Origin of the sequence: Kitasatospora misakiensis (genome assembly GCF_042656005.1) — a bacterium.
In the GTDB taxonomy this organism is placed as follows: domain Bacteria; phylum Actinomycetota; class Actinomycetes; order Streptomycetales; family Streptomycetaceae; genus Kitasatospora; species Kitasatospora misakiensis.
Genome location: NZ_JBHSOF010000019.1, coordinates 1 through 57671, shown reverse-complemented (window position 1 = coordinate 57671; position 57671 = coordinate 1). Strand labels below are relative to the sequence as shown.

General features: G+C 72.5%; 50 protein-coding genes and 1 riboswitch (1 of these 51 running past the window's edge). Of the genes, 40 read left to right on the top strand and 10 right to left on the bottom strand.

Annotated elements, in window-relative coordinates; translation table 11 throughout:
• The 3 genes from ACFP3U_RS16755 to ACFP3U_RS16745 all read left to right on the top strand — a co-directional run.
• Positions 1–178 carry the end of a VOC family protein gene (locus ACFP3U_RS16755; RefSeq protein ID WP_380226327.1) on the top strand. It extends 293 nt beyond the left edge of the window, so only the last 178 of its 471 coding nucleotides appear in the window; its start codon lies beyond the left edge, outside the window; the stop codon is at positions 176–178.
• A 92-nt stretch (positions 179–270) separates the two neighbouring features.
• Positions 271–513, top strand: a complete 243-nt coding sequence (locus ACFP3U_RS16750; RefSeq protein WP_380226326.1) for a type II toxin-antitoxin system Phd/YefM family antitoxin — start codon at positions 271–273, stop codon at positions 511–513.
• Entirely contained in the window at positions 498–899 is a 402-nt protein-coding gene (locus ACFP3U_RS16745) for a PIN domain-containing protein (RefSeq protein ID WP_380226325.1), read from the top strand. The genes ACFP3U_RS16750 and ACFP3U_RS16745 overlap by 16 nt, the downstream gene beginning before the upstream one ends.
• A gap of 92 nt (positions 900–991) precedes the next feature.
• On the opposite strand, the gene ACFP3U_RS16740 is transcribed toward ACFP3U_RS16745, so the two are convergent.
• The 4 genes from ACFP3U_RS16740 to gcvT all read right to left on the bottom strand — a co-directional run bounded on the left by ACFP3U_RS16740 (position 992) and on the right by gcvT (position 5494).
• Positions 992–2359 (bottom strand): L-serine ammonia-lyase, encoded by a 1368-nt coding sequence (locus ACFP3U_RS16740; protein ID WP_380226324.1) that lies wholly within the window; start codon positions 2357–2359, stop codon positions 992–994.
• Between the two features lie 190 nt (positions 2360–2549).
• Positions 2550–3818, bottom strand: a complete 1269-nt coding sequence (gene glyA, locus ACFP3U_RS16735; protein WP_380226323.1) for a serine hydroxymethyltransferase — start codon at positions 3816–3818, stop codon at positions 2550–2552.
• Positions 3819–3901: 83 nt separating this feature from the next.
• Positions 3902–4285 carry a glycine cleavage system protein GcvH gene (gene gcvH, locus ACFP3U_RS16730; RefSeq protein ID WP_380226322.1) on the bottom strand — a complete coding sequence of 128 codons (384 nt, stop codon included), beginning with the start codon at positions 4283–4285 and terminating at the stop codon, positions 3902–3904.
• Positions 4286–4372: 87 nt separating this feature from the next.
• Positions 4373–5494, bottom strand: coding sequence for a glycine cleavage system aminomethyltransferase GcvT (gcvT, locus tag ACFP3U_RS16725; protein ID WP_380226321.1), 1122 nt, complete (start codon positions 5492–5494; stop codon positions 4373–4375).
• Positions 5495–5711: 217 nt separating this feature from the next.
• Positions 5712–5818: riboswitch (glycine riboswitch) on the bottom strand.
• Positions 5819–5983: 165 nt separating this feature from the next.
• Between gcvT and ACFP3U_RS16720 the strand changes: the two genes are divergently transcribed.
• From ACFP3U_RS16720 to ACFP3U_RS16685, 8 genes are all read left to right on the top strand, one after another.
• Positions 5984–6778 carry an enhanced serine sensitivity protein SseB gene (locus ACFP3U_RS16720; protein ID WP_380226320.1) on the top strand — a complete coding sequence of 265 codons (795 nt, stop codon included), beginning with the start codon at positions 5984–5986 and terminating at the stop codon, positions 6776–6778.
• Positions 6779–6962: 184 nt separating this feature from the next.
• Positions 6963–7913, top strand: a complete 951-nt coding sequence (locus ACFP3U_RS16715; RefSeq protein ID WP_380226319.1) for an enhanced serine sensitivity protein SseB C-terminal domain-containing protein — start codon at positions 6963–6965, stop codon at positions 7911–7913.
• A 505-nt stretch (positions 7914–8418) separates the two neighbouring features.
• Positions 8419–9408 carry an ABC transporter permease gene (locus ACFP3U_RS16710; protein ID WP_380226318.1) on the top strand — a complete coding sequence of 330 codons (990 nt, stop codon included), beginning with the start codon at positions 8419–8421 and terminating at the stop codon, positions 9406–9408.
• A 56-nt stretch (positions 9409–9464) separates the two neighbouring features.
• Positions 9465–11240 (top strand): ABC transporter substrate-binding protein, encoded by a 1776-nt coding sequence (locus ACFP3U_RS16705; protein ID WP_380226317.1) that lies wholly within the window; start codon positions 9465–9467, stop codon positions 11238–11240.
• Positions 11241–11338: 98 nt separating this feature from the next.
• Positions 11339–12349, top strand: coding sequence for an ABC transporter permease (locus tag ACFP3U_RS16700; RefSeq protein WP_380226316.1), 1011 nt, complete (start codon positions 11339–11341; stop codon positions 12347–12349).
• The gene (locus tag ACFP3U_RS16695; RefSeq protein ID WP_380226315.1) at positions 12346–13422 is read left to right on the top strand and encodes an ABC transporter ATP-binding protein; all 1077 of its coding nucleotides are present in this window, start codon (positions 12346–12348) and stop codon (positions 13420–13422) included. Before ACFP3U_RS16700 ends, ACFP3U_RS16695 begins: the two co-directional genes overlap by 4 nt.
• 34 nt (positions 13423–13456) lie before the next feature.
• Positions 13457–14503, top strand: coding sequence for an ABC transporter ATP-binding protein (locus tag ACFP3U_RS16690; RefSeq protein ID WP_380226314.1), 1047 nt, complete (start codon positions 13457–13459; stop codon positions 14501–14503).
• A 115-nt stretch (positions 14504–14618) separates the two neighbouring features.
• The gene (locus ACFP3U_RS16685) at positions 14619–15278 is read left to right on the top strand and encodes a trimeric intracellular cation channel family protein (protein WP_380226313.1); all 660 of its coding nucleotides are present in this window, start codon (positions 14619–14621) and stop codon (positions 15276–15278) included.
• On the opposite strand, the gene ACFP3U_RS16680 is transcribed toward ACFP3U_RS16685, so the two are convergent.
• Positions 15214–15969 (bottom strand): IclR family transcriptional regulator, encoded by a 756-nt coding sequence (locus ACFP3U_RS16680; protein WP_380226312.1) that lies wholly within the window; start codon positions 15967–15969, stop codon positions 15214–15216. The two genes, ACFP3U_RS16685 and ACFP3U_RS16680, sit on opposite strands and share 65 nt — an antisense overlap.
• A gap of 208 nt (positions 15970–16177) precedes the next feature.
• On the opposite strand from ACFP3U_RS16680, the gene ACFP3U_RS16675 reads away from it, so the two are divergent.
• Positions 16178–17359, top strand: coding sequence for a cysteine desulfurase family protein (locus ACFP3U_RS16675; protein ID WP_380226311.1), 1182 nt, complete (start codon positions 16178–16180; stop codon positions 17357–17359).
• Between the two features lie 62 nt (positions 17360–17421).
• Complete coding sequence (mnmA, locus tag ACFP3U_RS16670) at positions 17422–18564, top strand: tRNA 2-thiouridine(34) synthase MnmA (protein ID WP_380226310.1); 1143 nt, start codon at positions 17422–17424, stop codon at positions 18562–18564.
• A 160-nt stretch (positions 18565–18724) separates the two neighbouring features.
• Here mnmA and ACFP3U_RS16665 read toward each other — a convergent pair whose 3' ends face one another.
• From ACFP3U_RS16665 to ACFP3U_RS16650, 4 genes are all read right to left on the bottom strand, one after another.
• A complete protein-coding gene (locus ACFP3U_RS16665; RefSeq protein ID WP_380226309.1) occupies positions 18725–18859 on the bottom strand; it encodes a hypothetical protein in 135 nt (44 codons plus the stop codon).
• A 183-nt stretch (positions 18860–19042) separates the two neighbouring features.
• Positions 19043–19198, bottom strand: coding sequence for a hypothetical protein (locus ACFP3U_RS16660; protein WP_380226308.1), 156 nt, complete (start codon positions 19196–19198; stop codon positions 19043–19045).
• Positions 19195–19635 carry an ATP-binding protein gene (locus tag ACFP3U_RS16655; protein WP_380226307.1) on the bottom strand — a complete coding sequence of 147 codons (441 nt, stop codon included), beginning with the start codon at positions 19633–19635 and terminating at the stop codon, positions 19195–19197. The genes ACFP3U_RS16660 and ACFP3U_RS16655 overlap by 4 nt, the downstream gene beginning before the upstream one ends.
• Positions 19636–19799: 164 nt before the next feature.
• Complete coding sequence (locus ACFP3U_RS16650; RefSeq protein WP_380226306.1) at positions 19800–20579, bottom strand: GntR family transcriptional regulator; 780 nt, start codon at positions 20577–20579, stop codon at positions 19800–19802.
• A 17-nt stretch (positions 20580–20596) separates the two neighbouring features.
• On the opposite strand from ACFP3U_RS16650, the gene ACFP3U_RS16645 reads away from it, so the two are divergent.
• From ACFP3U_RS16645 to ACFP3U_RS16635, 3 genes are all read left to right on the top strand, one after another.
• Positions 20597–21061, top strand: coding sequence for an NUDIX hydrolase (locus ACFP3U_RS16645; protein ID WP_380226385.1), 465 nt, complete (start codon positions 20597–20599; stop codon positions 21059–21061).
• Positions 21062–21235: 174 nt separating this feature from the next.
• Entirely contained in the window at positions 21236–21811 is a 576-nt protein-coding gene (locus ACFP3U_RS16640; RefSeq protein WP_380226305.1) for an HD domain-containing protein, read from the top strand.
• A 12-nt stretch (positions 21812–21823) separates the two neighbouring features.
• Positions 21824–22381, top strand: a complete 558-nt coding sequence (locus tag ACFP3U_RS16635; RefSeq protein ID WP_380226304.1) for a GNAT family N-acetyltransferase — start codon at positions 21824–21826, stop codon at positions 22379–22381.
• Between the two features lie 47 nt (positions 22382–22428).
• On the opposite strand, the gene ACFP3U_RS16630 is transcribed toward ACFP3U_RS16635, so the two are convergent.
• Positions 22429–23013: a DUF6879 family protein gene (locus ACFP3U_RS16630; protein ID WP_380226303.1), complete on the bottom strand. Its 585-nt coding sequence runs from the start codon at positions 23011–23013 to the stop codon at positions 22429–22431.
• 162 nt (positions 23014–23175) lie between these two features.
• On the opposite strand from ACFP3U_RS16630, the gene ACFP3U_RS16625 reads away from it, so the two are divergent.
• The 24 genes from ACFP3U_RS16625 to cimA all read left to right on the top strand — a co-directional run bounded on the left by ACFP3U_RS16625 (position 23176) and on the right by cimA (position 57494).
• Positions 23176–24180 carry a hypothetical protein gene (locus ACFP3U_RS16625; RefSeq protein ID WP_380226302.1) on the top strand — a complete coding sequence of 335 codons (1005 nt, stop codon included), beginning with the start codon at positions 23176–23178 and terminating at the stop codon, positions 24178–24180.
• 115 nt (positions 24181–24295) lie between these two features.
• Positions 24296–24865 carry a Uma2 family endonuclease gene (locus ACFP3U_RS16620; RefSeq protein ID WP_380226301.1) on the top strand — a complete coding sequence of 190 codons (570 nt, stop codon included), beginning with the start codon at positions 24296–24298 and terminating at the stop codon, positions 24863–24865.
• A 45-nt stretch (positions 24866–24910) separates the two neighbouring features.
• Positions 24911–25435, top strand: a complete 525-nt coding sequence (locus ACFP3U_RS16615; protein WP_380226300.1) for an LOG family protein — start codon at positions 24911–24913, stop codon at positions 25433–25435.
• Positions 25436–25448: 13 nt separating this feature from the next.
• Positions 25449–26138 carry an SDR family oxidoreductase gene (locus tag ACFP3U_RS16610; RefSeq protein ID WP_380226299.1) on the top strand — a complete coding sequence of 230 codons (690 nt, stop codon included), beginning with the start codon at positions 25449–25451 and terminating at the stop codon, positions 26136–26138.
• A gap of 70 nt (positions 26139–26208) precedes the next feature.
• On the top strand, positions 26209–27237 hold the full coding sequence (locus tag ACFP3U_RS16605) for a methionine synthase (RefSeq protein WP_380226298.1): 1029 nt from the start codon (positions 26209–26211) through the stop codon (positions 27235–27237).
• A complete protein-coding gene (ligA, locus tag ACFP3U_RS16600) occupies positions 27234–29654 on the top strand; it encodes an NAD-dependent DNA ligase LigA (protein WP_380226297.1) in 2421 nt (806 codons plus the stop codon). The genes ACFP3U_RS16605 and ligA overlap by 4 nt, the downstream gene beginning before the upstream one ends.
• 357 nt (positions 29655–30011) lie before the next feature.
• A complete protein-coding gene (locus ACFP3U_RS16595) occupies positions 30012–31682 on the top strand; it encodes a putative bifunctional diguanylate cyclase/phosphodiesterase (protein WP_380226296.1) in 1671 nt (556 codons plus the stop codon).
• A 188-nt stretch (positions 31683–31870) separates the two neighbouring features.
• Positions 31871–32167 (top strand): Asp-tRNA(Asn)/Glu-tRNA(Gln) amidotransferase subunit GatC, encoded by a 297-nt coding sequence (gene gatC / locus ACFP3U_RS16590; protein ID WP_035845952.1) that lies wholly within the window; start codon positions 31871–31873, stop codon positions 32165–32167.
• A gap of 5 nt (positions 32168–32172) precedes the next feature.
• The gene (gatA, locus tag ACFP3U_RS16585; protein ID WP_380226295.1) at positions 32173–33681 is read left to right on the top strand and encodes an Asp-tRNA(Asn)/Glu-tRNA(Gln) amidotransferase subunit GatA; all 1509 of its coding nucleotides are present in this window, start codon (positions 32173–32175) and stop codon (positions 33679–33681) included.
• Entirely contained in the window at positions 33678–33938 is a 261-nt protein-coding gene (locus tag ACFP3U_RS16580) for a hypothetical protein (protein ID WP_380226294.1), read from the top strand. Before gatA ends, ACFP3U_RS16580 begins: the two co-directional genes overlap by 4 nt.
• Before the next feature lie 81 nt (positions 33939–34019).
• A complete protein-coding gene (gene gatB / locus ACFP3U_RS16575; protein ID WP_380226293.1) occupies positions 34020–35528 on the top strand; it encodes an Asp-tRNA(Asn)/Glu-tRNA(Gln) amidotransferase subunit GatB in 1509 nt (502 codons plus the stop codon).
• Positions 35529–35761: 233 nt separating this feature from the next.
• Positions 35762–35923, top strand: coding sequence for a hypothetical protein (locus tag ACFP3U_RS16570; RefSeq protein ID WP_380226292.1), 162 nt, complete (start codon positions 35762–35764; stop codon positions 35921–35923).
• 131 nt (positions 35924–36054) lie between these two features.
• Complete coding sequence (locus tag ACFP3U_RS16565; RefSeq protein WP_380226291.1) at positions 36055–39090, top strand: helix-turn-helix transcriptional regulator; 3036 nt, start codon at positions 36055–36057, stop codon at positions 39088–39090.
• 565 nt (positions 39091–39655) lie between these two features.
• Positions 39656–42565 (top strand): putative bifunctional diguanylate cyclase/phosphodiesterase, encoded by a 2910-nt coding sequence (locus tag ACFP3U_RS16560; RefSeq protein WP_380226384.1) that lies wholly within the window; start codon positions 39656–39658, stop codon positions 42563–42565.
• Between the two features lie 309 nt (positions 42566–42874).
• Positions 42875–44722 (top strand): acetolactate synthase large subunit, encoded by a 1848-nt coding sequence (locus tag ACFP3U_RS16555; protein WP_380226290.1) that lies wholly within the window; start codon positions 42875–42877, stop codon positions 44720–44722.
• 35 nt (positions 44723–44757) lie between these two features.
• A complete protein-coding gene (gene ilvN, locus ACFP3U_RS16550) occupies positions 44758–45282 on the top strand; it encodes an acetolactate synthase small subunit (RefSeq protein WP_380226289.1) in 525 nt (174 codons plus the stop codon).
• A gap of 161 nt (positions 45283–45443) precedes the next feature.
• Positions 45444–46442, top strand: coding sequence for a ketol-acid reductoisomerase (ilvC, locus tag ACFP3U_RS16545; protein ID WP_380226288.1), 999 nt, complete (start codon positions 45444–45446; stop codon positions 46440–46442).
• A gap of 256 nt (positions 46443–46698) precedes the next feature.
• Positions 46699–48279: a phosphoglycerate dehydrogenase gene (gene serA, locus ACFP3U_RS16540; RefSeq protein ID WP_380226383.1), complete on the top strand. Its 1581-nt coding sequence runs from the start codon at positions 46699–46701 to the stop codon at positions 48277–48279.
• Positions 48280–48578: 299 nt separating this feature from the next.
• On the top strand, positions 48579–48740 hold the full coding sequence (locus ACFP3U_RS16535) for a hypothetical protein (protein WP_380226287.1): 162 nt from the start codon (positions 48579–48581) through the stop codon (positions 48738–48740).
• A gap of 277 nt (positions 48741–49017) precedes the next feature.
• Positions 49018–52407 carry a S8 family serine peptidase gene (locus tag ACFP3U_RS16530; RefSeq protein ID WP_380226286.1) on the top strand — a complete coding sequence of 1130 codons (3390 nt, stop codon included), beginning with the start codon at positions 49018–49020 and terminating at the stop codon, positions 52405–52407.
• 116 nt (positions 52408–52523) lie between these two features.
• Entirely contained in the window at positions 52524–53090 is a 567-nt protein-coding gene (locus ACFP3U_RS16525) for a Uma2 family endonuclease (protein WP_380226285.1), read from the top strand.
• 77 nt (positions 53091–53167) lie between these two features.
• Positions 53168–54205 (top strand): 3-isopropylmalate dehydrogenase, encoded by a 1038-nt coding sequence (locus ACFP3U_RS16520; RefSeq protein WP_380226284.1) that lies wholly within the window; start codon positions 53168–53170, stop codon positions 54203–54205.
• A 220-nt stretch (positions 54206–54425) separates the two neighbouring features.
• Positions 54426–55538 (top strand): branched-chain amino acid aminotransferase, encoded by a 1113-nt coding sequence (locus ACFP3U_RS16515; RefSeq protein ID WP_380226283.1) that lies wholly within the window; start codon positions 54426–54428, stop codon positions 55536–55538.
• Positions 55539–55883: 345 nt separating this feature from the next.
• Positions 55884–57494, top strand: coding sequence for a citramalate synthase (cimA, locus tag ACFP3U_RS16510; RefSeq protein WP_380226282.1), 1611 nt, complete (start codon positions 55884–55886; stop codon positions 57492–57494).
• The last annotated feature ends 177 nt before the right edge of the window (positions 57495–57671 follow it).

The window sequence follows — 57671 nt, the reverse complement described above, 5'->3', positions numbered from 1 at the left end:
CGCCCTTGCCGAGCGCGCCGGCGCGGCCGGCGCGGAGATCCTCCAGCCGCCGACCGACATGTTCCACGGCGACCGCACCGCCATCCTCAAGGATCCCTCGGGCCACGTGTGGATCTTCCTCACCCACCTGAAGGACTTCACCCCCGAGGAGCTCCGCCGTCGCCTGCCCGCCGCCTGACCGGGGTCGGGCGGACTTCGCGCGGCGTGTCCTGTCCGTCGATTCCATGGACGTGCGTCAGGTGTCTCAGATAATCTGATTCCATGAGGCTGATGACCGCAACCGAGGCTTCGAGAAGCTTCGCCGCCGTGCTCGACTCGGCGGAACACGGCGAGACGATCGTGGTGACGCGTGGTGGTCGGCGGATCGCCGTCATCGGGCCGGCCCCGGTCGGCAACGGGGCCGCCCTCAACGACGTGCTGCGGCGCTTCCAACCGGACGACGACTTCGCCGCGGACATCGCGTCCGCACGCTCCGTGCTTGAGGACAAGGTGGCCGAGTGGCCCGTCGACTGATTCTCGACACCGGTGTGCTGATCCGCGCGGAGCGCCACGGGAGTGCGAGCCTGTTCGACCCGGATGACGACGTGGCGATCGCGGCCGTGACGGCGGCCGAACTCCACCTGGGGGTCGAACTCGCGAACGAGTCCCGTCGGCTCGGGCGGCAGGGCTTCGTCGACGCCGTGCTCGCGGTCGTGCCGGTGGAGGACTACACCCCCGACACGGCCCGCATTCATGCGCGGCTGATGGCGCACGTCCGCCGACAGGGCCGTCCGCGTGGTGCCCACGACCTGATCATCGCGGCCACGGCGCTCGCAACCGCCCGGACGGTGGTCACCATCGACGCCTCGGCCGCCTTCGCCGATCTGCCGGGCGTACGGGCGATCGTCCTGAGGGATTGAGCAGGCGGGCACCTGCGGCAGGGGTCGGGTCCGGAGGGAACGGCCGCGCCCCCGCCGGTGGGGCGGGGGTGCGGCCGTGCGGGGGTGCGGTGTCAGCACTCGATGACGTTGACGGCGAGGCCGCCGCGGCTCGTCTCCTTGTACTTGATCTTCATGTCCGCACCGGTCTCCTTCATGGTCTTGATCGCCTTGTCGAGGGAGACGTGGTGGCGGCCGTCGCCGCGCAGTGCCATCCGGGCCGCGGTGACGGCCTTCACCGACGCCATGCCGTTGCGCTCGATGCAGGGGATCTGGACCAGGCCGCCGACCGGGTCGCAGGTGAGGCCCAGGTTGTGCTCGATGCCGATCTCGGCGGCGTTCTCGACCTGCTCGGGCGAGCCGCCGAGGACCTCCGCGAGGCCGCCGGCCGCCATCGAGCAGGCCGAGCCGACCTCGCCCTGGCAGCCGACCTCGGCGCCGGAGATGGAGGCGTTCTCCTTGAAGAGCATGCCGATCGCGCCCGCGGCGAGCAGGAAGCGGACGATGCCGTCCTCGTCGGCGCCGGGGATGAAGTTCAGGTAGTAGTGCAGGACGGCGGGGATGATGCCGGCCGCGCCGTTGGTCGGGGCGGTGACCACCCGGCGGCCGGAGGCGTTCTCCTCGTTGACCGCCATCGCGTAGAGGGTCACCCACTCCATCGCGTTGGCCGGGCCGATGCCCTCGGCGCGCAGCGCCCGGGCGCCCGAGGCGGCGCGGCGGCGCACCTTCAGGCCGCCGGGGAGTATGCCCTCGCGGGACATGCCCGCCCGGACGCACTCCTGCATGACCCGCCAGATCTCCAGCAGGCCGGCCCGGATCTCCTCCTCGGTGCGCCAGGCCTTCTCGTTCTCCAGCATCAGGCCGGAGATGGACAGGCCGGTCTCCCGGCTGAGCCGGAGCAGTTCGTCACCGGTGCGGAAGGGGTACTTCAGCACGGTGTCGTCGGGCTTGACCCGCTCCGCGCCGATCGCGTCCTCGTCGACGACGAAGCCGCCGCCGACCGAGTAGTAGGTCTTCTCCAGCACGGTGGAGCCGTCGGCCCGGTAGGCCCAGAGGGTCATGCCGTTGGCGTGGTACGGCAGCGAGCGCCGCCGGTGCAGCACCAGCTGGGTGTCGGGGTCGAAGTCGATGGCGTGGCTGCCGACCAGCTGGAGCCGCTTCTCGGCGGTGATCCGCTCGACGTCCCGGTCGGCCTGGTCGACGTCGACGGTGCGCGGGGAGTTGTTCTCCAGGCCCAGCAGCACCGCCCTCGGGGTGCCGTGGCCGTGGCCGGTGGCGCCCAGTGAGCCGAACAGCTCGGCGCGGACGGCCGTCACCTCGGTCAGCAGGCCCTCCGACTTCAGGCGGCGGGCGAACATCCGGGCGGCGCGCATCGGGCCGACGGTGTGGGAGCTGGACGGGCCGATGCCGATGGAGAAGAGGTCGAAGACGCTGATGGCCACGGAGTGACGTCCTTGTCTGGTCTCGTGGGTGGTGCCGGCGGGGAGGGAGGGACGGCAGTGGCGGAGGTGGTGGGTCGGGCGGCCGACACGGGTCGGGGCACCGCGCGCACCTTCCAGTGTGCGCGGTGCCCCGGAATCCCCGGTGTCAGGGCGGCGTGAGCCCGGTCACCCGTGGTCGAACAGGAGGGACCTACAGGTTCGGGTACAGCGGGTACTTCTCGGCCAGGGCGGTGACCCGGGCCTTCAGGCCTTCGGCGACGGTCTCGTCGAAGGCCGGCTTCAGGGCCTCGGCGATGATGTCGGCGACCTCGCGGAAGTCCTCGGCCAGGAAGCCGCGGGTGGCGAGCGCCGGGGTGCCGATCCGCAGGCCGGAGGTGACCATCGGCGGGCGCGGGTCGTTCGGGACGGCGTTGCGGTTGACCGTGATGCCGACCTCGTGCAGGCGGTCCTCGGCCTGCTGGCCGTCCAGCTGGCTGTTGCGCAGGTCGACCAGGACGAGGTGGACGTCGGTGCCGCCGGACAGCACCGAGACGCCGGCCTCGGTGACGTCGGCCTGGAGCAGGCGCTCGGCGAGGATCCGGGCGCCGTCCAGGGTGCGCTGCTGGCGCTCCTTGAACTCCTCCGAGGCGGCGACCTTGAAGGCGACGGCCTTGCCGGCGATGACGTGCTCCAGCGGGCCGCCCTGCTGGCCGGGGAAGACCGCGGAGTTGATCTTCTTGGCGTGCTCGGCCTTGGAGAGGATGACGCCGCCGCGCGGGCCGCCCAGGGTCTTGTGGGTGGTGGTGGTGACCACGTCCGCGAACGGCACCGGGTTGGGGTGCAGGCCTGCGGCGACCAGGCCGGCGAAGTGGGCCATGTCGACCATCAGCAGCGCGCCGGTCTCGTCGGCGATCCGGCGGAACTCGGCGAAGTCGAGCTGGCGCGGGTAGGCGGACCAGCCGGCGATGATCAGCTGCGGCCGGTGCTCCTTGGCGAGGCGCTCGACCTCGGCCATGTCGACCTGGCCGGTCTTGTCGTCGACGTGGTACGGCACCACGTTGTAGAGCTTCCCGGAGAAGTTGATCTTCATGCCGTGGGTCAGGTGGCCGCCGTGGGCGAGGTTCAGGCCCAGGATGGTGTCGCCCGGCTTGATCAGCGCGAACATCGCGGCGGCGTTGGCCTGCGCGCCCGAGTGCGGCTGGACGTTGGCGTGCTCGGCGCCGAACAGGGCCTTGATCCGGTCGATCGCGATCTGCTCGACGACGTCGACGTGCTCGCAGCCGCCGTAGTAGCGGCGGCCGGGGTAGCCCTCGGCGTACTTGTTGGTCAGCACCGAGCCCTGGGCCTCCATGACCGCCACCGGGGCGAAGTTCTCGGAGGCGATCATCTCCAGGGTGGTCTGCTGGCGGTGCAGCTCGGCGTCGACCGCGGCGGCGATCTCCGGGTCGAGGGCGTGCAGGGACTGGTTCAGAACCGTCATGGTGGGGTCTTCCCGGGAGTGAGAGGGAGGAGGCCGGCGGGGCGACGGGGCGGCCGCGGCGGGTGGCCGCCCCGTCGGGAGACTCAGGCCGAGGGGTTGGTGATCTTGGTGTACTCGTCGGCGCTCAGCAGCGGACCGGTCGACTCGACGCGGACCTTGAAGAGCCAACCGCCCTCGAAGGGCTCGCCGTTGACCAGGCTGTTGTCGTCCTTGACGGCCTCGTTGACCTCGACGACCTCGCCGGTCGCCGGCGAGTACAGGTCGCTGACCGACTTGGTGGACTCCAGCTCGCCGCAGGTCTCGCCGGCGGTCACCGTCGCGCCCACCTCGGGGAGGTCCACGTAGACGATGTCACCGAGCGCGTCGGCGGCGTGCTTGGTGATGCCGACCGTGGCGACCTCACCGGCCTCGGCGGTGGTCAGCCACTCGTGCTCCTCGGTGTACTGCAGGTGCTCGGGGTTGCTCATGGCGTCATTCTCCAGGATGGGAAGCGGGTACGGCGAAGCGGCCCGGGGCGCGGACGTGCCTCGCGGGGGGACAGGTGGGACGGAGCCTCAGCGGGCCCGCTTGTAGAACGGCAGCGCGACGACCTGGACCGGCTCGTGCTTGCCGCGCACGTCCACCGCGACGGTGGTGCCGGGGGCGGCGTGGGCCGCGTCCACGTAGGCCATCGCGATCGGCTTCTCCAGGGTGGGGGAGGGCGCGCCGGAGGTGATCCGGCCGATCGGCGCGCCGTCCGGGGAGACCACGGTGTACTCGGCGCGCGGCACCCGCTTGCCCTCGGAGACCAGGCCGACCAGCACCCGCGGCGGGTTGGCGTCGGCCTCGGCGGCGGCCCGCTCCAGGGCCTTGCGGCCGATGAAGGCGCCCTCGTTGGTGGTCTTGTCGAAGCGGACGACCCGGCCGAGTCCGGCGTCGAACGGGGTCAGGTCGGTGGACAGCTCGTGCCCGTACAGCGGCATGCCGGCCTCCAGGCGCAGCGTGTCGCGGCAGGACAGGCCGCACGGGATCAGACCGCGGTCGGCGCCGGCCCCGGTCAGCGCCTGCCAGATCCGCTCGGCGTCGCCCGGGCTGCAGAAGATCTCGAAGCCGTCCTCGCCGGTGTAGCCGGTGCGGGCGAGCAGCACGTCGCGGCCGGCCACCTGGGCGGGGAGGATCGCGTAGTACTTCAGGCCGGGCAGGTCGGCCTCGGTGGTGTCGGCCAGGATCGCGGTGGACTCCGGGCCCTGGACGGCGATCAGCGCGTAGGCGTCGCGGTCGTCGGAGACGACGGCGTTGTAGCCCTTGGCGCGGGCGATCAGCTCGTCCAGCACCAGCTGGGCGTTGGAGGCGTTGGCGACGACCAGGAAGGCGTCCTCGCGCAGGCGGTAGACGATCAGGTCGTCCAGGATGCCGCCGTCCTCGGCGCAGATCATGGTGTAGCGGGCGCGCAGCACGCCGAGCGCGGAGACGAAGCCGACCAGGGCGTGGTCCAGCATCTCGCCGGCCTGCGGGCCGGTGATGGTGATCTCGCCCATGTGGGACAGGTCGAACAGGCCGGCCTTGGTGCGGACGGCGAGGTGCTCCTCGCGCTCGCTGCCGTAGCGCAGCGGCATGTCCCAGCCGGCGAAGTCGGTCATGGTGGCGCCGAGGGCGCGGTGCAGCGCGTCGAGCGCGGTGAGGCGGAGGGACGACATGGCCAGGAACTCCTCGGTCGGGGCACTCAGGGGTGCGCGCGCCGGGACCGGCCCTGCAGGGGGCGGCGGACCCTGCGCGCGGGCATGCGGCGGCTGGGTCTCCCCATCTGTCGTCGGACCTGAGAGCTTCACCGTCCACTGCCCTGCAAGGGACAGCATGGCGGCTTGCACCGTGGGTGGGTGGACGGCAGGGCCGTGCACCGCTTTCCAGATCTGCCTAGCCCGTGCGGTAGGGGGGCCTGAGAGATTCCGGGGAGGACTTGCTCCTTCGGCGCCGGCTGTGCCGCCAGGACGGGGCACTCCGGACTCTCCCGCGCGGGTTCGAGCGGCCGGTATGGAGTTGAAGGGGCCTGGGTGGATGCCACCGCAGACGCGCACATCATGGCACGTCCCCGCGGATCAGGGGAGAGGGGGCCGCCTCCCGGGCCCTCCGCGTCCGCCGACCGCTAGGCTGCGGGGATCGGCGAGCGGAGGGCGGTACAGGGGCGCATGGGGAACCCGGTGGAGCAGCAGGGCTGGGGCGGACCGGAGTCGGCGCCCTCGGGCGGGGCCTGGCCGGCCAACGAGCTGGAGCAGGTGCTCACCGCCGCGCTCGGCGACCCGGGCGCGACCCCGCGGGTGATCGAGGTGCTGGCGCGCAGCCAGGTGTGGATCCCGCTGCCGGCCGGCGGTGACCCGCGGGGGCAGGCGCTGGACCTGCCGACCTTCGAGCTGGCCGGCGACCCCTATGTCCCGGTGTTCTCCTCGCAGGAGGTGTTCCTCCAGCAGGTGCCGGGGATGGCGTTCGCCGTCGCGCCGGTCTGGGAGTTCGCCCGCGGCCTGCCGCTGGGCGTCGGCATCGCCGTCAACCCCGAGGCGCCGGTGGGCATCCCGGTGCCGCCGGAGGGCGTGGCCGAGCTGCGCCGCGGGCCGCGCGAGGACCGCTGGGAGGCCGCCCCCGACGCGCCGTCCGGCGGCCGGGTGGCGCTGCGCGAGCCGGTGCCGGGCGAGGACCCGGAGCTGTTCCTGGCCGCCTGCCGCGCCGAACTTTCGGCGCTGCCGGGGGTGCTGACCGCCCGGCGGGCGCTGGCCAGCGTCGAGGGCGAGCCGACCGTGATGTTCGTCGGCGTCCAGCTGGACCCGCTGGCCCCGGCCGACCCGGGGGCGGTGAACGAGGCGCTGGGGCGCGCGCTGGGAACCGCGCCGCTGCCCGGCGGCGTCCACCTCGTACTGCTCGACCTCGCGGACGATCCGGTGGTCGACTGGTTGGTGAACCGGGTCGCCCCCTTCTACGCGCGGGGTTGATCCGGCCCCGGCCGCCCGCCCGGCACCCGTCGGAGCGGGCTCGGGCGGGGGAGCGGTACCCGGACAGGCCCTGACCCTGGCACGTCGGCGTGGCGGCGGTCGTCGGTGCCCCATAGGGTGCGTGCTGACGGCCGCCGGGCCGCCGGTGACGACGAGGAACGAAGAGGCGCAGCGAGGTGGGCGCATGAGTGCGGGATCGGTAGCTGGCGGTGCACCGGGGCCCTGGGGCCAGGCGCCCACCGGACGCCCGGATCCGGGCGCGCTGGAGCGCGCCCTGCGCGAGGTGGCGCCGGAGCGCTACGAGGCCTACGAGACGATGCTGAACGCGCTCGCCGAGGGCCGGGTCTGGATGCTGCTGTGGCACGGCACGCCGGGCAGCGCGGACGCCCAGTACGGGAACATGGAGATCAGCGGCCACGGCTACGCGCCGGCCGTCACCTCGCCCGAGCAGCTGGCGGCGTCCGGCTGGGCGCGGGCGCACGAGGTGATCTCCGGCCGGGAGATCGCGGCCTCGCTGTACCGGACCCGCTGGGGGCTCTGGCTGAACCCGCACGCCCCGGGCGGCGGGGTGGGTGTGCCGTGGGCCGACCTGAGACGGGTCGCGGCGGGGCTGGACCGGCTGCCGGCCGGGCCGTTGCGGCTGAGCGAGCCGCAGCTGCCGGCCGCCCAGTCGTTCTTCGCGCTGCTGGAGCGGCAGGCGGCCGAGGTGCGCGCGGTGCGGGCGCTGCGCCGGGCCTGGGTCCAGCCGTCGGTGGGCGAGCCGTACCTCGCGATCGGGCTGGAGCTGTACGAGAGCTCGGCGCCCACGGTGGAGGCCGTGCGGGCGCTGATGCAGCGGGCGATCGCGGTCGCGCCGGAGGGCCTGGCGGTCTCGACGGTGGCGATGGCGGACGAGTTCGACCCGGTGGCGCTCTGGATGCGGGCCAACGCGCGCCCGTTCTACGACCGGGAGGCGGCCGGGCACGGTCGTCCGCCGACGGGCCCCTACCCGCCGGTACCCCCGCCGCCGTACGCCTCGCAGCAGGGGCCGGCCCAGGGGCAGGGCTTCGGCTACGGCACGCATCCGCCGGCGCCGGGCTGGCCGGGGCAGCAACCGCCGCCGCAGCAGCCCTGGCCGGGCTATCCGGGTCGCTGACCTGCGGGAAACGTCGAAGAGAAGTCCGTGTAACCGGCTTGACATGATGTCGAGCCGGTTACGGCGTTTTCCGGACAATTTTCCCGAATCGGTGGCGGCCGCCTTGACATGGCTGTTACAGCTGTGTGAAGAGGGATATGCCGATGGTGCGAGGGGTGCATGCGGACAGATCACAGTTGGGCATCTGTCGGTGGTTTGGACTGGCGTAAGCCTGTTCGGATGGCAGAGAGTTCTGCAACAGCCCGCCGCGCGTGGTTGGCGTCCCACAAGGGCGAACGCGCTGGCGGACCGCATGATCCATGTGACGCCCATCCCACGTGACGCCCATCCCGCGTGGCAGCAGTACCGCGTGGCAGCAGCACTGAGCACGCCGTACCGCTGAGAAGCACCCCGCACCTGTACCTCCGCACGTCCGCACTCAAGCACGTCCGCACCAGCCGCGCCGCCGATCCCGGCGTCCGGCACCCGTGGGCCGGCCACCGTCGGCGAGGGGACCGAACTGACCATGACCGCACCCATCAAGACCGCCGGCAGCGCACCGGAGGCAGACGCCGCCGCGAGCCCGGCCAAGAAGATCGAGGGCCGCTCGCTCGGCCGGATCGCCTGGACCCGCTTCAAGCGGGACAAGGCCGCCGTCGCCGGCGGCGTCGTGGTGATCCTGCTGATCCTCCTCGCCCTGCTCGCCAAGCCGATCGAATCGGCCTTCGGCCTGGACCCGGACGCCCTCCACCAGGACCTCCTGGACGCCGACCTCGGCGGCCTGCCGCTGGGCGACTGGGGCGGCATGAGCTGGGACCACCCGCTCGGCGTCGACCCGCTGCAGGGCCGCGACCTGCTGACCCGCGTCATCGAGGGCTCCTGGGTCTCCCTGCTGGTCGCCTTCGGCGCGACCGTGCTGTCCAACACCATCGGCACCGTGCTCGGCATCATGGCCGGCTACTACGGCGGCTGGGTGGACACCCTGATCAGCCGGGTGATGGACGTCTTCCTCGCCTTCCCGCTGCTGCTCTTCGCGATCGCGATCTCGACCTCGCTGCAGGGCGGCGCGTTCGGCCTGCACGGCCTCCCGCTGCACATCATGGTGCTGATCTTCGTGATCGGCTTCTTCAACTGGCCCTACATGGGCCGGATCGTGCGCGGACAGACCCTCTCGCTGCGCGAGCGCGAGTTCGTCTACGCGGCCCGGAGCCTGGGCGCCCGCGGGCCGTTCATCCTCTTCAAGGAGCTGCTGCCCAACCTGGTCGGTCCGATCCTGGTCTACTCGACCCTGCTGATCCCGACCAACATCCTCTTCGAGGCCGGGCTGAGCTTCCTCGGCGTGGGCATCCAGCCTCCGCAGGCCTCCTGGGGCGGGATGCTCCAGGACGCGATCCGGTACTACCAGGTGGACCCCCAGTACATGGTGGTCCCCGGTCTGGCGATCTTCATCACCGTGCTCGCCTTCAACCTGCTCGGCGACGGGCTGCGTGACGCCCTCGATCCCAAGAGCAACTGACGCTGCGTCAGGAATCCTCGTCCAGCCACCACTTCCTCAAGGGGTTGATCCCACCCATGCGTAGGTCCCGTACTGTCGCGCTGACCGCCATGGCCGCTGCCGCGGTCCTGGTCGTCACCGGTTGCTCGTCCAGCTCGAAGAGCGACGACGCCAAGTCCACCGCCACCGGCACCGAGGCCGCGGGCGGCTCCGGGGTCAACGCGGCCACCAAGAACATCGTCAACGCCTCGGACAAGAAGGGCGGGACGGTCACCTTCGAGATGAAGGGCACCCCGGACTCGCTCGACCCGGGCAACACGTACTACGCGTACATCTACAACTTCTCGCGTCTGTACGCCCGGCCGCTGACCACCTTCAACCCGGCCGCCGGCGAGGAGGGCAACAAGCTCGTCCCGGACCTCGCCGAGTCCATGGGCCAGCCGAGCGCGGACGGCCTGAGCTGGACGTACAAGCTCCGCAAGGGCCTGAAGTACGACGACGGCACCCCGATCACCTCGAAGGACGTCAAGTACGCCGTCGAGCGCTCCAACTTCGCGCCGGACGTGAACTCCAACGGCCCGACCTACTTCCACGACCTGCTGGTGGACAACCCGACGCCGTACGCGGGCCCGTACAAGGACAAGGAAGGTGACCTGAAGTCGATCGAGACCCCCGACGACACCACGATCATCTTCCACCTGCAGCACCCGTTCGCGGACTTCGACTACCTGGTGAGCGCCCCGCAGACCGCGCCGGTCCCGCAGGCCAAGGACACCGGTGCCGACTACGTCAAGCACATCGTGTCCTCGGGCTCCTTCAAGTTCGAGTCCTACGAGGACGGCAAGCAGGCCGTCCTGGTCCCGAACACCAACTGGGACCCGAGCACGGACCCGATCCGGAAGCAGCTGCCGGACAAGATCCTGCTCAAGATGAACATCGACCAGGCCACCATCGACAAGGACCTGCTGGCCGGCAACGCCCAGGTCGACCTGGTGGGTGGCGGTGTCGACCCGCAGACCCAGGCGCAGATCCTGCAGAACCCGAAGCTGAAGGCCAAGACCGACAACGCCTACGGCGGCCGTCTGGTCTACCTGGCGATCAACTCCAAGGTCGCGCCGTTCGACAACGTCGACTGCCGCAAGGCCGTCCAGTTCGCGATCGACAAGGTCTCGGTGCAGACCGCCGAGGGCGGCCCGATCCGCGGCCAGATCGCCAACACGGTGCTCCCGCCGGACATCCCGGGCCACCAGGACTTCAACCTGTACGAGACCAAGGACAACAAGGGTGACGAGGCCAAGGCCAAGGACGCCCTGAAGGCCTGCGGCAAGGACAGCATCAACACCGTCCTGTCGGCCCGCACCGAGCGCGCCACCGAGGTCGCCGCCGCCACCTCGATCCAGGCCGCGCTGAAGAAGGTCGGCATCAACGCCGAGATCCAGCAGTACCCGCAGGGCAAGTACCTGACCGACAGCGCCGGCGCGCCGCAGTTCACCCAGGACCACAACATCGGTCTGATGATGATGCAGTGGGGCGCGGACTGGCCGACCGGCTACGGCTTCCTGCAGCAGATCGTCGACGGCCGCGCGATCAAGGCCTCCGGCAACAGCAACCTGTCCCAGCTGAACGACCCGTCCGTCAACAAGCTGATCGACGACGCGGCCGTCAACCCGGACAAGGCCGCCCGCGAGAAGATCTACGGCGACATCGACAAGAAGGTCATGGAGCAGGCGGTCATCGTCCCGCTGACCTACTTCAAGGTCTTCCTGTACCGCCCGGACAGCGCCACCAACCTGGCCTCCACCCCGGCGTTCTCGGGTGAGTACGACTACCTGAACATCGGCTCCGCCAAGTAAGAGCCTGGCTCCGCATCCCTGAAGGCAGGTGAAGGCAGCGGCGCCCGCCGCCGTCCGGAGGATCCCGGACGGCGGCGGGCCGCCGGAGCCGCCCAACTGTGTTTGCCTACATCATCCGCAGGATCTTCGCCGCGGTGATTCTGCTGCTGGTCGTCAGCGCGGTCACCTTCGCGATCTTCTTCCTGCTCCCGCGCTTCGCCGGCGAGACGGCCGACCAACTGGCCGCCCAGTACATCGGGAAGAACCCCTCCCCGGAGGCGATCGCGGCGGTCAAGCAGAACCTCGGCCTCGACCAGCCGCTGTACGCCCAGTACTGGAACTTCCTCAAGGGGCTGGTCAGCGGCGCCGAGTACAAGTTCGGGCCGGAACCGGCCACCTGCCACGTGCCCTGCTTCGGCTACTCCTTCAAGAACCACCTGGAGGTCTGGCCCGAGCTGTCCAAGCGGATCCCGACCACCCTCTCGCTCGCCATCGGCGCGGCCGTCCTCTGGCTGACCTCCGGCGTCGCCACCGGCGTCGTCTCCGCCCTCAAGCCGCGATCGATCTTCGACCGCCTCTCCATGGGCGTCGCCCTCGCCGGCGTGTCGCTGCCGGTCTTCTTCACCGGCGCGCTGCTGCTCACGCTGTTCAGCTACGAGTGGCCGATCCTGGACAACCTGCAGTACGTCGACTTCACCGACAACCCGCTGATGTGGGCCCGCAACCTGATCCTCCCCTGGATCTCGCTGGCCTTCCTCTACTCCGCGCTCTACGCCCGGCTCACCCGCGCCGGGATGCTGGAGACCATGAGCGAGGACTACATCCGCACCGCCCGGGCCAAGGGCCTGGTCGAGCGCAAGGTCGTCACGCGGCACGGACTGCGCGCCGCGCTCACCCCGATCGTCACCATCTTCGGCATGGACCTCGGGCTGCTGCTCGGCGGTGCGCTGATCACCGAGCAGGTGTTCTCGCTCCAGGGCGTCGGCCAGTTCGCCGTCCAGGCGATCTCCGACAACGACCTGCCCAAGATCCTCGGCGTCACCCTGCTGGCTGCCTTCTTCATCGTCGCCTGCAACCTCGTGGTCGACCTCCTGTACGCCCTCGTCGACCCCCGGGTGAGGCTCTCGTGACCGAGCTCCAGAAGTCCACGGCAGCCGCCGCTCCCGGATCGGCACCGTCCGGCGATCCGTTCCTGTCCGTGCGGGACCTGCGGATCCACTTCGACACCGACGACGGCCTGGTCCGCTCCGTCGACGGCGTCAGCTTCGACCTGGCCAAGGGCCGGACCCTCGGCATCGTCGGCGAGTCCGGCTCCGGCAAGTCCGTCACCTCGCTCGGCATCATGGGCCTGCACCGCTCCAAGCGGGCCCGGATCAGCGGCGAGATCCGGCTCGACGGCGAGGACCTGATCGCGGCCGGCCCGGACCGGGTCCGCGAGCTGCGCGGCCGGCAGATGGCGATGATCTTCCAGGACCCGCTGACCGCGATGCACCCCTACTACACGGTGGGGCAGCAGATCGTCGAGGCCTACCGGGTGCACCACCCGCAGGCGACCAAGAAGCAGGCCCGGGCCCGCGCCGTCGAGATGCTCGACCGGGTCGGCATCCCGCAGCCCGACCGCCGGGTCGACGACTACCCGCACCAGTTCTCCGGCGGCATGCGCCAGCGCGCCATGATCGCCATGGCGCTGGTCAACGACCCCTCGCTGCTGATCGCCGACGAGCCCACCACCGCCCTGGACGTCACCGTCCAGGCACAGATCCTGGACCTCATCCGGGACCTCCAGGAGGAGTTCGGCTCGGCCGTCATCATCATCACCCACGACCTCGGGGTGGTCGCCGAGCTCGCCGACGACATCCTCGTCATGTACGGCGGCAAGTGCGTCGAGCGCGGCCCGGCCGAGACCCTCTTCGACTCGCCCGAACACCCCTACACCTGGGGCCTGCTGGGCTCGATGCCGCGCCTCGACCGGGAGCTCCAGGACCGCCTCGTCCCGGTCAAGGGCACCCCGCCCAGCCTGATCAACGTGCCGTCCGGCTGTGCCTTCCACCCGCGCTGCCCCTACGCCGGCCTGACCGGCGGGCGCTCGACCGAGGAGACCCCGAAGCTGACCGAGGTCGCCCCCGGCCACCACGCCGCCTGCCACCTCGCGCTCGCCGAGCGGCACCGCATCTTCACCGAAGAGATCGCGCCCCGGCTGTGAGCCCGGCCTCGTACCACCTTTCTGGAGAGAACCGATGACGGACACTCAGGCGGCGACCATCCCCGCGCCGACGCCCGCCCCCGATCGGCAGCCGCTGCTCCGGGTGACCGGTCTGACCCGGCACTTCCCCATCCACAGCGGCCTGATGCGGCGCCAGACCGGCGCCGTCCGGGCGGTCGACGGCATCGACTTCACCGTCAACGCCGGCGAGACCCTGGGCGTCGTCGGCGAGTCCGGCTGCGGCAAGTCGACGATGGGCCGGCTGGTCACCCGGCTCGACGAGCCCACCGGCGGGACGATCGAGTTCGAGGGCACCGACATCACCCACCTGGGCGTCGGGGCGATGCGGCCGCTGCGCCGCGACATCCAGATGATCTTCCAGGACCCGTACTCCTCGCTGAACCCGCGGCACACCGTCGGCACCATCGTCGGCGCGCCGTTCCGGCTGCAGAAGGCCGAGCCGGCGGGCGGGATCAAGAAGGCCGTCCAGGAGCTGCTGGAGCTGTGCGGGCTCAGCCCCGAGCACTACAACCGCTACCCGCACGAGTTCTCCGGCGGCCAGCGCCAGCGCATCGGCATCGCCCGGGCGCTCGCCCTGCGGCCCCGGATGATCGTCGCCGACGAGCCGGTCTCCGCCCTGGACGTCTCCATCCAGGCCCAGGTGGTCAACCTGCTCGACGACCTCCAGCAGGAGCTCGGCCTGACCTACCTGATCATCGCGCACGACCTCTCGGTGGTCCGGCACGTCTCCGACCGGGTCGCCGTGATGTACCTCGGCAAGATCGTCGAGATCGCCGACCGGGACGCGCTCTACAGCAACCCGATGCACCCGTACACCACCGCGCTGATGTCGGCCGTCCCGGTGCCCGACCCGCGCCGCCGCCAGAGCGGCGGGCGCGAGCGGATCCTGCTCAAGGGCGACGTGCCCTCGCCGATCAACCCGCCCAGCGGCTGCCGCTTCCGCACCCGCTGCTGGAAGGCCCAGGAGATCTGCGCCACCCAGGAGCCGCCGCTCGCCGTCGCGTCGGCCGGGCACCAGGTGGCCTGCCACTTCCCGGAGAACAGCGAGGGGAACGACTAGCACAGCGAGGGGAACGACCAGCACAGCCCGGAGAGCGCCGCCACCGGCGACAAGGCGGCCGTCCCCGCGTGAGCCTCCGGTCGGAGGGGAGGCCCGGCCGGGTCACACTGTTGCGGTGACCTCGCAGATCTTCCCCTCCGACGTGCAGCAGTCGCTGGACCTCGTCGGCATCTTCGTCTTCGCCCTCTCCGGAGGGCTGCTCGCCGTCCGCAAGAACATGGACATCTTCGGCATCTGTGTCCTCGCGGAGGTCACCGCGCTCGGCGGCGGCGTCATGCGCGACCTCGTCATCGGCGCCACCCCGGTCGCCGCCTTCAGCAACCTGGGCTACTTCCTCACCCCGCTGCTCGCCGGCCTGGTGGTCTTCTTCCTGCACCCCGAGGTCGAACGGATCAACCGCGCCGTGCAGGCCCTCGACGCCCTCGGCCTCGGCCTGTTCTGCGTCACCGGCACCGCCAAGGCCCACGACTACGGGCTCGGCGCGGTCGCCGCCGTCGCGCTCGGCATGGTGACCGCTGCGGGCGGCGGGGTCATGCGCGACGTGCTGGCCGGCGAGATCCCCTCGCTGCTCCGCTGGGACCGCGAGATCTACGCCGTGCCCGCCCTGGTCGGCGCCGCCCTGGTCGCCGTCCTGATCGCCCTCGACAGCCTCACCGCCGCCACCGGCACCGCCGCCGCGCTCACCGCGTTCGGCCTGCGGATGCTCGCCCTCAGGTACGGCTGGCGCGCGCCGCGGGCCTGGCACCGCAACGGTTCTCGCACCAGCGAGGAGTAGGCGAGCCGCCGTACGCCAGCGAGACCGCCTCCGCGGTGCAGAGCAGCTCGGGCACCAGCCGCAGCAGCTCGGCCGGGGAGACGCGGTCGGCCGGTGCCGAGATCGCGCAGGCCGCGACCGCCCGGCCGTCGCTGCCCGCCACCGGGGCCGCCACGCAGGTGACCGCATCCCGGTGCTCGGCCGACTCGGCCGCCCAGCCCCGCCGGCGCACCGCGGCCAGGTCGTCCGGCGTTGGTTCGTCTGCGGGCCCGTTCGGCGCCTGTCCGGCCAGCAGCACCCGGCCGATCGCCGTTCCCGCGGCCGGCGCCCGGCGCCCGATCAGGGTCGGCCGGCCCGGGTCGGTGCTCCACCGCCCGGCCAGCTCGTCCAGGTACAGCACCTCGTCGTCCTGCAGCACGGCGAGCCGCACGGTGCAGCCGCAGCGCTCGTTCAGCGCGGCCAGGTACGGCGCGGCGACCTGCCGGACGTCGATCTCCTGGAGCGCCCGCTGGGCCAGCGACAGCACCCGGCCGCCCAGCCGGTAGCGGCGGTCCGACAGCCGGTGGACGAAGCCGTGCTCCTCCAGGGTGCGCAGCAGCCGCAGCGCGGTGGACTTGTGCACACCGATCGAGGTGGCGGCCTGCTCCAGGGTGACCGGTCCGTCGCCGAGCGACCCGAGCAGGGTCAGCGCCCGATCGACCGACTGCGACATTGCGCCCCCTCGTTCCTGGTTCCGGTCGGGCCGCGTGATGGTGGCCGACCGACCCTAGCCGTTCGCCGGCCGCACCCCGTACCGGGGCCGCCCCGACGGCCGGTGAGCCGGTGCGTCCCGTCCGGTGGCCGGATCGCTACGATGCGCCCGACGGCGCCGGTGGCACCGGTCCGTCGCAGGCCGGGGGGACCCCTACAATCGGATGGTTATGCCATACCTGGACCATGCGGCGACCACGCCGATGCTGCCCGAGGCGATCGCCGCCATGTCGGCGCACCTTGGGGTCGTCGGCAACGCCTCCTCCCTGCACGCGGCCGGCCGCCGGGCCCGCCGCGTGGTCGAGGAGGCCCGCGAGTCGCTCGCCGAGTCGCTCGGCGCCCGGCCCAGCGAGATCGTCCTCACCGGCGGCGGCACCGAGTCCGACAACCTGGCCGTCAAGGGCCTGTACTGGGCCCGGCGCGGCGCCGACCCGGCCCGCACCCGGGTGCTGAGCAGCCCCGTCGAGCACCACGCCGTGCTGGACGCCGTGCACTGGCTCGCCGAGCACGAGGGCGCCACCGTCGAGTACCTGCCGGTGGACGCGCTCGGCCGGGTGCACCCGGCGGCGCTGCGCGAGGCGATCGAACGGGACCCCGGCTCGGTCGCGCTGGTCACCGTGATGTGGGCCAACAACGAGGTCGGCACCGTCCAGCCGATCGTCGAACTCGCCGCCGTCGCCGCGGAGTACGGCATCCCGACGCACGCCGACGCGGTGCAGGCGCTCGGTCAGGTGCCGGTCTCCTTCGCCGAGTCCGGGCTCACCGCGCTCACCGTCACCGGCCACAAGATCGGCGGCCCGTTCGGCATCGGCGCGCTGCTGCTGTCGCGCGGGGCCACACCCGTCCCGCTGCTGCACGGCGGCGGCCAGGAGCGCGACGTCCGCTCCGGCACCCTGGACGCGCCCGCCGCCGCCGGCTTCGCGGCTGCCGCGGCCATCGCCGTCGAACGGCGTGCGGAGCACGCCGCCGTGCTGGGCGCCCTGCGCGACGAGCTGGTCGCGACGGTGCTCGCCGCCGTCCCGGACGCCGTCCTCAACGGCGACCCGGCGGGGGAGGGCCGACTGCCCGCCAACGCGCACTTCTCCTTCCCCGGCTGCGAGGGCGACGCGCTGCTGATGCTGCTCGACGCCCGGGGCATCGAGTGCTCCACCGGTTCGGCCTGCTCGGCAGGCGTCCCGCAGCCCAGCCACGTGCTGCTGGCGATGGGCGTCGACCCGCTGCTCGCCCGGGCCTCGCTGCGCTTCTCGCTCGGCCACACCTCCACCCGCGGGGACGTCACCGCCCTCGCGGAGGCCATCGCGCCGGCCGTCCAGCGCGCCCGCAACGCCGGTCTGGCGGCGGTGCGGCGCTGATATCGGCTCGGCTGATATCGGCTGGGGGAAGGCTTCGGGCACCGCGTACGCTTATTGCCATCATGACTGACTTCCCGGGTGCCCCGACCGCTCCGTCCACCACTGGCCGCCTGCGCGTGCTCGCGGCGATGTCCGGCGGGGTGGACTCCGCCGTCGCCGCCGCCCGCGCCGTCGAGGCGGGTCACGAGGTGACCGGCGTGCACCTGGCGCTCTCCAGCAACCCGCAGTCCTTCCGGACCGGCGCGCGCGGCTGCTGCACCATCGAGGACTCCCGGGACGCCCGCCGCGCCGCCGACGTGATCGGCATCCCGTTCTACGTCTGGGACCTCGCCGAGCGCTTCCGCGAGGACGTCATCGACGACTTCGTCGCCGAGTACGCGGCCGGGCGCACCCCCAACCCGTGCCTGCGCTGCAACGAGAAGATCAAGTTCGCGGCGCTGCTGGACAAGGCGATCGCCCTCGGCTTCGACGCCGTCTGCACCGGCCACTACGCCCGGATCGTGGACCGGGCCGACGGCTCGCGCGAGCTGCACCGCGCCGTCGACGCCGCCAAGGACCAGTCCTACGTCCTCGGCGTCCTCGACGCCGACCAGCTCGCCCACTCCCTCTTCCCGCTCGGCGACACCACCAAGGACGTCATCCGCGAGGAGGCTTCGCGGCGTGGTCTGGCCGTCGCCAAGAAGCCCGACTCGCACGACATCTGCTTCATCGCCGACGGCGACACCCAGGGCTTCCTGGCCAAGCACCTCGGCACCGCGACCGGCGACATCCTGGACGTCGACGGCACCAAGCTCGGCGAGCACGACGGCGCCTACGGCTTCACCATCGGCCAGCGCAAGGGCCTGCGGATCGGCCGCCCGGCCGCCGACGGCAAGCCGCGCTACGTCCTGGACATCTCGCCGGTGAACAACACCGTCACCGTCGGCCCCGTCGAGGGCCTCGACGTCACCGGCCTCACCGCGATCCGCCCGCGCTGGTGCGGCACCGAGCCGCTGGCCGACGGCCGCTACACCGCCCAGCTCCGCGCCCACGGCGAGGAGGTCCCGGTCTCGGCCTCCGTCGTGAACGGCGACACCCTCCACGTCCACCTCGACACCCCGGCCCGCGGCATCGCCCCCGGCCAGGCCGTGGTGCTGTACGACGGCCCCCGCGTCGTCGGCTCCGCCACCATCGCCACGACGGAACGCCCGGCGGTCACCGCCTGAGGACGGGGTGGGTGGGCCTGTCCAGCCAGGCCCACTGCTTCCCGGCCGTGACCGTCAGCCCGAACCGCTCGGGCGACGGTCGGCCGGCCGCCGAGCGCTTCGCCGACGGCCCGGAGCAGGCCGCGTACGGCGGCCTGCTCCGGTCGATGCGGGGAGTCCGTCACTTCTTCTCGTCGCCCTTCTTGTGCTTCGGCTCGGGCATCGGCTGCGAGCCGTCGGGCGACGGCTTGGCCGTACCGGGGTCCTTCTTGCCCCCGTGCTTGCCGCTGCTGTTCTTGTCGGTTCCCCAGCCCATGGGGTCCTCCTTGCTACTGAATGACGGCTACCGGTCCGGCGGCCGAGGCGTCGGCGGGTTAGCCGGCTTCGGCCGGGGCGGCTTCGGTTCGGGCATGGACATAGCGGCACTCCTTTCGGGTCGGAGGAGGGGCATGGTTGTTGATCCCGCCCGCGCCGCCGGCTCGGCGGCGCGGGCGGGGGTTCAGCGGACGCGGTTGATCAGCACCACAGCAGCTGCCACCACGTGCAGTGCGGCCGCCACCGAGACTCCGTAGGCCGCCCACACCCGGACGGAATCGGGGTCGGAAGGCGGCACGTCCTTGGAGCCGAGATCGTCGTCCAGCGGGTTCCGGCTCACCAGGAGATCGCCAGGTCGGCGTGAACGACCTTCCCGAGCGGTTCAACGCTCGCGCCCCACCGGCCACCGGTCAGGTGGTCCACCAGGGCCAGACCGCGGTGGCACTCCTCATCGGGAGAGGCCCGGATCAGTACCGGCAGAGCACACGAACCGTCGCGCACCGAGATCCGTGCGACCGTCGGCGAGATGAGTCGGACGGCGACCGCCATCTGCTGCTGGCACCCCGTCTTCGAGGCATTGGTGACCAACTCGCCGGCGACCACTTCGGCCGCCTCGACCAGCTGGCCCAATCCCCACTCCGTGAGCGTCTCCCGGAGGAAGCGACGAGCGCGGCCCGCCGACTCGGGAAGGTAGGGCAGCAGCACTTCGGCTGCCGTCGGAGCTGGGATCGATGTGGCGTCAGACGACGCGCGAGTCTCCATCTGGACGTGCTGCACGGGAGCTCCAAGGTGTCGGCCGTGGGTGCGGCCATCTCCTTTAGATGAGGTTCTGCCATGCACTCATGTACATGAGTGCATGGCAGAAGAGTGCCCGACTCCTCTACATGAGTCAACCCGTCGCGAGAGGAATCTCGCGACGGGTTGCTGGAGTTGATCGTCAGTCAGTCGTGGGCTGGGAAGCGATAGTCGAGAACGAACTGGTCGGCGGCCATGACGGTGTCGCACACCTCCACTACTCGTCCACCTATGGAAATGGCGTCGCGGACGAGATGGATCACTGGCGCACCGGGGCTCAGGGCGAGCGCCTTGGTCTCGGGCTTGGTTGCGAGTCGGGCCCGCACGGACTCGGTGAACTCGACGAGGGAGTACCCGTGCTCTTCGAGGCGGGCGTAGATGCCGCCTCCGCCGGGATTCTCGGCGAAGACCTCCGGGATGTCCTTGGCCACATCCCAGGGCAGGTAGGAGGTGGCCTCCTCCGTCGGTACGCCGTCCCGGAAGTACCGGCGCTTGCGGGCCAGCACTTGGGTGTCGGCGGGAAGGCCCAGGCGCGCGGCGATATCCGGTGGTGCCGAGGTGGGCCCCACGAACAGCACGGTCACGGACGGGACACCGCCGGCCGTCTCCGTCTCGGCGAGGTACGCGGCTTTGCCGGCCTTGCGGTGGGCGCGGCGGAAGCGATCCGCGGACTTGCGCTGAACCGGCGGGCGTGAACGGACGAAAGAACCACGGCCATGGTGCGTCTCGATCAGCTGGGCCGTTCTGAGCTCCGCGATGGCTTTGCGTACTGTGCCGGACGCTACTCCGTACCGTTGCATGAGCTCAGCTTCGCTGGGTACGGTCGCGCCGGGGGCGAGGCCGCCCGAGGCGATCTGTGCGGCGAGATCGGCCGCGATCTGCAGGTACTTTGCTGTGGCCGACGAGGCCACGTCACCATTCGCCATAGTCCTTCAAGGCTCCTATTCTCCTGCACATGAGTAACAGCGCCAGGAACTCCCAGTCAACGCCGCTCCACTCGGTGTCCGTCGCCGGGGTGGTGGTGCGGGAGGACGGCCGGGTGCTGGCGATCAGGCGGGCCGACAACGGGACTTGGGAGCCGCCGGGTGGAGTGCTGGAGGTGACGGAGGCTGTTGAGGACGGCGTGCGACGCGAGGTGTTCGAGGAGACCGGGATCAAGGTCGGCGTGGAGCGGCTGACCGGCGTCTACAAGAACGTGAATCGCGGAATCGTCGCCCTGGTTTTCCTGTGCCGCCCGGAGAGCGGGGTCGAGAAGCTCTCGGCCGAGTCGACCGCCGTCGACTGGCTCACACCGGACGAAGTCTCCGACCGTATGGCCGAGGTGTACGCCGTACGCATCCTGGACGCGCTCCGAGATAGTGCCACACCGATGGTCCGTGCACACGACGGTCGGCATCTGCTTGGTTAGCAGTCGTTGGATGCGACTGCGTGCCCCATGCGCCCAAGTCCGGCAGAAGCCACGACGAATTCAACTGGACCACGTTCTCGACCTGCTGCGCCCCGTCGTGCGTTCGAGGTGAGGCCCACACCCCGCTGGGTAGGGGGTGCGGTGGCGAATCCACTGCAGGAGAGAGGGAGCATCATGGCAGCGAACGAGCAGGCGAAAGGCACTGCGGGGTACCTGTTCGAGGTGGGGATGCTCAAGCGGGCGAAGCGATCGGGTTGGTGGATCGCCGGCGTCAAGGACCCCGAGACCATCGCCGAGCACTCCTTCCGTGTCGGTGTCGTGGGTGCGGTTCTCGCGATGATGGAGGGCGCGGACCCGGCGAAGGTCGCTCTGCTGTGCCTCTTCCACGACACGCAGGAGACCCGGATCGGCGACATCCCGCACATCGGGCGGCGATACGTCACGGCCGCGTCCAACGAGCAGGTCACGGCCGACCAGGTCAGTGCTGCTCACCCGGCAGTGGTGGCGGGAGTCCAGGCGATCGTCGACGAGTACGAGAACGGCGAGAGCCTGGAGGTGGTTGTCGCGCACGACGCCGACAAGCTCGAATGTCTCATCCAGGCCGTCGAGTACCGGGAGCAGGGCTACCGGAACGTGCAGCCCTGGATCGACACCAGCCTCGGGAGCCTGAAGACCGACGCGGCCCGCCAACTCGCCGAGGCTGCGCTCACGATGACCTCGCTGGAATGGCAGAAGGTCTACCTGACGTAGGGGGAGAGCGGCGTGACGGTGGCGGTTGGGCTGCTGGACGGCGAACGGACGGCAGGCCTGGAAGAGCAGCTGAGGATGGTGCTCGGCGAGGCGTTCGCGGAGCCTCCCTACGGGGAGGGGCCGGTCGATGTGGAGCGGGCATTCCAACGGTTCCGCTCTCAGGTACGTCGGCGCGGGTTCCGGGCGGCGATCGCGTTCGATGGCGACACTGTGGTGGGCCTGGCGTACGGCTACCCATTGTCAGCGAACACGGGATGGTGGGACACCCTGATCGACTTGGTGCCCAGCGACCTCCGGCACGAGGACGGCAAGCGTACGTTCGGCCTCTTCGAGCTGGCAGTCCGGCCCGGGTGGCGTCGCCAAGGCGTCGCCACCCGGATGCACCGCGCCCTCGTCGAGGGTCTCGACAACGCCCGGGTGATGCTGAACAGCCGACCGGAGGCGACCGCAGCCCAGGCGGCCTACCTCTCCTGGGGCTACTGGCGCGTCAGTTCGGCGATTCCCTGGGAGGGCGCGGCCCGCCACGATGTGATGATCCTCGACCTGCTTCGTCCTGCGCCGGAGACATGAAAGCCCTACGGGTGACGGTCTCGCCGCTCGTGTCCGAGGCGATCCGCTCAGCCGGCCGTGTATTCCGCGAAGGGCACGGCGTGAGCCAGGGCGAGGTCCCGGTATCGGCGGTACTCGTCCAGCCGGTCGTCCGGCAGCAGCTCGCCGCCGATGAACTGTCCGGCCTCCGTGTAGTGCATCCGGTAGACCCGGGCGTCGTCGAAGAGCCAGAAGTCGTGCTCCGGGAGGCCGGTCACGTCCTGGTGCGTCGTGTCGAGGATGCCGATGGTCTCCCCGGCCTTGATATTTCCGGGGTACGAGGCCATCTGGTACCGGAGGTAGTCCGTCAGCGGTGAGTTGAGCACGTGCACCCTGCCCACCTGCTTGCCAAGGTCCGTCATGGAACGGACCCACGGGTTGTCCGAGCGCTTCGCGGGCAGTCCCTTGCCGGCGAGGAAGTCGGCGAACTCCTCGCGCTCCGCGTCGACGTCGTACTCGGCGAGGGTCTCCAGGCGGAACGCCGTCCGCTCGAAGGTCTGGAACAGTCGGCCGAAGTCTTCACCCTTGATCACGTGGTCGCCGTCCTCGCTGTTCGGCCGGTGGGCATCGAGGAGCCGTCCAAGATGGTCTCCGTTGCGTACGTACGGGTCCACATGTGAGCACTCATCGCTGCAGATCTGTGACTGTACGTCAAGTCTGCTGATCTGTCGGCGTAAACTGGAATGGCCACCGCCCAACTGGGCGGTGGCCATTCCACGCGCGCGCCCACAACTTGGCGGTTTCGGCGCACGCGTTTCCAACCAACACTGGCCAGTATGCCAGTCGGTCTGTTGTCCGGCTCGCATCTCGGCCACGAAAGGTCGAACGTGCACGTCGTCACCACCGAAGCCCTCTCCCTCGCCCGCCCCACCGGCACTCCACCCGCGAACGAGTTCCGGGTGCGGGTCGGGCAGTGGATGCAGAGCGTCCCGACCGGCGGGCCCTGGAAGTCCCTGGGGCCGTCCTTCGTCCTCTTCCTCATGCACGCCGCGCAGAAGGCCGACGCGGACGGGACCAACCTGCACTGCCCGCCCTCCAACCTCTGGTTCTCCCGGGCCTGCCGGGTCTCCAAGGACTCCGTCCCCGGCTTCTACCGGGCCGCCGAGGCGGCCGGAGTGCTGGCCCTGGTGCACGGCCCTTCCGGTACCCGGGTGCGCGGCTACGCCGTCACCATGCCTCTGGGCGGCGTCCCCGACTGGGACGCCGCCCTCGCCGTCCTGCGCGCCGACGCCCGCCGCGTGAAGCAGGAGCTGCTCCGCTGCGGCGCCGGCGAGTCCGCACCTGCGGACTCGCCGGTGAAGTCCGCACGTGCGGCGCTGCCGAGGTCGTGCGACGCCGAGCGGAAGGCCGCACGTGCGGACTCGGGCACGTCCGCACGTGAAGGCTCGAAGCTCCGCACGTGCGGACGGAACCAGGAAGTCCCTTACCAGGTAGGGAAGATGGTTGCTGTTGTGGTGACAGCTACCACTCCGCGCGCGGGCGAAGCGCCCGACCCCGCGGGGTGGGAGCGGATGACCGAGCACCTGCCGCCCGACCTCCGGGAGCCCGCCCGCGCCGTCCCGGAGGGCGACCTGCTGCGCCGCCTCACCACCACGGCCCTCCGGGACGGCTGGGCGTCCCCGGGGTGGCTCGCCGCTCGCCTGGCCTCCCACCGGCCGGGGAACGCCCCCGACGTCGCCCCTGCGGACCGCCTCGCCGCCGGTCTGGCCGCCGTCCTGTACGTCCTCTCGGACCGACATGCCCACGGGCGGCGGGGGCTCTACGGTCCTACGCATGAGTGACGGGCTCCAGCCCGTCTCCGCGGCGACACCGTACCGGCCGTCCGCGCCCACGATGGTCGGTATCTGCTTGGCTAGTGGTCGTCGGATGCGCCCGAGGCACCCGGGAGAGGACGCCATGACCTTCTACGAGCAGCACCGCGACTTCATCGAGGAGCTGGAGCGGATCGCTCCGGACGGCGTCCGGATCGAGTGGTCCGGGGACACGCTGACCATGCAGGCGTCGCCCTCGAACATCCACCAGCTCAACATCGCCCAGGTGCGCAGGCAGTTCGAGCGGCACGCGCCCGACGGGTACCTCCCCAGCGAGCGCAGTGAGATCGTCAGCCCGGACGTCTCCAAAGGCCGTGAGCCGGACCTCACCTACCTGCCGGTGGAGGTGCTCTCCGAGCCGGGCAACCGGGCCCCCGCCGCGGAAGCCCTGATCGCCGTGGAGATCGTCTCGCCGTCCAACCCGGGCAACGACTGGATGGACAAGCTGCACGACTACGCCGTGATGCGCATCCCGCTGTACCTGATCGTGGACCCGCGTCAGCGGACGGTGACGCTCTTCTCCGAGCCGAACCACGACCGCTACCACACCCGCAGCGACCGGAAGTTCGGCGACGAGATCCGCGTCCCGGAGCCCTTCGGCTTCACCCTGAGCCTCGCGGCGCTCGTCCCGTACCGGGACCCGGCCGGTGGGTAATGGCGGTGAGTGGGGGCGGGTGGGCGTGATAGACCCGGGGGCACTATGAACATTTGTGTCTTCTGCTCCGCGTACTCGCTCGACGACCGCTACTCCGCACCCGCCGCCGAGTTCGCCCGGCTGCTCGGGGAGGGTGGGCACACGCTGGTCTGGGGCGGGTCGGACGCCGGGTTGATGGGGGTGCTGGCCGACGGGGTGAAGGAGGCGGGCGGGCGGCTGGTCGGGATCTCCGTCGAGCTGCTGAAGCACAAGGCGTACGACGGGGCCGACGAGCTGGTCACCACCGCCGACTTCGCCGAGCGCAAGGCGCAGCTGCTGATGCGCGCGGACGCGGTCGTCGTGCTGGTCGGCGGGCTCGGCACGCTGGACGAGGTCACCGAGGTGCTGGAGCTGAAGAAGCACGCGCTGCACGACAAGCCGGTGGTCGTGCTGGACACCGAGGGCTTCTACGCGGGCCTGCGGACGCAGCTGGAGCGGATGGACGCCGAGGGCTTCCTGCCGCGTCCGCTCGGCGAGCTGATCACCTTCGCCGACACCCCGGCCCAGGCGCTCGAACAGCTCAAGGCCTGAGAGGATCACCGTCATGGCCTCTCATCTGATCACCGGCGCCGGCTCCGGCATCGGCGCCGTCCTCGCCGCCCGTCTCGCCGAGCGCGGGGACGAGCTCTGGCTGCTGGCCCGCGACGCCCGCCGGGCGGCCGAGCTGCGCGAGCGGTTCCCCGGGGCGAAGACCCTGGTCGGCGACCTGGCCGATCCCGCCAAGCTCTCCTGGGCCTTCGGGCACCAGCAGTTGCCGGTCGAGCTGGACTCGCTGCTGCACGTGGCCGGCGTGGTCGAACTGGCCCCGGTCGGCGAGCTGCCGGTCAAGGCCTGGCAGGAGACCCTGAACGTCAACCTGGTCGCCCCCGCCGAGCTGACCCGGCTGCTGCTGCCCTCGCTGCGGCTCGTCAAGGGGCACGTGGTGTTCGTGAACTCCGGCGCCGGCCTGCGGGCGAGCGCCGACTGGTCGGCGTACGCGGCGAGCAAGCACGGGCTGAAGGCGCTCGCGGACTCGCTGCGGCTGGAGGAGCACGGCAACGGCGTACGGGTCACCTCGGTGTACCCCGGCCGCACCGCCACCGCGATGCAGGCCAAGGTGCACCAGCAGGAGGGCCGGGCGTACGACGCCGGGCAGTGGATCGAGCCGGAGTCGGTGGCGAAGGCGATCCTGGCGGCGCTGGACGCCTCCCGGGACGCGGAGATCACCGACATCACCGTCCGCCCGGGGTACTAGCGGAGCAAGGCAAGAGCGCAGGTAGTCGGCCCGGCCGACTTCCTGCGCGGCCCCGACTAGGCTCGGGCGGGTGAGCAACGGACACCCCTTCCCCGACCTGGTCGGCGCCGCCACCGGCGTCGGATCGCTGCCCGGCACCGACGCGCGGGAGGCCGCCAGGACCTCCACCGGCGCGTTGGAACAGCTGCCGTTCCTCCCCGAACTCCCCGCCCGGGGGCCGGGCGCCGACATGATCGGCCGGTCCGCCGGCCTGCTGGTCGAGCTGTTCGCGCAGACCGAGCCGAGCGGCTGGCGGTTCACCGACCGGCCGGGGCGGGACACCCGGCGCGCCCACTCCTGGCTCGGCGAGGACCTCGACGCGCTGGAGGAGTTCACCCAGGGGTACGCCGGCGCGCTCAAGGTGCAGGCGGTCGGGCCGTGGACGCTGGCCGCCGCCGTCGAGCTCAAGTACGGCGAGAAGGCGCTCGCCGACCGCGGCGCCTGCCGGGACATCGCCGGCTCGCTCACCGAGGGCCTGCGCCGCCACCTCGCGGACGTCCGCCGGCGCATTCCCGGCGCGGAGGTGGTGCTCCAGCTGGACGAGCCCTCGCTGCCTGCGGTGCTGGCCGGCGAGGTGAAGACCGCGAGCGGCTTCCAGCGGCTGCGCGCCGTCGACCGGCAGCACGCCGAGGAGGCGCTGCGGAACGTGGTCGGCGCCCTCGACGCGCCCGTGGTGGTGCACTGCTGCGCGCCGGGGGTGCCGCTGCCACTGCTGCGCCGGGCCGGGGTGGCGGGCGTCTCGTTGGACTTCTCCTTGCTGACCGAGCGTGAGGACGAGGATCTGGGGGAGGCGGTCGAGGCCGGCACGATGATCTTCGCGGGTGTCGTCCCGTCCACCGACCGGGCGCTCGCTCAATCAGCGGCACTGTCAGACCCGGCCGGTAGTGTCCAGGGTGTCAGGGCGTTGTGGCGCAGGCTCGGGTTCTCCCCGGAGCTGCTGGGCCGCCGTGTGCTGGTGACGCCGACCTGCGGGCTGGCCGGGGCCTCCCCGGCCCATGCGCGCCGGGCGTTGTCACTCAGCGTGAACGCGGCCCGGAGCCTGGTGGACAACCCGGAATGAGAATCGACGGAGGGCTTGCGGTGGTGGCTGTCGAGGGCTGGGAGGACGTCCCGGCGGAGGTGCGCAAGCGGCACGCGGAGCTGGCCGCCGAGATCACGGACCACCGGGCCCGGTACTACGAGCAGGACGCGCCGGTCGTCAGCGACGCCGAGTTCGACGCGCTGATGCGCGAGTTGGAGGGGCTGGAGGCCGAGCACCCGGCGCTGGTCACGCCGGAGTCGCCCTCGCAGAAGGTCGGCGGCGCGCCGACCCTGCTGTTCGCCCCGGTCGAGCACCGGGAGCGGCTGCTCAGCCTGGACAACGCGATGGACGGCGAGGAGCTCGCCGCCTGGGCCGAGCGGGTCGCCACCGAGCTGGCCGGCATCGAGTACCACTACCTGTGCGAGCTCAAGGTGGACGGCCTGGCCGTCAACCTCACCTACGAGAACGGCCAGTTGGTGCAGGCCGCGACCCGCGGCGACGGCCGGGTCGGCGAGGACATCACCGCCAACGTCCGCACCATCAAGGAGATCCCGCACCGGCTCAAGGGCGACAAAGTGCCCGAGCTGGTGGAGATCCGCGGCGAGGTCTACTTCCCGACCGAGGCCTTCGAGGCGCTCAACGCCTCGTTCTCGGAGGAGAACGAGCGCCGCCGGCTGGAGAACGAGGAGCGCGCCAAGGAGGGCAAGCGCCCCCGGGCGATGATCCGGCTGTTCATGAACCCGCGCAACGCCGCGGCCGGCTCGCTGCGCCAGAAGGACCCGCTGGTCACCGCCTCCCGTCCGCTGCACATGGTGGTGCACGGCATCGGCGCCCGGGTCGGCTTCGACATCGACTGCCAGTCGCACGCCTACGACCTGCTGCGCGAGTGGGGCCTGCCGACCGCCCGGCACAACGAGGTGGTCGGCACGCTCGACGAGGTGCGGGCGTTCATCGAGCGGTTCGGCGAGCAGCGGCACTCGGTCGAGCACGAGATCGACGGCGTGGTCGTCAAGGTGGACGAGATCGCCCTCCAGGGCCGGCTCGGCTCCACCTCGAAGTCCCCGCGCTGGGCGATCGCCTGGAAGTACCCCCCGGAGGAGGTCACCGGGAAGCTCGCCGCGATCAAGGTGGGCATCGGCCGCACCGGCCGGGCCACCCCGTACGCGGTGCTGGCCGAGCCGGTGAAGGTGGCCGGCTCGATGGTGCAGTACGCGACGCTGCACAACCAGGAGGTCGTCAAGGCCAAGGACGTGCTGCTCGGCGACACCGTGGTGCTGCGCAAGGCCGGCGACGTGATCCCGGAGATCCTCGGCCCGGTGTACGACCTGCGGGACGGCACCGAGCAGGCCTTCGTGATGCCCTCGCACTGCCCCGAGTGCGGCAGCGAGCTGCGGCCGATGGCCGAGGGGGACATCGATCTGCGCTGCCCCAACGCCCAGTACTGCCCGGCCCAGATCCGGGAGCGGATCGCCTTCCTCGGCGGCCGGTCGGCGCTGGACATCGAGGGGCTCGGCTACGTCGCGGCCACCGCGCTGACCCAGCCGCTGGAGCCGGCCGAGGCGCCGGTGGGGAACGAGGGCGACATCTTCGGCCTGACGGTGGAGCAGCTGCTCCCGATCAAGGTGCTGGTGCGCGACCAGAAGACCGGTATGCCGAAGCTGGACGACGAGACCGGCGAGGAGAAGGAGGTGTTCTTCTTCGCCACCACCGCCGGTGCGCCGAAGAAGAACACCGGGCTGCTGCTGGAGAACATCGAGAAGGCCAAGGACCGCCCGCTCTGGCGCTTCCTCAACGGGCTCTCGATCCGGCACGTCGGCCCGGTCGCCGCCCAGGACCTGGCCCGGGAGTTCCGGGACCTGGACGCGATCTTCGCGGCGAGCGAGGAGCGGCTGGCCGCCACCGAGGGGGTCGGCGCGGGCACCGCGCGCTCGATCGTCGAGTGGTACCAGGTGGACTGGCACCGGGAGATCGTCGAGAAGTGGCGCGCCGCCGGCGTTCGCTTCACCGAGGAGGCCGCCGAGGAGGAGGGCGAGCGTCCGCTGGAGGGGCTGACGGTGGTCGTCACCGGCACGCTGGCCGGGCACACCCGGGACGGCGCCAAGGAGGCGCTGACCTCGCGGGGCGCGAAGGTGACCGGTTCGGTGTCGAAGAAGACCCACTTCGTGGTCGCCGGTGACAACCCCGGGTCCAAGTACGACAAGGCCGTTCAGCTGGGGCTGCCGATCCTCGACGACGAGGGCTTCGCCGTCCTGCTGGAGCAGGGGTCGGCCGCCGCCCGGGTCCACCTGGGGCTGCCGCCGGAGCCGGTGGAGGAGCCGGCGAAGAAGGCGCCGGCGCGGAAGAAGGCCGCCGCGAAGAAGGACGCGGAGGAGGAGACGCAGGCCGCGACGGAGCCGGCCGGCGAGCCCGCCGGCGAGCCCGCCGAGGAGCCGGCCGAGGAGCCCGCCGAGGGCTGACCCCCGCGCGCGGAAGCCCCGAATCCGGCTTGTTATCGTCCTGATGCAACGTCATCGGGTGCCGCACAGTGATAGCGGGCATCGTGACACTGTGCGGCACCCAGCGCGGTGGCGTATGTCCGGTTGTCCGAAAGTCTGCCCGTCGGGTGAGGCCGCGCATACCCTGGACCGCAACAGAGTGTCAGCAGGGGTGGGGGTACCGGCCGAGCCGGACTCCGCGGGGCCGCTCCATGCCTGGCAGGCTGCCGGCACCGGTACGGTGCCTCACCGCTAGGCGGCCTGACGGGGCGGGCCCGACGGAGGACAGGGCTTATGGATCATACGACCGGCGGTGCGCCCACACGCCCGCCGCAGGGGGTGGCAGGAGCGGTCCTGCTGCTCGGCGTGCTGCTGGCCGGCGCCGCGCCGCTCATCCCGCTGGCCGTGCTGGTCTACCGCTACGAGCCGGAGCTGCTGCCGCTGTTCGCGGTGCCGCTGGCCGTCCTGGTCGCGGCCTGGCGGATCGCCCGGGACCGGGCGCGCGACCAGCTCACCGACCCGCTGACCGACCTGCCCAACCGCCAGGCGTTACTGCTCGCCGCCCAGGAGTCGATCGCCGAGCACACCGAGGGGTACAGCGTCGGACTGATCCTGCTCGACCTCGACCGCTTCCGGTCGCTCAACGACACCCTCGGCCATACCGCCGGCGACCGCCTGCTCGTCCACATCGCCCGCCGCCTGCACCGGGCGCTGCGCTCCGGCGGGGCCGCCGGCAGCGCCACCCGCGAATCGATCGACGACGTCTTCGCCGGCCTCCCCCGGCACTACCGCGGCCGCCCGATGGTGGCCCGGATGGGCGGCGACGAGTTCGCCGTCCTGCTGCCCGGTATCGGCTGCCCGGACTCCCTGGAGAAGGTGGCCAAGGCGCTGATCGCCGAACTGGCCGCGCCGATCCGCCTCGACGGCCTGCTGCTCGTCCTGGAGGCCAGCGCCGGCGTCTGCGTCTTCCCGCAGCACGCCCAGGACGCCGAATCGCTGCTGCGCCGCGCCGACGTGGCGATGGGGCACGCGCAGCGCGGCCGCACCTCGGTCGAGCAGTACGACGAGACCCAGGACGCCGACACCCCGTACCGGATCGGGCTGCTGGGCGACCTTCGGCGGGCCCTGGAGACCGGCGAGGTGCAGCTGCACTACCAGCCCAAGGTGGCCTTCGACGGCCGGGTGGTCGGGCTGGAGGCGCTGCTCCGCTGGGAGCGGCCCGGCCAGGGCCGGGTCTCCCCGGACGAGTTCGTGGGCCTCGCCGAGTCCAGCGGGCTGATGCCCCGGCTGACCGACTACGTGCTGGAGGCCGCCGTCGGCCAGCTCGCCCACTGGCGCGAGCAGGGCCTCCAGGTGCAGGTCGCGGTGAACGTCTCGCCGCGCGACGTGCTCAACCCCGGCTTCGCCCAGCGGGTCGCCGGCCACCTCGTCCGCCACCAGGTGCCGGCCCACGCGCTCCAGCTGGAGATCACCGAGCGGCTGCTGCTGGACGACTCCCGGCGGGCCGCCGACACCCTCGCGGAGCTGCGCGGCTACGGGGTCGGGATGTCCCTGGACGACTTCGGGACGGGCCACTCCTCGCTGGTGCGGCTGCGCAGCCTGCCGGTCGGCGAGCTGAAGATCGACCGCTCCTTCGTCTCCCGGATGGCCACCGACGACCACGACGCGGCGGTGGTCCGCTGCTCGGTCGAGCTGGCCCACTCGCTCGGCCTGACCGTGGTCGCCGAGGGCGTCGAGGACGACGAGACCTGGGAGCGGCTGAACTGCATGGGCGTGGACGCGGTGCAGGGCTGGCTGGTGTCGGCGGCGCTGCCAGCCGAGCAGGCCACCGCCTGGCTGCGGGTGCACCGCACCGGCGCCCCGCCGGTGGAGCGGCTGAGCCCCGCCGCCGACCGGCTGCCGCCGGCGATCCAGCCCGCCCTGCCGCCCGTGATCCAGGCCGTGCAGGCCGCCAAGCTGGAGATCCAGGCGCCCCCGCAGCAGAGTTGGGCGCCGACCCGCCCGCAGTGAGCGGTGCCGCGCGGCGGCGGTGACCCCGCCCCACCGCCGGTCGTTGGCCGGTGGTTGTTCCATGCCCCATAGGATGGGGACCACAGACCACGAGGACGGGAGCGCCGGACAGGCGGCTCCCGGCCCGGGCCCGGCGCCACCGGAAGGCGGATCCGGGCCTCACCAGAACTCACCCTGAGGATCGCTGCATGCCTGGCATCACGCGCGAGGAGGTCGCCCACCTCGCTCGGCTGTCGCGTCTTGAGTTGCAGGCCGAAGAGCTGGACCACTTCGCCGAGCAGCTCGACGTGATCATCGGCGCGGTCGCCCGCGTTTCCGAGGTCGCCGGACAGGACGTCCCGCCCACCTCCCACCCGCTGCCGCTGACCAACGTCATGCGCGCGGACGAGGTCCGGCCGTCGCTCACCCCGGAGCAGGCGCTGGCCGGTGCCCCGGCCGCCGAGGAGCAGCGTTTCCGCGTTCCCCAGATCCTCGGGGAGGACTGACCGAGATGACCGAACTGATCCCCACCCCCATCATCAAGTGGACTGCTGCCCAGACCGCCGGTGCCATCGCCAAGGGCGAGGTGTCCGCCGTCGAGGTCGCGCAGGCGCACCTGGACCGCATCGAGGCCGTCGACAAGAAGGTCAACGCCTTCCTGCACGTCGACACCGAGGGCGCGCTGAGCGCGGCCAAGGCCGTCGACGACAAGCGCGCCAGGGGCGAGGAGCAGGGCCCGCTGGCCGGCGTCCCGCTGGCGCTCAAGGACGTCTTCACCACCAAGGGCGTGCCGACCACCTGCGGTTCGAAGATCCTCGAAGGCTGGGTCCCGCCGTACGACGCCACGCTGACCGCGCGTCTCAAGGACGCCGGCGTCGTCATCCTCGGCAAGACCAACATGGACGAGTTCGCGATGGGCTCCTCCACCGAGAACTCCGCCTACGGCCCGACCGGCAACCCGTGGGACCTCTCCCGCATCCCGGGCGGCTCCGGCGGTGGTTCGGCCGCCGCGCTGGCCGCCTTCGAGGCCCCGCTGGCGATCGGCACCGACACCGGCGGCTCGATCCGCCAGCCCGGCGCCGTCACCGGCACCGTCGGCGTGAAGCCGACCTACGGCTCGGTGTCCCGCTACGGCCTGGTGGCGTTCTCCAGCAGCCTGGACCAGGGCGGCCCGTGCGCCCGCACGGTGCTGGACGCGGCGCTGCTGCACGAGGCCGTGGCCGGCTACGACCCGATGGACTCCACCTCGATCGACGCGCCGGTCCCGGCCGTGGTCGAGGCCGCGAAGCTGCGCGACGTGCGCGGCATGCGGATCGGTGTGGTGAAGGAGTTCGCCGGCGAGGGCTACCAGGCCGGCGTGATGCAGCGCTTCAACGAGTCGGTGGAGCTGCTGCGCGAGCTGGGCGCCGAGGTCGTCGAGGTCTCCTGCCCGTCCTTCACCCTGGCGCTGCCGGCGTACTACCTGATCGCCCCCAGCGAGGCCTCGTCCAACCTGGCCCGCTTCGACGCGATGCGCTACGGCCTGCGGGTCGGCGACGACGGCACCCGCTCCGCCGAGGAGGTCACCGCGCTGACCCGCGAGGCCGGCTTCGGCCCCGAGGTGAAGCGCCGCATCATCCTCGGCACCTACGCGCTCTCCTCGGGCTACTACGACGCCTACTACGGCTCGGCCCAGAAGGTGCGCACGCTGATCTCGCGCGACTTCGACGCCGCCTTCGCGGGCGTCGACGTCCTGGTCTCGCCGACCACGCCGACCACCGCCTTCCCGATCGGCGAGCGCGCCGACGACCCGATGGCGATGTATCTGGCCGACCTCTGCACGATTCCGTCCAACCTCGCGGGCAACGCGGCCATGTCGCTGCCGGTCGGCCTGGCGCCGGAGGACAATCTCCCGGTCGGCCTGCAGATCATCGCTCCCGCGATGGCGGACGACCGCCTGTACCGCGTGGGCGGCGCCGTCGAGGCCGCACTCAACGACAAGTGGGGGCACACCCTGCTGGAGGAGGCACCGGCACTGTGAGCAAGATCGAGAACGCCAAGGCCCAGACCGCTTCGCTGAAGGGGTGGAAGCACTCCAAGGCCGGGCTCTGGCTGTCCATCGGCACGAGCGCGTTCAGCGCGATCGGCATCGCCAAGGACGTGCGCAAGGCCCGCGGCGAGAGCGACACCCTCAAGCTGGTCAACGCCCTGGTCGGCGCCGCCGCCCTGGTCACCGGTACCGCCCTGCTGGTGCGCGAGCTGCGCCGCCTCGGCGACGACGACGTCCTGCTGGGCTGACCCAGCGCGTGAGGCCCCGGCCTGCACCCGCGGTGCAGGCCGGGCCCGCACCACCGAAGACTTTTTAGTGAAGGGGACGCTGTGAGCGTCATGAACCTGGTCTCCTACGAGGACGCTCTCGCGTCGTACGACCCGGTGATGGGCCTGGAGGTCCACGTCGAGCTGGGCACCAAGACCAAGATGTTCTGCGGGTGTTCGACCGAGCTGGGCGCCGAGCCCAACAGCCAGGTCTGTCCGACCTGCCTGGGCCTGCCGGGCTCGCTGCCGGTCGTCAACGCGGTGGGCGTCGAGTCGGCCGTCAAGATCGGCCTGGCGCTGAACTGCGAGATCGCCGAGTGGTGCCGGTTCGCGCGGAAGAACTACTTCTACCCGGACATGCCGAAGAACTTCCAGACCTCGCAGTACGACGAGCCGATCGCCTTCAACGGCTACCTCGACGTGCAGCTGGAGGACGGCACGACCTTCCGGGTGGAGATCGAGCGCGCCCACATGGAGGAGGACACCGGCAAGTCCAGCCACGTCGGCGGCGCGACCGGCCGGATCCACGGCGCGACCCACTCGCTGCTGGACTACAACCGGGCCGGCATCCCGCTGATCGAGATCGTCACCAAGCCGATCGTCGGCGCCGGCGAGCGGGCCCCCGAGGTCGCCCGCGCGTACGTCGCCGAGCTGCGCGAGGTGATCCGCTCGCTGGGCGTCTCCGAGGCCCGGATGGACAAGGGCCAGATGCGCTGCGACGTCAACCTGTCGCTGCGCCCGAACGGCACCGAGACCTTCGGCACCCGCTCGGAGACCAAGAACGTCAACTCGCTGCGCAGCGTGGAGCGGGCCGCCCGCTTCGAGATCCAGCGGCACGCCACCGTGCTGACCGACGGCGGCACGATCGTCCAGGAGACCCGGCACTTCCACGAGGAGGACGGCAGCACCACCGCCGGCCGGATCAAGGACAACGCCGAGGACTACCGGTACTTCCCGGAACCGGACCTGGTGCCGGTCGCGCCGTCCCGCGCCTGGGTCGAGGAGCTGCGCGCCGCGCTGCCCGAGCTGCCCCGGGTGCGCCGGGACCGGCTGCAGGCCGAGTGGGGCCTGACCGACAAGGACATGCAGTCGGTGCTGAACGCCGGCGCCGTCGAGCCGATCCAGCAGACCATCGCCGCCGGCGCCCCGGCCGACCAGGCCCGCAAGTGGTGGATGGGCGAGCTGGCCCGCCGCGCCAACGAGACCGGCACCGAGCTGGCCGAGCAGCCGATCACCCCGGCGCAGGTCGCCCGGGTCACCGCGCTGGTCGCCGAGGGCAAGCTGAACGACAAGCTGGCCCGCCAGGTCATCGAGGCCGTGCTGGCCGGCGAGGGCGAGCCGGACGAGGTCGTCGAGAAGCGCGGCCTGGCCGTGGTCTCGGACGACTCCGCGCTCGGTGCCGCCGTGGACCAGGCCATCGCCGAGAACGAGGCGATCGCCGCCAAGATCCGCGACGGCAAGGTCGCCGCGGTCGGCGCGCTGGTCGGCGCGGTCATGAAGGCCACCCGCGGCCAGGCCGACGCGGCGCGCGTCAAGGATCTGATCCTGGAGAAGCTGGGCGCTTCGGCCTGAGTTTCTAAGGCTCATAAGGCGATCTAAGGCCTACTTAGGCGCCCAAGGCCCGGTCTTACCCTTCATCAGGGGTGAGGCCGGGCCTTTGCCGTCCCCGCCGCCCCACCCCTAAGGCGACCGGCCCCCGGAACATCCGGCAGGCTGCCGATGTGGCCCACCCCTCTGGGGGAGGAGTCTCTACCTCAGCACGAGAGAGCACGAGAGAGACACCGAAACCCACGAGGGGAAACACCGTGATCGAGTACGAGCTCATCAAGCAGCACGAGCGCGAACTTCAGGCCGTCGCCGAGCACGAGCGCCTGGTCCGTACGGCCAAGGGCGCCAAGCGCACCGGCTGGCGCCCGAATGTGGCCTTCCGCACCCAGCGGGGCGCCGTCCGCACGAGCGAATGCTGACGAACCGGCACCAAGGTGCCGTGCGAGGACCGGAGGGGGAGGCGACACGGGGGTGCGCCTCCCCCTCCGGGCGTTCGGAGGGCGGGATAACCGCTCGGACGGCGGATGACCTCTATGGCATGCTCGCCTCCATGCAGCAGATATCGGTGAGTCCCGTCTTCGTCGGCCGCGATCCGGAACTCACCGTCCTGCTGGACGCGCTGCGCAGGGCCGGCGACGGGCAGCCGCAGACCGTGCTGATCGGCGGCGAGGCCGGGGTCGGCAAGACCAGGCTGCTGGAGGAGTTCCTCCGGCAGGCCTGCCACGACAACGTGATCACCACCGTCGGCGGCTGTCTGGAGGTCGGCGCCGAGGGCCTGCCGTACGCGCCGCTGGCCACCGCGCTGCGCCGGCTGCACCGCGGCCTGGGCGCCGAGCTGGAGGCCGCGGCGGCCGGGATGGAAGGTCACCTCGCCCGGCTGATGCCGGACTTCGGCGAGGCCGACGGCGAACCCAACGACGAGTACGGACGAGCCCGGCTGTTCGAGCACACCGCGAGGCTGTTCGAACGACTCGGCACGGACCGTACCCTCGTGCTCGCCGTCGAGGACCTCCACTGGTCCGACCGCTCCACCCGGGAGCTGCTGGCCTACCTGGTCCGCACCCTGCACCGGGCCCGGGTGCTGCTGGTCGCCACCTACCGCAGCGACGACCTGCACCGCCGCCACCCGCTGCGGCCGTTCCTGGCCGAGCTGGAGCGGCTGCGCACCGTGCAGCGGACCGAACTGGAGCGCTTCGGGCCCGTCGAGGTGGCCGCCCAGCTGGCCGGCATCCTCGGCACCGCCGCCCCGGACCGGGAGCTGGTCGCGCGGATCCACCGCCGCTCGGAGGGCAACCCCTTCTTCGTCGAGGAGCTCGCCACGGCCTTCCGCGAGGGCTGCTCGGCCGGGCTCACCGACTCGCTCCGGGACATGCTGCTGGTCCGGGTCGAGGCCCTGGACGAGCAGACCCAGCGCGTCCTGCGGATCGCCGCCGAGGGCGGCTCCTACGTCGAGCACGCCCTGCTCGCCGCCGTCCTGGACGACGAGGAGGAGCTGATCGCCTCGCTCCGGGCCGCCGTCGGCGCCAACATCCTGCGCCCGGACACCGACGGCGACGGCTACCGGTTCCGGCACGCGCTGGTCCGCGAGGCCGTCTCGGACGACCTGCTGCCCGGCGAACGGCACCGGATCAACCGGCGGTTCGCCGCCGCGCTGGAGGCCGACCCGCACCTGGTCGGCTCCGACGTCCGGCCCGCCCGGCTGGCCAACTACTGGTACCACGCGCACGATCCGGCCAGGGCCCTGCCGACCGCCCTGGAGGCCGCCCGGGCCGCCCGCCGGCGCAACGCCTTCGCCGAGCAGCTGCGGATGCTGGAGCGCGCCCTGGAGCTCTGGGACGAGGTCTCCGAGGACGTGCTGGAGGGCACCCTGCGCCCGCACGACTGGGCCGAGACCTATCCGCCCTGCTCCTGCGACGCGGACCGGCACAACGCCGGCTGCGCGCGGCTCTGCCTGATCGACGTACTGGCCGAGGCGGTGGTCGCGGCCCGTCGCAGCGGCGACCGCGAGCGCGGCCTGAGCCTGGCCAAGCGGGCGCTCAAGCTGGTCGACGAGACCGGGCACCCGGCCCGCGCCGCCTGGTTCCGGATCAACCGGGCCCGGATGCTCGGCCACCTGCGCCGCTCCGGCGACGAGGAGGAGATCGCGTACGCGCACCGGCTGGTCGAGCACCTGCCGCCGTCCGCCGTCCAGGCCGAGGTGTTCGCGCTCGGCGCCGGCAGCGGGATGCTCTCCAACCCTCGGCCCGAACTGGTCGAGCTCGCCGAGCGGGCCGTCCGGATCGCCCGCGAGGTGGGCGCGCACGCCGTCGAGCAGCACGCCCTGATGACGCTCAGCGGGCTGCGCAACGACCTCGACTCCGACCCGGAGACCGCGGTCGCCCAGCTCACCGCGGCCGTGGAGGCCACCCGGCGGATCGGCGCACCGGACGTCCTGCTGCGCGGCATCAACAACCTGTCCTCGATGCAGCGCGGGCTCGGCCGCGCCGAGGAGGCGGCGGCGCTCGCCCGCGAGGGGCTGGAGTCCGCCCGCGGCAACGGCCTGCAGCGCAACATCGGCACCATCCTGACCGGCAACCTCGCCGAGGCGCTGATGGACCTCGGGCGGATCGACGAGGCCGAGCGGGTGCTCGCCGAGTGCGACCTGATCGGCTCGACCGGCACCCACGCGGAGTTCCTGGACCGGATGCGCGGCGAACTCGCCCTGCTCCGCGGCGACCTGGCCGGCGCCGCCGCGCTGCTGGCGCAGGCCCGGGCGGCCAACCGGATCGGCCAGCTCCAGCACTCCGTCCCGATCGCGCGGCTGGCGCTGCGGATCGCCGTCGGCGCCGGCCGCCCGCTGGACGCCCGCGCCGAGCTGCTCGCGGCCCTGGACGAGGACCTCCGGTGCGGCTACCTCGCCGACCTCTACCCGCTGCTGGTGGACGGCGCCGCCGCCGAGGCGGACAGCCGGGGCCTGCCGGAGGCCGACCCGGGCCGGGCCGCCGTACTGGCCCGGATCGCCTCGACGGCGGCCGCGCTGACCCCGACCGTGCCGCTGCACCACGGCTGGGCCCGGCTGCTGGAGGCCGAACTGGCCCGCGCCGAGGGGGCGGACACCCCGGAGCACTGGGCCGGCGCGGTCGCGACGCTGCGGCCGACCGGCCTGCCGTACCCGCTGGCGGTCGCCCTGCTGCGGGCCGGCGAGGCCGAGGTGCTGGCCGGCCGCCGCGAGTCCGCTGTCGAACTCCTGCGCGAGGCACGGGAACTGGCGTCCGCCCGGTCCGACGCCCGGCTCCGCGCCGAGGTCGACGCGCTGGCCGGACGGGCCGGCCTGGCGGTGGCCGCGGACCGTCCGCTGCCCGCCGCGGCGGTGCCGGCCGGCGAATCCCTCGGCCTCACCCCCCGTGAGCGGGACGTGCTCCGTCTGCTCGCCCGGGGGTGCACCAACCGGCAGATCGCCGAGGAGCTGTACATCTCGCCGAAGACCGCGAGCGTGCACGTGTCCAACATCCTCGGCAAGCTCGCGGTGGCCGGCCGGGGCGAAGCCGCCGCGCTCGCCCACCGCCTGCGGCTGTTCCCCGAGGACCTGAGCCCGGTCGGCCGCTGACCGCCCGCCCGCCGTCGCCCGTCCGGTCCGGCCGCCACCTCGGCCGCTGCCGGGCGGGCGCCTCCGTGTGCTCCCGTGCGCGCCGCGTGAGCCCCGGTTCGCGCGCCCCCGCCGACCGGCCGGTTTCGGCGGAATCGGCCCCACCACCCCACCCCGGGACCATTACTCTAAGTTGAGTGTGCGTGTCATTGAGTGACCGAAGTGGTGTAGGGTCCCGAACGGGAACATCGGTGTGGCGGGACGGCCGGCAGGCCCCCCGCCCCCTGGGCCACCGCCCTGTCGGGGCGCCAGGTCACCGCGCACGGCCACCAGGCGCGCGGCCGGTGGTTCGTGACCGGGGCGCGAGGCCCCGGGCCGGAGGGGGAGAGGCCGAGTGAGCTCCACCGACGCGGTGCTGCCCGGAGCCGGACGGCCCCAGGCACCGGACACCGCCCTGCCCGTGGACGGCCCGCCGTGGCCCGGCCCGGCACCGCACGGCGTCCGCGCCGCCGGACCGCCCCCGTTCGGGCCGGCGGGCGGCGGCGCGAGACCCGGGCCGCTCCGCCGGGCGCTCGACAGCCGCAAGCTGCCCGGCGCCGTCCTCGGCGTGCTCTGCCTCGCCTACACCCTGGGCGCCGCGCTCGGCTGGGGCTCGCGCCAGATCGCCGTCTTCATGGGCGACTTCGGCCTGGCCGCCGCCGCCCTCGCCGCCGCGCTCTCCTGCCTCGCGTACGGCTGCACGGTCGGCGGCCACGCCCGCCCGGCCTGGCTGCTGTTCGGCCTCTCCTCGCTGATGGTCGCCTTCGGCAACGGCACCTGGGGCTGGTACGAGCTGGTCGAGCGGACCCCGCTGCCGCCGAACTCGCTCGCCGAGTACGCCTTCCTGCTGTTCGCCCCGCTCGCCATCACCGGCGTCCTGGTGCTCGCCCAGCGCCCCCGCACCGCCGCCGGCTGGCTCTGCCTGCTGCTGGACGGCTGGCTGGTGGCCGGCTCGCTGTTCACCCTCAGCTGGAGCCTGGCCCTCGGCCGCACCGCGGCCGGCGAGGCCGGCTCCCCGCTGCGGCTGGCCCTCAACCTGGCCTACCCGGTGCTGGACATCCTGCTCGTCTCGCTCGTCGTCGGCCTGCGCTTCGGCGGCCGGGACGGCAACCGCGCCGCGGTCCACACCGCCATGGTCGGCCTCGCCGTCACGGTGCTCTGCGACGCCCTGTTCACCTCGCCCGAGCTGCGCGGCAGCTACCACTCCGGCGAACTGCTGGACGCCGGCTGGTTCGCCGGCAGCCTGCTGCTCGCCTGGGCGCCGTGGTCCCCGCGCTGGCGCCGCCCGCTGCGCGAGCACCCCGCCCTCGGCGGCCTGCCCCGCCGCCGGGTGGCCACCACCTTCAGCGCGCTCACCCCGTACGCGGCCGCCGCGGTCTGCACCGCCGGTATCCTCTACAACGCCCTCGGCGGGCGCTCGCTGGACCGGGTGGTGGCCGCGGCGGCCTGCACCGTCGGCCTGGCGCTGATCCTGCGGCAGGGCATCATGCTGCTCGACAACCTCTCGCTGGCCCAGGAGCTCGCCCACAAGGAGGCGCACTTCCGCTCCCTGGTGCAGGGCTCCAGCGACGTCATCATGATCGCCGGCGCCAACGGCGTGCTCTCCTACGTCTCCCCGGCCGCGCTCGGCGTCTACGGGCGCGACCCGGAGGAGCTGGTCGGCGGCAACCTGCTCGACCTCATCCACCCCGAGGACGTCGACCGGGTGCTGCTGGAGGTCCGCCGCTTCCTGGCCCGCGGCCGGCTGGCCGCCCACCGCGACCCCGGCGCCGAACCGCTGCCCGCGGCCCGGGTGGAGTGCCGGATCGGCTCCGGCGCCGGCGACTGGCTGCACGTCGAGTCCACCGTCGACCGGTACCGCGACGGCCTGATCCTGAACAGCCGCGACGTCACCGAACGGGTCATGCTGCAGGCCCAGCTGCAGCACAACGCCTTCCACGACCCGCTCACCGACCTGCCCAACCGGGCGCTGTTCACCCAGCGCCTGCGCGGCGCGCTGGCCGCCCGCAGCCAGCAGGACGAGGCGGGCGCCGGGGTCGCCGTGCTCTTCCTCGACCTGGACGGCTTCAAGGCGGTCAACGACACCGCCGGCCACCAGGTCGGCGACGAGCTGCTGGTCCAGGCCGCCCGCCGGCTCCAGGGCGCCGTCCGCTCCGGGGACACCGTGGCCCGGTTCGGCGGCGACGAGTTCGCCGCCCTGGTCTGCGGCCCGCTCGGCCGCCTCCAGGTCCAGGAGCTCGCCGAGCGGCTGCGGGGCGCGCTCTCCGAGCCCTACTGGATCGGGGGCAGCGAACTCAGCGTCGCCGCCAGCATCGGCATCGCCTTCGGTACCCCCGAGCGCGGCCCGGCCGCCGACCCGCGGGCCGCCGCCGACGAGCTGATGCGCAACGCCGACCTCGCGATGTACCGCGCCAAGTCCGAGGGCAAGGGCCGGGTGATGCTCTACACCCCGGCCATGCGCGCCGACCTGGAGCGCCGCACCGAGCTGGACGAACGCCTGCGCGTGGCCGTCCGGGAGGGCGGCTTCACCCTGCTCCACCAGCCCGTGGTGGACCTCGTCAGCGGCGCGGTCACCGCCGTCGAGGCCCAGGCCCGCTGGCGCTCCGCCCAGGGCCTGCTGCTCACCCCCGCCGAGTTCCTGCGCTCCACCGAGCCCGGGGACGCCGCCGCGCGGTTCTCCCGCTGGCTGCTCCGCGAGGCGGTGGCCGCCGCCGCGCTGCGCCGCGGCCCGGCCGCCCGGGGCCGCAGCGCCGCGCCGCCCGTCCCGGTGTCCGTCCGGCTCTCCGCCGAGCGGCTCTGCGCGCCCGGCCTGTACGAGGCGGTGGTCGCGGCCCTGCGCGACAGCGGACTGCCGGGCGGCCAGCTGATCGTCGAGGTGGCCCGGATGGGCCCGGACGACCTGGCCGACGAGCTCGGCCGCCGGCTGGACGCGCTGCGCCGGCTCGGCGTCGCCACCGCCCTGGCCGGCTTCGGGGCCGGCAGCGGCTCGCTCGGGGCGCTGGTCCGGCTCCCCTTCGACGGTCTGAAGCTGGACCGTTCGCTGGTCCAGGATCTGGGCGAGTCGGCGCTCGCCAGGACCCTGGCCGGGCACGCCCTGCGGCTCGGCCGGGACCTCGGCCTGGTCACCGCCGCCGAGGGCGTCGACCTGCCCCGCCAGGTGGCCGTGCTGCAGGAGCTGGGCTGTCGCCAGGCCCAGGGCTCGGCCTTCGCCGCGCCGCTCGACGAGACCCGGCTGCGGCGCGAGCTGGCCCGCCGCGCGTACCCGGTGCCCCGGCCGCTCGGCCCGCTGCCCGCGCGCCGCCCCCACCTGGCCGCGGACACCCGGACGAGTGGCCGCGGCGAGGCCGCCGCAGGGCGTGTCGTACCTCACCACAACGCCTCCGACCTGCCCGAACACCCGGCCGTGGCCGGTCCGGGAGCCGGTCCGCATGGCGAGACTGTCGTCCCACCTGCTTGACAGTCGACCCTTGACGGGAGGAAGGTCGTTGCCATGCGCACCCGAATTCTCGTACTTGGCGGGCGCGTCGGCTGAGCGGGACCCGTCCCGTTCGTGACAGACCGACGCGCCACCCCTCGCATGCCCTTGGGCACGAGGGGTTTTTTGTTGCACTGACGCTGTTCCACCACCGCAAGACCCTGGCCCCGAGGCCCCGCGAAAGGGACGATTGGGGCAGAGCCGGCGATCGGCCCGCACGCGGGACCCCACCCCTCGACCGACCGGGGCCCGCAACCACCGGGTCGGCCAGAACCGAGAAGAGACAGGCAGATGACCGAGCACGCCGCATCCCCCCGCCGCGGGGACACCCCGGCCGCCCACGCTCCCCAGCACGTCGTCGAGACCATGACCGGCGCCCAGTCGCTCATCCGCTCGCTGGAGGCCGTCGGCGCGGACACCGTCTTCGGCATCCCCGGCGGCGCCATCCTTCCCGCGTACGACCCGCTGATGGACTCCACCAAGGTCCGCCACATCCTGGTCCGCCACGAGCAGGGCGCCGGCCACGCGGCCACCGGCTACGCGCAGGCCACCGGCCGGGTCGGCGTCTGCATGGCGACCTCCGGTCCGGGGGCCACCAACCTGGTCACCCCGATCGCCGACGCGTACATGGACTCGGTGCCGATCGTCGCCATCACCGGCCAGGTCACCTCCAAGGCGATCGGCACGGACGCCTTCCAGGAGGCGGACATCTGCGGCATCACCATGCCGATCACCAAGCACAACTACCTGGTCACCGACCCGGCCGAGATCCCCCGGGTGATCGCCGAGGCGTTCCACATCGCCGCCACCGGCCGCCCCGGCCCGGTCCTGGTCGACATCGCCAAGGACGCCCTCCAGGCCACCACCACCTTCCGCTGGCCGGTCGAGACCTCGCTGCCCGGCTACCGCCCGGTGACCAAGCCGCACGCCAAGCAGATCCGCGAGGCCGCGAAGCTGCTGGTCACCGCCAAGCGCCCGGTCCTGTACGTCGGCGGCGGCGTCGTCAAGGCCGGCGCCACGGCGGAGCTGCGCATCCTGGCCGAGCTGACCGGCGCCCCGGTGGTCACCACCCTGATGGCGCTCGGCGCCTTCCCGGACAGCCACCCGCAGCACCTGGGCATGCCCGGCATGCACGGCTCCGTCCCGGCCGTCACCGCGCTCCAGAAGGCCGACCTGCTCTTCACCCTCGGCGCCCGCTTCGACGACCGGGTCACCGGCAAGCTGGACAGCTTCGCGCCGTACGCCAAGGTCGTCCACGCCGACATCGACCCGGCCGAGATCGGCAAGAACCGCCCGGCCGACGTGCCGATCGTCGGCGACGCCCGCGAGGTGCTGGCCGACCTCGTGGTCGCCGTCCAGGCCGAGTTCGACGCCGGCCACAAGGGCGACTACGCGGACTGGTGGGAGCGGCTCGACGAGTGGAAGAAGACCTACCCGGTGGGCTACGAGCCCGCGCCCGCCGGTGAGCTCTCCCCGCAGCAGGTCATCGAGCGGATCGGTCGGCTGGTCGGCCCGGACGCCGTCTACGCGGCGGGCGTCGGCCAGCACCAGATGTGGAGCTCGCAGTTCATCCGGTTCGAGAAGCCGGGCACCTGGCTCAACTCCGGCGGCGCCGGGACGATGGGCTACGCGGTGCCGGCCGCGATGGGCGCCAAGGCCGGCCGCCCGGAGGCCGCGGTCTGGGCGATCGACGGCGACGGCTGCTTCCAGATGACCAACCAGGAGCTGGTCACCTGCGCCCTGAACGACATCCCGATCAAGGTCGCGGTCATCAACAACGGCTCGCTGGGCATGGTCCGGCAGTGGCAGACGTTGTTCTACAACCAGCGCTACTCCAACACCGTGTTGCACTCCGGCCCCGACCACGACGGCATCGAGCCGCCCGCCCAGGGCACCCGGATCCCCGACTTCGTCCTGCTCGCCGAGGCGATGGGCTGCGTCGGCCTGCGCTGCGAGCGCCCCGAGGACCTCGACGCGGTGATCAAGCAGGCGATGGAGATCAACGACCGCCCGGTGGTCATCGACTTCATCGTCCACCAGGACGCCATGGTCTGGCCGATGGTCGCGGCCGGCACCAGCAACGACGAGATCCAGTTCGCCCGCGGCGTGCGTCCCGACTTCGGCGACGACCTCGACTGAGCCCCCTCCGGAACGACCAAGGGAACCCACGACCCATGTCCAAGCACACCCTCTCCGTCCTGGTCGAGAACAAGCCCGGCGTGCTCGCCCGGATCGCCGCGCTGTTCTCCCGTCGGGGCTTCAACATCGACTCCCTCGCCGTCGGCCCGACTGAGCATCCGGACGTGTCCCGGATGACCATCGTGGTCAACGTCGAGGACCTCCCGCTGGAACAGGTCACCAAGCAGCTCAACAAGCTCGTCAACGTGATAAAGATCGTCGAACTCGACCAGTCCGCCGCGATCCAGCGGGAACTGGTCCTGGTGAAGGTCCGCGCCGACAACGAGACCCGGTCGCAGATCGTCGAGATCGTCCAGCTGTTCCGCGCCAAGACGGTCGACGTGTCCCCGGACGCGGTGACCATCGAGGCCACCGGCAGTTCGGACAAGCTGGAGGCCATGCTCCGGATGCTGGAGCCCTACGGCATCAAGGAGCTGGTCCAGTCCGGCCTGGTCGCCGTCGGGCGCGGCGCCCGGTCGATCACGGACCGCTCGCTGCGCGCCCTCGACCGCAGCGCCTGACCCGCCCGCCCGTCGCCCGCCACCACCCTTTCAGCGACGCGCCGGCGCGCGGCACCGCCCGCTGTCTCACACCCTGAATCACCGCTCCATCCTTCACCGGGTCCGCATACGGTGGAAACCGACGCCGACCCAGGCAAACCACTCGCAAGGAGATGTCCCCCGTGGCCGAGCTGTTCTACGAAGACGACGCCGACCTGTCCATCATCCAGGGCCGCAAGGTCGCGGTCATCGGCTACGGCAGCCAGGGCCACGCCCACGCGCTGTCCCTGCGCGACTCGGGTGCGGACGTCCGGGTCGGTCTGAAGCCGGAGTCCACCTCCCGGCAGAAGGCCGAGGAGGCCGGCCTGCGCGTGGTCACCCCCGCCGAGGCCGCAGCCGAGGCCGACGTCATCATGATCCTGGTCCCGGACCCGATCCAGGCCGATGTCTACGAGGCCGACATCGCCCCGCACCTGAAGGCCGGCGACGCGCTGTTCTTCGGCCACGGCCTGAACATCCGCTACGGCTTCATCAAGCCGCCGGCCGACGTCGACGTCTGCATGGTCGCCCCGAAGGGCCCGGGCCACCTGGTCCGCCGCCAGTACGAGGAGGGCCGCGGCGTCCCGGCGATCGTCGCCGTCGAGCAGGACTTCTCCGGCAACGCCTTCGCCCTGGCGCTGTCCTACGCCAAGGGCCTGGGCGCCACCAAGGCCGGCGTCATCAAGACCACCTTCACCGAGGAGACCGAGACCGACCTGTTCGGTGAGCAGGCCGTCCTCTGCGGTGGCACCGCCGCCCTGGTGAAGGCCGGGTTCGAGACCCTGGTCGAGGCCGGCTACCAGCCGGAGATCGCCTACTTCGAGTGCCTGCACGAGCTGAAGCTCATCGTCGACCTGATGTACGAGGGCGGCCTGGAGAAGATGCGCTGGTCGGTCTCCGAGACCGCCGAGTGGGGCGACTACGTCACCGGCCCGCGGATCATCACCGACGCCACCAAGGCCGAGATGAAGAAGGTCCTCGCCGAGATCCAGGACGGCACCTTCGCCAACACCTGGATCGCCGAGTACAAGGCCGGTCTGCCGAAGTACAACGAGTACAAGAAGGCCGACGAGGACCACCTGCTGGAGACCACCGGCAAGAAGCTCCGCAAGCTGATGAGCTGGGTCAAGGAAGAGGCGTAAGGCCTCGGGGGAGCGCGCCGCTCGGTCGCCTCCCCCTTGTACAAGCAGGCGGCTCCCGTCCGGGTGATTTTGCCGGACGGGAGCAGCCTGCCACCCAGCCCGTCGATACACTTCCGAGTGCGCGTCAGGCCCACAGCGTCGTGCGTCTAGCTACGCGGCATGCCACCTTCCCCCCGCCCGGCAAGGCCACCCTCGTGCCTGGGACCGGGGAGAACCGGACAGTTAAGGACACACTGTCGTGAGCACTGCTACAACTGTGAAATCTGGCGTAGTACTGATCGCCGAAGAGCTGTCGCCCGCCACCGTCGACGCCCTCGGTCCCGACTTCGAGATCCGCCAGTGCAACGGCGCGGACCGCGCCGAGCTGCTGGCCGCGATCGCGGACGTGGACGCCGTCCTGATCCGCTCGGCCACCAAGATCGACGCCGAGGCGCTGGCCGCCGCCCGCAAGCTCAAGGTCGTCGCCCGCGCCGGCGTCGGTCTCGACAACGTGGACGTCGCCGCCGCCACCAAGGCCGGCGTGATGGTCGTGAACGCGCCGACCTCCAACATCGTCACCGCCGCCGAGCTCGCCTGCGGTCTGCTGATCTCCGTCGCCCGCAACATCGCGCCGGCCAACGCCGCGCTCAAGGGCGGCGAGTGGAAGCGCAACAAGTACACCGGCGTCGAGCTGAGCGAGAAGGTCCTCGGCGTGGTCGGCCTCGGCCGGATCGGCGTGCTGGTCGCCCAGCGGATGTCCGCGTTCGGCATGAAGATCGTCGCGTACGACCCCTACATCCAGGCCGCCCGCGCCGCGCAGATGGGCGTCAAGCTGGTCTCGCTGGAGGAGCTGCTGGAGGTCTCGGACTTCATCACCGTCCACCTCCCGAAGACCCCGGAGACCCTCGGCCTGATCGGCGACGAGGCGCTGCACAAGGTCAAGCCGACCGTCCGCATCGTCAACGCCGCCCGCGGCGGCATCGTCGACGAGGCCGCGCTGCTGAGCGCCCTGCGCGACGGCCGGGTGGCCGGCGCCGGCCTCGACGTGTACGCCAAGGAGCCGTGCACCGACTCGCCGCTGTTCGCCCTCGACAACGTGGTCGCCACCCCGCACCTGGGCGCCTCCACCGACGAGGCCCAGGAGAAGGCCGGCATCGCCGTCGCCAAGTCGGTGCGCCTGGCGCTGGCCGGCGAGCTGGTGCCGGACGCGGTCAACGTCCAGGGCGGCGTGATCGCCGAGGACGTCCGGCCGGGCCTGCCGCTGGCCGAGAAGCTCGGCCGGATCTTCACCGCGCTGGCCGGCGAGGTGGCCGTCCGGCTCGACGTCGAGGTGCGCGGCGAGATCACCCAGCACGACGTCAAGGTGCTCGAACTGTCCGCCCTCAAGGGTGTCTTCGAGGACGTCGTGGCGGAGACGGTGTCCTACGTCAACGCCCCGCTGTTCGCCCAGGAGCGCGGTGTCGAGGTGCGCCTGACCACCTCCAGCGAGAGCCCCGAGCACCGCAACGTCATCACCGTGCGCGGCACCCTGGCGGACGGCGACGAGATCGCCATCTCCGGCACGCTGGCCGGCCCCAAGCAGATCCAGAAGATCGTCGGCGTGGACGCCTTCGACGTGGACGTCGCGCTCACCGACCACATGGCCTTCTTCAAGTACGAGGACCGGCCCGGCGTGGTCGGCGTCCTCGGCCGCCACCTCGGCGACGCCGGCATCAACATCGCCGGCATGCAGGTGGCCCGCGACGGCAGCGGCGCGCTCGCCTCCCTCACCGTGGACAGCGAGATCCCGCAGGACGTGCTGTCGGTGATCGCCGCCGAGATCGGCGCCCGGTTCGCCCGCTCGGTCGACCTGGGCTGAGCCCCGCACCGCCCCTCAGCAGGGCCCGGACCCCCGTTCGTACGGGGTCCGGGCCCTGCTGCGTTCCTCCGGGTGACGGTCGTCTCAGATAGTAGGAAATCCAAGTATTCGTGCAGACACCGTCGGGCCGGGGTCGTACCGTGGAGGCAGCCGTACGGTGTGCCGCCCCTGTAGCCAGGGCGCGCGGCCCGTGCGTGCGTCCACACCCGATGGGCGGGCGACCCCTGCCCGGTGTACCCCCCTCCTCCCCTCCGCCGCGTCCGTTTCCCCGGCGCGTATCGAATCCAAGGAGCCCCGGTATGCCTCCCACCGCCGACCGTCACGCCGCCACCGCCCCCGCCGCCCCGCGGGCCCGTGCCCCGCGCCGCCGCCGGGCCGCCGAGCCGAACCCCTTCGCCGCCGCCGCGCTGCAGCGGGCGCTGGACCGCCGCGACAACGGCGGTGCGACCGGCCGCGTCTGACCGGTCCTCCGGGCGTTCGGGACGGGCTCTGGAAGGGGCGTGAGCCGGTCTGTGAGCGGCCCCCGGGCCCGGCCGGCGTTCATCATCCGAATGGGCCGGACGGGCTGACGGCTTGTCACTCCCAGGAGTGCAACTTGCCGCCGTTCGGTGGAAGTCGCTCGCCCCGACCGGCGCGATATTCCTAATTTGGGGCCCCCGGAAGGGTGATCGACGGCCGCACGGGCGGGCGTCAGCGGCACCGCATGCGGATCAGTTCCCCCGGCCGGGGGAGAGGACCATGCGTCGCCCCATCGTCCGCCGACCGCTCGCCCGGCTCGGCCTCACCCTCACCCTGATCGCCGGACCGGCCCTGCTCACCGGCGCCGCCCCGGCCACCGGCAGCGGCCCGCCGACGGCCCCGGCGGGCCGGACCGCCACCGGACCCGTCGCCGTCCTGCTGGAGCTCGCCACCGAGCCCGTCGCACCCGCCTGGCGGCGGGCCAGGGACGAGGCCCGGCGCCACCACCGCTCCCCGGAGGCCGTCCGCGGCGAGGCCGCCCGGGCCGGCGCAGCCCAGCGGACCCGCTCCTCCACGGCGCTGGACCGGCTGGCCGAGGCCGTCCACGAGGCCGTCCCCGCCGCCCGGGAGCTCTACCGCACCCGCACCCTGCTCACCGGCCTCGCCGTCGGCGTGCCCGCCGACCGGCTGCCCGCGCTGCGCGCCCTGCCCGGGGTCGCGGCCGTGCACCCGATCGTCCGCAAGCAGCGGGACAACGCGCACTCGGTGCCGGTCACCGGCGCGCCCGCGGTCTGGGCGGGCGGCTCCTCCGACGGCGGCCCGGCCGGCGCCAACACCGGCGAGGGCGTCCGGATCGGCGTCGCCGACAGCGGCATCGACTACACCCACGCCGACTTCGGCGGCCCCGGCACCGAGGAGGCGTTCCGCTCCGTCGACGGGGCGAAGCCCGCGCCGGCCGGCCTCTACCCGAACGCCAAGGTGGTCGGCGGCCGCGACCTGGTCGGCGACGACTACCAGCCCGACCCGTCCTCCCCGCACTACCAGCCCGACCCGCGCCCGGACGACAACCCGATCGACTGCGTCCGCAACGGCCACGGCACCCACGTCGCCGGCACCGCCGCCGGCCTCGGCGTCACCGCCGACGGGCAGCCGTACCGCGGCCCCTACCGGCCCGGCCTGGACCCGGCCGGCTTCCGGATCGGCCCCGGCGCCGCGCCCGGCGCCCAGCTCTACGCGATCCGGGTGTTCGGCTGCGACGGCTCCACCGACCAGCTCGGCCAGGCCCTCGACCTGGCCGCCGACCCGAACGGCGACGGCGACCCGAGCGACCGGCTCGACGTCCTCAACCTCTCGCTCGGCAGCCGCTTCGGCTCCACCGACGACGCCGACGCCCTCGCCGTCGACCGGCTCGCCGCGCTCGGCACCGTGGTGGTCGCCGCCGCGGGCAACGAGGGCGACGTGTACGCCATCGGTGGCAGCCCCGGCACCGCCGCCCGGGCCGTCTCCGTCGCGGCCTCCGTCGACCCGCACAGCGACGCCGACGGCCTCACCGTGCTCGACCCGCAGCCGCTCGCCGGGGTCGTACCGGCCCACTGGAGCGCCCGCTACCAGGACTGGTCCACCGCCGACGTGACCGGGGAACTCGCCCTGCCCGCCGACCAGCGGGACGGCTGCGCGGCCTTCTCCGAGGCCGACCGGCAGCGGCTCGCCGGCCGGATCGCCGTGCTCGCCTGGAGCACCCGCGAATCCGAGCGGGCCTGCGGCTCCGGCCCGCGCGCCGACCACGTCGCCGAGGCCGGCGCGCTCGGCGCCCTGCTCGCCGCCGACGACGACCACCTCGCCGAGATCGCCGGGAACGACCGCGTCCCGCTCGCCCTGCTCGGCCGCGCCGACGGCGAACGGCTCCGCGCGGGCGCCGCCGCCGGCCCGGTCCGGGTCCGCCTCGCCGCGCCCGGCAACCCGCTGCACGGCGTCGTCGCCCAGGACCAGCCGCAGCGGCTCGACACCCTCACCGACTTCACCTCGCGCGGCATCGGCGTGCCGGGCGTGGTCAAGCCCGACCTCGCCGCCCCCGGCGAGACCATCTGGTCCGCCCGGGTCGGCAGCGGCACCGGCGGCCAGCGCGAGGACGGCACCTCGATGGCCACCCCGCACACCGCCGGGCTGGCCGCGCTGGTCCGCGCCGCCCACCCCGACTGGACGGTGGAACAGCTCAAGGCCGCGCTGATGAACACCGCCGGGGACACCTGGCTCGGCGACGGCGGCACCGGCCCGGTCTACGGGCCCGAGCGCACCGGCGCCGGCCGGGCCGCCGTCGACCGGGCCGTCCGCACCCCGGCCGTCGCCTACGCGGCGGGGGAGGGCGCGGTCGAGGGCGCCGTCGGCGTCTCCTTCGGCCCGGTCGCCGTCACCGGACCACTCGCCCTGGTGCGCGAGGTCGAGGTACGCAACCTCTCCGCCGCCCCGGCCGCCTACCGGACCGGCTACGCGGCCGCCACCGAGCTCCCCGGCGCCCGCTTCGAGCTCGCACCCGACCGGATCGAGGTCCCGCCCGGCGGCACCGCGCGGGTCCGGGTCACCCTGAGCGCCCCCGGCGAGCTCGGCCGCGCCCCCGACCCGACGATCGCCACCCTCCAGGGCGGCCGGGCCCGCAGCTACCGGGGCGAGCTCTCCGGCCGGCTGCTGCTCACCCCCGACGACCCGGCCGCCCCCGGCCTGCGGGTGCCGCTGTTCGCCGCCCCGCGCCCGGCCAGTGAGCTGACCGCCACCAACCCGGTCCGCACCACCCGGGCCGGCGCGCTGGTCGCCCTCACCGGCACCGACGCGCCCGGCGGCGCCCCCGGCCTGCTCAGCGCCTTCGCGCTCGGCGGGGAGGGCGCCCGCTGGGCGGACTGCCCGCCGAACAGCGGGGCGGCGGTCGGCCCCGGCGCGGGCTTCGTCCCCGAGGGCAGCAGCGAGGAGGCCGAGCACCTCCAGGACGTCTGCGTCGAACGCCCCGGCGACCGGGCCGCCAATCTGCGGGCCGCCGGCGCCGCCACCGACGCGCCGGCCGTCGCCGGCGACCCGCTCGCCGAGGCCCGGCTCTACCTCGGCGCGCAGGTGTGGGCGCCGGCCGCCACCCCGGTCGCCCTGTTCGGCGTCCGGGCCGCCCTGGACACCGACGGGGACGGCGCCACCGACGTGGTGGTCAAGGCCGACCGGATGCGCGGCAGCGACGTCCTGGTGGCCCGGACCCTGGACGCCCGCACCGGTGCCGAACTGGACGTCCAGCCGCTGAACGCCCGCTGGGGCGACACCGACACCGCCCTGCTGGACTCCGACACGGTGGTCCTGCCGGTCCGGCTGTCCGTGCTCCCGGGCGTCCGCGCCGGGCACAGCACGGTCCGCTACGCCCTGTGGACCGGCCTCGCCGGAGCCGGCCGGCCCGACCCGGCCGAGGCCTTCTCCGCGATCGGCCTGCGCGGCACCCGCCCCACCCTCGCCGTCGACGTCCTGCACCCCGCCGTCGACATCCGCACCGGCCCCGGCGGTCCCACCGCCCTGGCCGCCCCCGTCCACCCCGCCACCGTCCTCGACATCCGCCGCACCGACGGCGACCGCTCCCGCGTCCTCCTCCTCCACCACCTCAACCCGGCCGCCCACCACAGCCAGATCCTGACCCTCCCCTGACCCACCCCGAGGGGGCGCGCGATTGATTCCGGGCGCCCCCTCGAAAGGGTGAAGTGCCGGGAGGATGGTCCGAGTAGCCTGAGAACAGCCACGAGGATGCCCGTATGGGAGGAACCATGAGCGTCGCGCCGTACCCCGATTGGATCATTCCCCCGGCCGAGGGGTACACGGCCGAGGATCTCGACCGGCTGCCGGATCTCCCGCCGCACACCGAGCTGCTCGACGGGAGCCTGATCTTCGTGAGTCCGCAGACCCTCTTCCACATGCGCATGCTCCGGAAGCTGGAACGGGCGTTGGAGGCAGCCGTCCCGGACGGTTGGCAGGCGTGGCGGGAGATGACGATCCGGCTGGACGCGCGCAATCGCCCCGAGCCCGACCTCACCGTCGTGAGCGAGCACGCGGACACCGGTCCCGAGGGCACCTACTGCGACGCGCAGGACGTCCTGCTCGCCGTCGAGATCGTCTCCGAGGAGTCCCGGGCGCGTGACCGCGAGGTCAAGCCGCGCAAGTACGCGGCGGCCGGCATCGCGCACTTCTGGCGGGTGGAGAGGGACGAGCAGGGGCTGGCCATCGTCCACACCTACGAGATCGACCCGGCGACGCGGCTCTACGGGCTGACCGGCATCCACCACAAGCAGCTCAAGCTGGACCGCCCCTTCCCGGTCGACATCGACCTCACCTGACCGGTTCCGCTCGGGGCCGCTGTCCGGATGGTGGACGTGAGATGTCAGGCTCTGGGACACCGGAGTAGCCTCCGAGCATGTCTCGCACGATTCGTCTCGCAGTCGTCCCCGGTGACGGAATCGGCCAGGAAGTGGTGGCCGAGGGTCTCAAGGTGCTGGGTGCGGTCCTTCCCGCCGATGTGAAGCTGGAGAGCACCGAGTTCGACCTCGGCGCCCGGCGGTACCACCGCACCGGTGAGACGCTCCCGGACGACGTCCTGGCGGAGCTCAAGGCCCACGACGCGATCCTGCTCGGCGCCATCGGCGACCCGAGCGTGCCGTCCGGGGTGCTGGAGCGCGGGCTCCTGCTGAAGCTGCGGTTCGCCTTCGACCACCACATCAACCTCCGGCCGGGCCGGCTCTTCCCCGGGGTGAAGTCCCCGCTGGCGGGTGAGCCGGAGATCGACTTCGTGGTCGTCCGCGAGGGCACCGAGGGCCCGTACGTCGGCAACGGCGGCTCGCTGCGCACCGGCACCGAGCAGGAGGTGGCCACCGAGGTCAGCCTCAACACCGCGTACGGCATCGAGCGCGTGGTCCGCGACGCCTACCGCCGGGCGCAGGCGCGCCCGCGCAAGAAGCTCACCCTGGTGCACAAGAACAACGTGCTGGTGCACGCCGGCCACCTGTGGACCCGGATCTTCGAGCAGGTCGGCACCGAGTTCCCCGAGGTCACCACCGACTACCTGCACGTCGACGCGGCGACCATCTTCTTCGTCACCCAGCCCGAGCGGTTCGACGTCATCGTGACCGACAACCTGTTCGGCGACATCCTGACCGACCTGGCCGCCGCCGTCACCGGCGGGATCGGCCTGGCCGCCAGCGGCAACATCAACCCGAGCGGCGCGTTCCCGTCGATGTTCGAGCCGGTGCACGGCTCGGCGCCGGACATCGCCGGCCAGGGCAAGGCCGACCCGACCGCCACCGTGCTGTCCGTCGCCATGCTCCTCGACCACCTCGGGTACGCCGCCGAGGCCGCCCGGATCGAGGCCGCGGTCACCGCGGACCTCACCGAGCGGACCGGGACCCGCACCACCGCCCAGGTCGGCGACGCGCTCGCCGCCCGAGTATCCGCCTAGGAGGCCGGAACCCCGACAGACGGTGTTCCGGCCCCGGTGGGCCGGACCCCATAACGGCAGCTTGCGGTTCCCCAAGGAGCCCGCGACTGTTCGGCACGGCCCTCTGGATGCGAGTATCGACAGTGGGCCGTGTCGTCGTACGTCCGTTTCGGAGTGAGAGGCCGAGACGTTCACCGGCGGAGGCGGCCCAGACCAACCCCACGGTGAAGGACAGACAGCCATGAGCACGCCCACCCAGGCGCCCATCACGTTCGACCTCAAGCCCTCCGCCCACCCGCTTCCCCAGGCGGAGCGCGAGGCCCGGCTGGCCAACCCGGGCTTCGGGCGAGTGTTCACCGACCACATGGTCACCGTCCGCTGGACCGAGGGCCGGGGCTGGCACGACGCCCAGCTGACGCCCTACGCGCCCATCGAGATGGACCCGGCCAACATGACCCTGCACTACGGCCAGGCGATCTTCGAGGGCCTCAAGGCCTACCGCCAGGCCGACGGCTCGATCGCGACCTTCCGCCCGGAGGCCAACGCGGCCCGGTTCCAGGCCTCGGCCCGCCGGCTGGGGATGCCGGAGCTGCCGGTCGAGACCTTCGTCGAGGCCGTCGAGCTGCTGGTCCAGCAGGAGCAGGCCTGGGTCCCGAACGAGCCGGAGCAGAGCCTCTACCTGCGTCCGTTCATGTTCGCCACCGAGGTCGGCCTGGGTGTCCGCCCCGCCAACTCCTACCTCTTCATGATCATCGCCTCGCCGGCCGGCGCCTACTTCCCGGGCGGCGTCAAGCCGGTCTCGGTCTGGCTCTCCGAGGACTACGTCCGCGCCGCGCCGGGCGGCACCGGTGCCGCCAAGTGCGCCGGCAACTACGCCGCCTCCCTGGTCGCCCAGGCCGAGGCCGCCGCGAAGGGCTGCGACCAGGTCGTCTGGCTCGACGCCGCCGAGCACCGGTGGATCGAGGAGATGGGCGGTATGAACCTCTACTTCGTCTTCGGCGAGGGTGCGGACGCCAAGGTCGTCACCCCGGAGCTGTCCGGCGCGCTGCTGCCAGGCATCACCCGTGACTCGCTGCTGACGGTGGCCGCCGACCTCGGCTACGCGGTCGAGGAGCGGAGGATCTCCACCGAGGAGTGGAAGCAGGGCAACGCCGACGGCACCCTCACCGAGGTCTTCGCCTGCGGCACCGCCGCCGCGATCACCCCGGTCGGCTCGGTGAAGTCCAACGGCGGCGACTGGACGGTCGGCACCGGCGAGCCCGGCCCGATCACCATGGAGCTGCGCCGCACCCTGCTGGCCCTCCAGGGCGGCCAGCACCCCGACACCCACGGCTGGATGCACAAGATCGTCTGATCGGCCCGCCCCACCGGCCCACCCGTCCCGGATCGCGAGACGGGTGGGTCGCATGGTGGGTGGGTGTGCCAGACTTCCGATGTGTCCTCGCTTTCGCTGATTATTGGCAGCAGGCGCGCCGGTCCGCAGTGACCGCTCCCGCACCACCGATGCGGGGCGACCACCAGCGTCCAGACCCGCGCGCAGACCTCTCGCATCCGCGAGGGGTCTTTTTGTTTCCCCGGACCGGCCGGAGCCCCCACAAGGGGTCGAGGGACACCGGGCAGCGCGCGGGATGCTGGACAGTGGAGCCGGAACCAGAACCGGCAGAGCAGCAACCGACCTCCGGAACGGAGACCCAGGGTCATGACCCAGGCGAGCAACCTCCCCGACGACGCGTTCCACGTCTTCGACACCACCCTGCGCGACGGCGCCCAGCGCGAGGGCATCAACCTCACGGTGGCCGACAAGCTGGCCATCGCCCGGCACCTGGACGAGTTCGGCGTCGGCTTCATCGAGGGCGGCTGGCCCGGCGCCAACCCGCGGGACACCGAGTTCTTCGCCCGGGCCGCCGCCGAGCTGGACTTCCGGCACGCCCGGCTGGTCGCCTTCGGGGCCACCCGCCGGGCCGGCGGCAGCGCCGCCGAGGACCCGCAGCTCGCCGCCCTGGTCAACTCCGGCGCGCCCGTGATCACCCTGGTCGCCAAGTCCCACGACCGCCACGTCGAGCTGGCGCTGCGCACCACGCTGGAGGAGAACCTGGAGATGGTCCGGGACAGCGTCGCGTACCTGCGCTCCCGGGACCGCCGGGTCTTCATCGACTGCGAGCACTTCTTCGACGGCTACCGGGCCAACCGGGAGTACGCCCTCGCCGTGGTCCGCACCGCCCACGAGGCGGGCGCCGAGGTGGTGGTGCTCTGCGACACCAACGGCGGGATGCTGCCGTCCGGGGTGCGCGAGACCGTCGCCGACGTCCTCGCCGAGACCGGCGCCCGGCTGGGCATCCACGCCCAGGACGACACCGGCTGCGCCGTCGCCAACACCCTGGCCGCGGTCGAGGCCGGCGCCACCCACGTCCAGTGCACCGCCAACGGCTACGGCGAGCGGGTCGGCAACGCCAACCTCTTCCCGGTGGTCGGCGCGCTGGAGCTCAAGTACGACCGCCGGGTGCTGCCGCCCGGCAGCCTCGCCGAGATGACCCGGATCTCCCACGCGATCGCCGAGCTGGTCAACCTCGCGCCGTCCACCCACCAGCCCTACGTCGGCTTCTCGGCCTTCGCCCACAAGGCCGGCCTGCACGCCTCGGCGATCAAGGTCGACCCGGACCTCTACCAGCACATCGACCCGGAGACGGTCGGCAACACCATGCGGATGCTGGTCTCTGACATGGCCGGCCGCGCCTCCGTGGAGCTCAAGGGCAAGGAGCTCGGGTACGACCTCTCCACCGACCGGGACCTCGCCGGTCGGGTGGTCGCCCGGGTCAAGGAGCAGGAGAGCCTCGGCTACACCTACGAGTCCGCGGACGCCTCCTTCGAGCTGCTGCTCCGCGACGAGGTGCGCGGCCGCCGCGAGCGCTACTTCACCCTGGAGTCCTGGCGCACCATCAGCGAGCAGGGCCCGGGCGGCGCCGCGGGCAACGAGGCGACGGTCAAGCTCTGGGCCAAGGGCGAGCGGATGCTGGCCACCGGCGAGGGCAACGGTCCGGTGGACGCGCTGGACAAGGCCCTGCGCACCGCGCTGGAGCGGATCTACCCGCAGCTCGCCAAGCTGGAGCTGGTGGACTACAAGGTGCGCATCCTGGAGGGCCAGCACGGCACCGGGTCCAAGACCCGGGTGCTCATCGAGACCACCGACGGCACCGCGACCTGGTCGACGGTCGGGGTGGCCGACAACGTGGTGGCGGCCTCCTGGCTGGGCCTGGAGGACGCCTACACCTACGGCCTGCTGCGGGCCGGCCTGGAGCCGGACGCCGCGTAGGGCCGGACGGCGCCCGTGGTAACAGGGCGGCGCGGCCCGTGGACCGGAGGGTCCGTGGGCCGCGCCGTTCGCCCGCGGGCGGTCCGGCCGTGCGCCGTCGAACGGCGCGCCCGGGTCACCGCAGCCGGGCGAGGAGGGCGTGTTCGACGAGGGTGATGAGGGCGCTTTTGGCGCTGT

What these genes read in the sequence shown, in the direction of transcription:
- ACFP3U_RS16750 (WP_380226326.1), top strand. Translation starts at nt 271, where the DNA reads ATGACCGCAACCGAGGCTTCGAGAAGCTTCGCCGCCGTGCTCGACTCG.
- glyA (WP_380226323.1), bottom strand. Translation starts at nt 3,818, where the DNA reads ATGACGGTTCTGAACCAGTCCCTGCACGCCCTCGACCCGGAGATCGCC.
- gcvH (WP_380226322.1), bottom strand. Translation starts at nt 4,285, where the DNA reads ATGAGCAACCCCGAGCACCTGCAGTACACCGAGGAGCACGAGTGGCTG.
- gcvT (WP_380226321.1), bottom strand. Translation starts at nt 5,494, where the DNA reads ATGTCGTCCCTCCGCCTCACCGCGCTCGACGCGCTGCACCGCGCCCTC.
- ACFP3U_RS16720 (WP_380226320.1), top strand. Translation starts at nt 5,984, where the DNA reads ATGGGGAACCCGGTGGAGCAGCAGGGCTGGGGCGGACCGGAGTCGGCG.
- ACFP3U_RS16715 (WP_380226319.1), top strand. Translation starts at nt 6,963, where the DNA reads ATGAGTGCGGGATCGGTAGCTGGCGGTGCACCGGGGCCCTGGGGCCAG.
- ACFP3U_RS16710 (WP_380226318.1), top strand. Translation starts at nt 8,419, where the DNA reads ATGACCGCACCCATCAAGACCGCCGGCAGCGCACCGGAGGCAGACGCC.
- ACFP3U_RS16705 (WP_380226317.1), top strand. Translation starts at nt 9,465, where the DNA reads ATGCGTAGGTCCCGTACTGTCGCGCTGACCGCCATGGCCGCTGCCGCG.
- ACFP3U_RS16690 (WP_380226314.1), top strand. Translation starts at nt 13,457, where the DNA reads ATGACGGACACTCAGGCGGCGACCATCCCCGCGCCGACGCCCGCCCCC.
- ACFP3U_RS16680 (WP_380226312.1), bottom strand. Translation starts at nt 15,969, where the DNA reads ATGTCGCAGTCGGTCGATCGGGCGCTGACCCTGCTCGGGTCGCTCGGC.
- ACFP3U_RS16675 (WP_380226311.1), top strand. Translation starts at nt 16,178, where the DNA reads ATGCCATACCTGGACCATGCGGCGACCACGCCGATGCTGCCCGAGGCG.
- mnmA (WP_380226310.1), top strand. Translation starts at nt 17,422, where the DNA reads ATGACTGACTTCCCGGGTGCCCCGACCGCTCCGTCCACCACTGGCCGC.
- ACFP3U_RS16665 (WP_380226309.1), bottom strand. Translation starts at nt 18,859, where the DNA reads ATGGGCTGGGGAACCGACAAGAACAGCAGCGGCAAGCACGGGGGCAAG.
- ACFP3U_RS16650 (WP_380226306.1), bottom strand. Translation starts at nt 20,579, where the DNA reads ATGGCGAATGGTGACGTGGCCTCGTCGGCCACAGCAAAGTACCTGCAG.
- ACFP3U_RS16640 (WP_380226305.1), top strand. Translation starts at nt 21,236, where the DNA reads ATGGCAGCGAACGAGCAGGCGAAAGGCACTGCGGGGTACCTGTTCGAG.
- ACFP3U_RS16625 (WP_380226302.1), top strand. Translation starts at nt 23,176, where the DNA reads ATGCCAGTCGGTCTGTTGTCCGGCTCGCATCTCGGCCACGAAAGGTCG.
- ACFP3U_RS16620 (WP_380226301.1), top strand. Translation starts at nt 24,296, where the DNA reads ATGACCTTCTACGAGCAGCACCGCGACTTCATCGAGGAGCTGGAGCGG.
- ACFP3U_RS16615 (WP_380226300.1), top strand. Translation starts at nt 24,911, where the DNA reads ATGAACATTTGTGTCTTCTGCTCCGCGTACTCGCTCGACGACCGCTAC.
- ACFP3U_RS16610 (WP_380226299.1), top strand. Translation starts at nt 25,449, where the DNA reads ATGGCCTCTCATCTGATCACCGGCGCCGGCTCCGGCATCGGCGCCGTC.
- ligA (WP_380226297.1), top strand. Translation starts at nt 27,234, where the DNA reads ATGAGAATCGACGGAGGGCTTGCGGTGGTGGCTGTCGAGGGCTGGGAG.
- gatC (WP_035845952.1), top strand. Translation starts at nt 31,871, where the DNA reads ATGCCTGGCATCACGCGCGAGGAGGTCGCCCACCTCGCTCGGCTGTCG.
- gatA (WP_380226295.1), top strand. Translation starts at nt 32,173, where the DNA reads ATGACCGAACTGATCCCCACCCCCATCATCAAGTGGACTGCTGCCCAG.
- ACFP3U_RS16565 (WP_380226291.1), top strand. Translation starts at nt 36,055, where the DNA reads ATGCAGCAGATATCGGTGAGTCCCGTCTTCGTCGGCCGCGATCCGGAA.
- ACFP3U_RS16555 (WP_380226290.1), top strand. Translation starts at nt 42,875, where the DNA reads ATGACCGAGCACGCCGCATCCCCCCGCCGCGGGGACACCCCGGCCGCC.
- ilvN (WP_380226289.1), top strand. Translation starts at nt 44,758, where the DNA reads ATGTCCAAGCACACCCTCTCCGTCCTGGTCGAGAACAAGCCCGGCGTG.
- ACFP3U_RS16535 (WP_380226287.1), top strand. Translation starts at nt 48,579, where the DNA reads ATGCCTCCCACCGCCGACCGTCACGCCGCCACCGCCCCCGCCGCCCCG.
- ACFP3U_RS16530 (WP_380226286.1), top strand. Translation starts at nt 49,018, where the DNA reads ATGCGTCGCCCCATCGTCCGCCGACCGCTCGCCCGGCTCGGCCTCACC.
- ACFP3U_RS16525 (WP_380226285.1), top strand. Translation starts at nt 52,524, where the DNA reads ATGAGCGTCGCGCCGTACCCCGATTGGATCATTCCCCCGGCCGAGGGG.
- ACFP3U_RS16520 (WP_380226284.1), top strand. Translation starts at nt 53,168, where the DNA reads ATGTCTCGCACGATTCGTCTCGCAGTCGTCCCCGGTGACGGAATCGGC.
- ACFP3U_RS16515 (WP_380226283.1), top strand. Translation starts at nt 54,426, where the DNA reads ATGAGCACGCCCACCCAGGCGCCCATCACGTTCGACCTCAAGCCCTCC.
- cimA (WP_380226282.1), top strand. Translation starts at nt 55,884, where the DNA reads ATGACCCAGGCGAGCAACCTCCCCGACGACGCGTTCCACGTCTTCGAC.